Origin of the sequence: Micromonospora sp. DT233, assembly GCF_049841815.1 — a bacterium.
In the GTDB taxonomy this organism is placed as follows: domain Bacteria; phylum Actinomycetota; class Actinomycetes; order Mycobacteriales; family Micromonosporaceae; genus Micromonospora.
The window spans coordinates 113,438-171,108 of the sequence record NZ_JBNCLB010000004.1 but is presented as its reverse complement, the minus strand read 5'-3'; the positions used below and the strand labels follow the sequence as shown (position 1 = coordinate 171,108).

Here is a 57,671-nt window from a genome sequence, read left to right as displayed (position 1 = left end):
CACCTCCAGGCAGGTGCGCACCAGCAACCCGTTCCGGATACTCTCTGACATCACGCTGACCTTCCGGGCATGGCGATCGATGATCAACACAGCCTACGGCCGAGGGCCCGGCAGAGCTACGTGGAATCGGCGTGGACGCCGGCAAGGACGGCTGCACGCCGTCGTCATCTGGTCCTGGCGAACTCGCCGGGTCGCCATGTTCCACCGCCAAAAGGCCCAATCGCCGCTTTCCCCGCCGATTCGATCCATCGTTTTTCATGGCCGTGCGGTATACAAGGGGCTCGCTCGGGTCCGCCAACAGCGATCGGCGGGTCCTCTCGCGGAGGGTTGATTGCGATGAGTGCTGGCCTACATCTCTCGGTACGAGTGCCGTGGCACGACGGCGGCTGGGCCGGAACCGTCTGCCAACGCCCGTTGGACAATGCCTCGTGCATCCTGCTGAAGAACATCGGCGACGGCCGCGACGACGACTACGAGGCCACCCACGCGGGCAAGCCGATCGAACTGGTCAACCCCAACAAACTACCCTGCGTCGCCGAGCGGGCCTCCTTCATGAGCCCGCACAGCTACCAGCTCACGAAGGAACACCCGTACCGCCACAAACCGGCGCTCAAGGGCCGGCTCCAGCCGACTACCCTGGTCGTGCCCGCGTACGGGGTGCACGCGACACCGTACTTCTGGCTGCACCGCAGCAACGTGCCGGCCGTTGTGCGGTCCGTCGACGTGGAATATCACGAGGAGTTCGAGGAACTCGTCAACGATGCGCTGAGGTTCACTCCGCAGTGGGTCATCCACGGTGACAACCAGCGCGCGTTGATCACCCGCTTCTTCGCCGAAGTTCAGCCGGGGGGCCTCGTCTTCTTCTACCTGAAGCACTCGCCTTTCACCGCAGCCGGGACCAGCGGCGGCCGAAGCCTCCTGGTCGGCGCGGCCCGGATCACCGACATCGATCTTCCTGATGACTGGAAGACGACCGGGCAGACGCCGTTTCCCAACCACATGTGGGAGACCAACGTCCGGCATTCGCTTCGGCCCGACGGCGTCGACGGTGTTCTCCTGCCGATGGCCGATTTGGCCGCCCTCGAACTCGATCCGGACGAACTCGGCGACGCCCTGGCCTGGGCGCCGGAGTACGGCGGTCGCGAGTTCATGTACGTCACCGAGCATGTCTCGGACGACACGGCCATCGCCGCGCTGGAACGGCTCTATCGCGCAGCCGAGCACTGCCTGGACCTGGGCCTGGAAGTGCCACCCGCCTCGATGGACTGGTTGTCCGGGCGCATTGCCGAGCTCTGGACGATGCGTGGCCCCGCTCCCGGCCTCGGTGCGGTGTTGGAGGCCCTTACGGTGCCCCACGGCCCGGTGGTGGCCCGCGCGATCTCCCGGCTGACCCCGGAGGGCGTGGACCCCTGGGATTTCCTCGATGACGCCATGAACGAGCCCGCGACGCTGAGCCCGGAGCTGGCGAAGAAGCTGAGCGGCACGCCGCGAAAAGTTTGGCGGCAACTGAGCGCTGACGAACTCGGTTCCCTCAAGCTGCTGTCGCGGTTCAACCTCACCGCCGAGCAGGCCCATGCGCTGGTGGCCGGTGAGACTGAGATCGCCCTGGAGCCCGGGGAACTGCTGGAGGACCCCTACCATGCCTTCACCTGCCTGCTGGGTGGGCCGGCCGAGGTCGCCTTCGACGTCGTCGACCGTGGCTGCTTCCCCGAGACGTCGGTGCGCGCGGCCTTTCCTCTCGACGAGCCGTCAGCGATGGTCGACGCGGCCGACGAACGCCGAGTGCAGGCGCTACTGACCGCGATGTGCGAGGAAGCGGCGTCGAACGGGGACACGGTGGTGCCGCTGGACCGGATGCTCGCCGCAGTGCGGGAGCGTCCGCTGGTCGAGCCGTGCCCCCTCACCGAGCAGGTGTTGCGGGCGCACGCACTCCACCCGTCGATGCTCGCCTATGACGAGGAGTCGCCGTACTGGCCGCCGGTGTGCGGGACGGTGCTGGCCGACGGCACACCGGCGTTCAAGCTGACGCGTCTGGAGACGACGAGCCGGGTTATTCGCCAAGCCGTCGACGCCCAACTGGCCAGGACGCGGCACGATGCTCCAAACGACGTACGGGCGGTGCTCGAAATGGCCCTTCCCCCCTACTCGACGGGCGACGCCGCAGACGCGGAGGCCGAGCATCGTGCGCGCGAGGAGAAGGCTGCGGCGCTCGACGAGCTGTTCCGCGCACCGCTGACGGTCCTCAACGGCCGGGCCGGCACCGGCAAGACCACGCTGATCAGAGCTCTCGCCAATCACCCGGCGGTGCACGGCGCCGGCGTCCTGCTCCTGGCTCCCACCGGCAAGGCCCGGGTGCAGCTCACCAAGAAGGTGCGGCTGCCGGCGCACACCCTCGCCCAGTTCCTCGGCAGGTACGGGCGCTACGACGCGGACACCGGCACGTACTGCATCGACGGCGACCGGCCCAAGGCACCCCGGTTCGGCACGGTGATCGTCGACGAGTCGTCGATGCTGACGGAGGAGCAGCTGGCGGCTCTCCTCGATGCGCTGCACGCGCCCGACCGGCTCGTCCTCGTCGGCGACCCGCGCCAACTGCCGCCGATCGGGGCGGGCCGGCCTTTCGTCGACCTCATCAACCGGCTTCTCGGCGCATCGGAGGTGCCCGCCTTTCCGCGGGTCGCCCCCGGCTACGCCGAGCTCACCGTGCTGCGGCGTCAGTCCGGCCAGGTCCGCGACGATCTCATGCTCGCCGGGTGGTTCGCCGGCGACGAGATTCCGGACGGCTTCGAGGAGGTCTGGCAGCGGCTGCGTCAGGGCACCGAGATGGCGACACTCGCGGCCCGCCCGTGGGGGACGGCCCGCCCGGAGCAGGCCATTGACGATGCGCTGGCCGCCGAACTCGACATCACCGGCCCAAAGGCGTCGGCGCGGTTCGAGCTCTCCTACGGCGGCCGGGAGAACGCTCCCTGGGTCAACTTCCCGACCGGTGACAAGGGTGCCGGCGAACGTTCCGAGGAGTGGCAAATCCTCTCCCCCACCCGGACCAGTCCATGGGGCACGATCGAGGTGAATCGTCGCCTCAAGCGCAAGCATCGCGGTAAGGCGCTCAAGGACGCGCTGCGTCCACCCTACGAACGCAAGGTGCCGGCGCCGATCGGCGCGGAGCAGATCGTGCTCGGCGACAAGGTGCTCAACAATCTCAACCAGCGCAAGAAGGCCTGGCCTGCCGGCCCCGACACCCTGCACTACGTGGCGAACGGTGAGATCGGCGTGGTCGTCGGCCAGGTGGGACGCCCGAAGGGAGCGGCCCCGCGATACACGAACGTCGAATTCTCCTCGCAGGTCGGTCACACGTACGGCTATTCGGGCAACAGCGAGGAGAATCCGGCACTGGAGCTCGCGTGGGCGATCACTGTGCACAAGGCTCAGGGCTCGGAGTTCGGCACGGTCTTCGTCCTGCTTCCCGGATCGTCGCGGCGGCTGTCCCGGGAGCTGCTCTACACGGCGCTCACCCGCCAGAAGGACAAGGTCGTCCTACTTCACGAACGGCCCATCGACGAGCTGTTCGAGCTGACCCGGTCCACGGGGTCGGAGACGGCCCGGCGGCTCACCGACCTCTTCTCGCCTCCCGCACCGCGAGCGGTGCTGTTGCCCGACGGCACGGCGGCGGGCGTGCTCGACACCAACCTCATCCACGTCGCGCCCAACGGCGTCCTGGTGCGGAGCAAGAACGAGGTGATCATCGCCGGCATCCTGGAGAACCTCGTGCCTGGCAGCTGGGAGTACGAGAAGCCGCTGGTGTCCGACGGGGTCACCCGCTTTCCCGATTTCACCGTCACCACGAACGACGGCCGGTCGGTCTACTGGGAGCACCTCGGAATGATCGACAACCCGCAGTACCGGGCGGCCTGGGAGCGGAAACTCGGCTGGTACCGGGAACAGGGCGTTCTTCCCCACGAGGAGGGCGGCGGTCCCGCCGGCACGCTGCTGTGCACCGATGATCAGCAGGGGGTGGACGTACCGGGCTGGACCGAGGTGGCTCGGTCCGTGCTAGGAGCAGGCCCGACGGGTCCACGGATCCCGTCCAGGCGGGCGGCCAAGAAGGCCACACCGAGCGCGGCCCGATCCCGCGAGTGAAACGTCAGGTGGCGGCCGGATGACGGCGGCCATGTCCGGGGGCGGAGTTCAGCAGGAGCGGATAGGGCCGGCCCGACTGAATGCCCCCGGACATGGCGTCGTACCGCTCGAGGATCAGGCGCTTCATCCGGTACTCACCGTGCGCCCGCTCCTCCCGTTGCCGGAACACGGTGAAGGTGTCCAGGACGTGGGCGACCTCGTCGCGGGTGAGGCCGTAGAGCTGGAAGTAGGCGGCGTCCAGCTCGGCGCGGATCAGCTCCCGCCGCTGCGGGTCCCAGACGAACGGTGCTCCGTCGTCGCCCAGGTCGCGGGCGTACGGCGCTAGGTCGTCGGCGGTGTAGGTCAGCTCCAGCACCCGGGCGGTGATCCACGCCGCCAGGTCGGGCGCCGCCGGGTCCCACGGCACCGGCCGCCCGTAGCTCTCCGGCGGCAACACCGGCAACTGCTTCAACACGTAGTACTTGAGGGAGGTGCCGGCGAACTTCTGCCGCGTCACGTAGTCGAGGCAGAGAGAGCTCAGGTTGGCCTGCAGACATGCCGGCTGCGCGGCCGGCAGAGCGAGCAGGAACTTGTCGCCGACCGCAGAGCGACTGACGACGGTCGGGATGAGGGTGCGTTCGTCGGTGCTGCGGCAGATGTCCCGCCAGCCGAGCAGCCAGCCGCGCGACCACCGCTGTGCGAGCCGGTCCGTCACCTCCTGCTCGGCCACCCAGTAGCGCGGCAGTGCGGTCGCCGCCCGGTCCCGGTGGGCGTCGGCGTCGAGCCGGGGCAGCGTGCCGACGTTGAGCTGGGCTTCGGTGGCGCCCTCGTAGGTGCCGAGCCGGTGGTCGAAGTGGTGCACCATCTTCGCCTCGTACAAGGGCAGCATCCGCTCCCCGCCCCGGAGGAAGACGTTGCGGTCGAGCTGCCAGCCCTCGTCGACGAGCCGGTCGAAGGTGTGGAACAGGCCCGAGTCGGTGGCCATGTTGAACAGGCCCTGACGCAGCCAGAGCCGCCACGGGTTGCCCTCCGGGTCGTCCTCCCGCCAGAGCACGGGCACTCGACGGTAGATGCCCAGGGTCATCTCAGCGTCCCGCCGGGAGAGGAAGACCGGGCACGTGCCGGTGTTGGGGTTGAGCAGGCCGATCTCCTCGGGCGTCAACCGGTAGGCCCGAGACGCGATGTCGGAGACCTGCCGGGCCCGGAAGGCGAGGGCGGCCGTGGGGGCGATTCGCGGGGGCCCGGCCATCGTCAACAGGGCGAAGCGGAGCGAGTGGTGCACGTTCGAGAAGAGTTTCTCCTCGTTCTCGAAGTCGTGCAGTGACACGAGGCTCCCGCCGGTCACCACGTCCTTGAAGAAGGCTTGGGTGGTCGCGTCGGTCGCGATCCCGGTGGGCAGGATCATCCCGAGCATGCTGCTCGGCGCGGCGACGGCTCGGGCCGTCTCCGCGAACACGGCGTAAGTGTTCAGCCGGCCCGTGCCGGTGAGCGGGTACCTCCCCGAGGAACGGATTAGGTGGCTCACCCCGCTCACCTCGCGTTGCGCGGTGCGCAGCTCGCCGTAAAGGTCCTGCCCGTGCCGCTGCCCGCTGCTCCGCAGGGCTCCGACGAGCTCCCGGCGGGCGGCGGCGTGCCGCGCCCCGGCGATGCCCTGGTCGCGGCCGGCGAAGAACTCCTCCTGCTTGAGTTCGATCTTCTCCCACGGCGGGTTGGTGAGGACGCAGGAGAAGCCGCCGGTCCAGCCGGTCGCCGGGTCGACGCCGACCCCGTCGGGCGGGACGGGGAAGATGTGCGGGAACTCGATGTGCCAGTGGAAGAAGCGGTACTGCCGGCTCATCGTCCGGACCACCTGGCGGGCCGCCTCGACCATGCCGCCCCGGTCTCCCCCGGCCAGCCGTTCCCGCATCCCCTCGGTGATGGCGTACGGGCGGGTGCGCTCGGTCTTCGGCCCGACGAAGGCCGCACACCAGGCGTCGGCGTCCAGCCGTTTGCGGGTGCGCTCCTCGTCCAGCAACTCGGCGCGTTTGGCCTGGACGTGCACGTCGGCCAGCGATTCGCAGGGTGCCAGGTGCGCGATCGCCCGCGCCTCCTCGGCCAGGTCGAGGTTGACGCCCGTGACGTCGCCGAGTGGCCGTTGGCCGCGCCGCTCGGCAGCGTTCTGCTTCCGCAGCGCGTTGACCACCGTGCGGTCGTCGCCGCCAAGGGCGGTGAAGGCCGAATCCGGAATGCCACCGCACAGCATCGCCGGTGTCGCTCCGAGGAGCGAATTACCAACCCGGATGTTGGCGTCGAGATAGCCCAGCGGCTTGCCGGGCTCGAACGCCTCCAGCCAGAGCGACACCTTCGCCAACTCCGCCGCCATCTCGTTCAGGTCGACCCCGTAGCAGCACCGGCTCACGACGGTGCGCAGCGCGATCCGGACGGCGTCGACGCTGGGTTCCGGCTCGTCGGTCTGCTCGGCCGCCAGCCGCTTGGCGAGCCGCCGGGCGGCGGCGATGAGGAAGTGCCCGGACCCGACCGCGGGGTCGCAGAGGGTGATGGCGAGCAGTGCCGCCTCCCGTTCGGCCCTGGTCGGCTTGTCGCATGCCTCGTCCAGCAGTGGCTCCAGCGCGGTGTCGAGCAGGCTGTCGACCAGGTCTGCCGGGGTGTAATAGCTGCCGCTCTTCTTGCGGTCGTTGCCATGCAGTCTTGAGAAGTGGAACCGTCGGCGGGGCGCGTCCCAGTGCGGGTGCAACTCGAGGAGGGCCTCGTAGACGCTGCCCAGCTCCTCGGCGCCGAGATGCCGGAAATCCACCAGTTGCCGCCCACCACGACGCTTGGCCAAGACGCTCAAGGCCTCGACCGCCTGCAGCAGCGCGGCATTGGTCAGCTCCGCGCCGCAGAGCGGCTCGTCCAGGACGCTGTGCTCGAAGATCCCCCCGATGCCGGGCAGGCCGACGGTGCGGGAGCCGGTCTCCGACCCGAGGATGCGGAACACGAGCTTGACGCTCTGCCACAGGTCGCCGTGGCGTGAGTAGCGGCGGACCATTGCGAGCTTGCGCAGGCGCTGGGACGACAGGTATGCCTCGTAGCGCCGGCCCGCAGCCGGGTCGGCCGCCGGGTCGAGCAACAAGTCGCGATCCTCGACGACCATCCAGAAGAGCAGCTTGTAGACCAGCCGGAGCAGCGAGCGTTTGAAGTCGCCCAGCGACAGCTCGGTGCCGATGACGTCGCGGAGATGCTGGTTGGCCGGGTGGTCGAGGAAGCCCGTGCCGAGGAGTTCCAGCGCGGCCTCGACGCCACCGCGCAGCCGGGTGAGTGCTCGCTCGCCCTGCTTCGCGCCGTACGCCCGCCACTGCTCCAGCAGGCAGGACGGCGGCCCGACCTCCTCGTCGCGGACCTTCAGCCGGCTGGCGTGCGCCATCCGGAAGAGCAGCACGAAGTCGGGGAAGAGCTCGCCCTCGAAGATCGACTGAAGGTCGAACTCGATGTACGACGACCCGACGAGGCTGGTCGAGTCGCGCAGCAGCCGCAGCCGCTGGCCGTTGGACAACACGGCCCACAGGTGCCGGTCGCTCTGGTTCAGCAGTTGCTGGACCATGGCGTGCGGTGCCGCTGCCGCCGGGCCACCGGCCCGGCCGATCCGCCGGTCGAGGTCGGCGTGCCACGGCAGCAGGTGCATCGGCACGGTGCGCCGCCACCAGTGGCTGACCGGAAACGACCGCTCGTCGACAGGGATGCCGCCGCCCAGCGGCTCGTAGTCGTCGTAGTGCAGCTCGCGCAGCAGCGGCCGGAGCCACTCGTCCCGGGTCAGCCGCGACACGGCCGCCGCGCTCTTCGCCCGCCGCTTCGTGAAGTCGGTGTAGGTGTCGCGGAGGTAGAGGTACTTCGCATTGGCCAGTCGCCGCACCGACTCGCCGGCCGCCAGGTCGTAGGAGACCGGGTCGATGCCGGGGACCTCCGGATCGCCCTCGCCGATTCGTTGCACCACGCCACCGGGCAGTAGGCCCCCGACCACCTGCACGGCGGGATACGACAGCGCCACACCGCCTCCCCAGGCCGCAGAACCCAGAGCTGACACCAAGCAAGGAATTGATCACATTCAGTGTCGACCCGAGCCTATAGATCGACCTTCACGCCTACAAGGCCGCAGGCGCAGCAACCCGCTGTCGCCTTGTCGTCACCGAAGATGCCCACGTCGCCGTTGACACGAGGCCACCCGACAGACGTCACCGGCGAAGGGCGCCGCCCGGCGGTCCACATAGGCCAGGGGTTGCCCCGGCCGGTGGGTGCCGGCAGCGCGACCGATGGCTCATGATCTTCAGCGCGAGGCCCTTCGCGTGTCTCGTCCCCGACACCCGGCACCCCTCGGTGCACCCGGATGACCGAAGCAGGAGTTCCATCGTGATCAACAATTACCCCGGAAGATGTGGCACGTGCCAGAACCGGGTGGGAGCCGGGGCCGGACAAGCGATCATGATCGAGGGCCGGTGGACCACGTACCACGACGGGTGCGCACCGACGGCCCCGCCGCCGGGCCGCCACCGCGGGTGGCACGACTTGCCGATGGTGGGCTTCGACGTCGAGACCACCGGGAACGAGCCCTTCGACGCGCGCATCGTCTCCGCCGCGCTGGTCTACTCCGACGGCACGACCGCGCGGTGGCTCATCGACCCGGGCGTGCCGATCCCGCCCCCCACCACCGAGATCCACGGGATCACCGACGAGATGGTCCGCAGCTCCGGAAGGCCGGCCCGGGAGTCGCTGGCCGAGGTGGCAACGGCCATCGCGAAGGTGATCGCCGACGGCACGCCGCTCGTCGCCTTCTGCGCCCCCTTCGACGTCACGGTGCTGCACTCCGAGCTGGCCCGACACGCCCTTGCGCCGCTGGACTGGGACCGCGCCGTCATCATCGACCCCTCGGTCCTGCACCGGGAGGTCGAACCCACCCACACCGGCATGCAGCCACTCGGCGGCCTGTGCAGATACTACGACGTCGACCTCACCTCCGCTCACGACGCCGCGAGCGACGCCCGCGCCGCCGTCAACATGGCGGTGTCGATCGCCGCCCGGCACGAACGCATCGCCCGGATGCGCCCGGACGCCCTCCACCGGGCGCAGATCACCTGGTACGCCGAGCAGAAGCGGGAGCTCCAGGCCTACTTCGACCGGCTCGGCCACGAGAAGACGGTCAGCCTGGAGTGGCCGCTGGAGACCAGGCGACGCCGATAAGGCGAGGGCGCGCCGCTGTCACCTCGCTGTCCAACCCGATGCCTGCGTGATCCAGGTACGACCAGCGGAGAGCCCGGTCAATGCCGGGTCGGCGAGGGCGAAGACTCGCTGCAACAGCTCGTCGAAGCTCTGCGGTAACCGATCATCGAGGTGATGCTTGCGCCGCCAGGCGGCCCACCGTCGCTGCGCGAGCGCCGCGTAGCCGTCGAGGGCCTGGCTCAACGGCGCGAGCGTCACCTCGCGGTATTCGGCCACCCGTTGCACAGCTGTGGCCAGATCTGCACCGTCGACATCGTGGCGGCCCGACAGCAGATAGACATCGGCGAAGTCGCGCCAACGGGTGTTCGCCACGCCGCGCTGCAACGCCGTCACCAGCTTCTCCGCGTAGACCATGGTGAGCGGATAGCCCGTCACCACGATCTCACCGTCGAGCAGGCGCGGCAGCTTGATCGGCTGCGGATCCGGCCAGATCGGGTCGCCGACGTTGACGTCGACGTGGAAGGACAGGCGGGCAGCGGCGAGGTGGCCGCTGAGGCTGACCCGCACGCCGGCATAGACGTCGTCGTCCCGGATGGTCTCCGCCGTTGCATTCGCTGCATCGAGCGTCAAGCCGTCGTCGAGGTCCAGGGCGGCGATGCGACGGACGATACCGAGCACCTGATCGGTGTCATTCGAGATCCATCGACCCTGGAGATCCACGTCTCGGGTCGGCCGGCGGGCAGCGTAGGCGGCCAGCAGTACGCCGCCTTTGAGGACGAGCTTGTCCGCGTACGGGGATTGGGCCAAGCGGGCGAGGAAGCCCTCCAGGGCATAGACCTGGTGCAGCTCGTCGGTAGGTCGGCCGGTGCGGCGCGCGAGATTCTGAAGGTCGAGGTAGGCACGGCCGGCCACGGTGGCGCGGGTCGGGCGCACGGTCACAGCAGGATCTCCAGAGCCTCTCGGAGTGGTCGTTCGGCCTGCGAAAAGTATCGAGCCATCGCCAGCAGCTTCGCCGGCGCCGCGCCGTCCCGTCTCAGCCACCGACGCAGAGCCGTGTATGCCAGTTCCGGCCCCTCGCGGTGCCGAAGGCGAAGGGCATCGATGATGCTGCGCTCGGGACCGTAGAGACCGATCGAGGTATCTGAATCGAGTGGCAACTCGGTACGGCCGACCTCGAAGGTGGCCGGGTCGAACGTGTGCCAGGCGACCGGGGCGGCCGTCGCCGGTCGATGCCGGCCGCGAGGCAGCGCGACGTCGATGCGGGAGGGAATCTCGTCGGTAAGACCATGACGAGCCAGCGCGCTGGTCAGACACAGGGTGGCGGGCGGAGCCCGGCGGACAAGCTCGATGAGGTCGATGTCCGCGGCCTCGGCGTCGTGGCGTCGATAGAGCCCGCCACCCAGGGGCTCGATCAGCCCCTGGTCCCGCAACCGGTAGAGCCGCCACCGCGTCAGGCCGGCCTCCAGAGCCTGCGAGTAGCTGAAGGTTGCCGGCAACAAGCGCATCGACGCCGCCTCGACCTCTCCCCCTCGCCTCACCAGAGAAATCCTACACATCCCTAGTAGACCTGTAAGGAATTCCTCCGGAATTCCTTAGGTTTCAGACACCCGCAAGCCGACAAACTGATCCGGCAGGTGAATCCGCTCGGCGGGCACCCCGGCGGCGAGCAGCCGCAGCCGCGACCCGGCCACCATCAGCGGCGGCCCACACAGGTAGACCTCCTGCCCCGGCCGGTGGTGTTCCAGCGCCACGGTCAGCGCGTCGCCCCGCTCCCCCGGCTCGGCGAGCGGATCGTGCGAGAACGCCGGCAGGAGGGTCAGCCAGTCGTGCGCGCACTGGAGGTCGTCCAGACTGATCGCGTCGTAGAGGTCGGCCAGGGCGCGGGAGCCGATGACCAGGGACACCCTTCGACCGGCCGGTGCCCCCGCGACCTGCTCGACCAGGGCGCGCAGCGGCGCGAGCCCGGTGCCCCCGGCGACCAGCAGCAGGTCCGCCCGGGACGCCGGGTCGAGGGTCAACCCGGTGTCGCGCGGTGGGCCGAGCCAGAGCTGGTCGCCGGGGCGTACCGCGTGGACCAGGGCGCGGGAGACTGCGCCGACGGCACGGACGTGCAGTTCGAGGGTGCCGTCGGGGCGCGGGGCGTTGGCCGGCGAGTACCAGCGCCACCGACCGGGCCAGCGCTCGGTGCAGACCGGCACTGCCTCGCCGGGCCGGAAGGAGAGGCGTCGCCAGGTGCGTACGGTCAGGGTGGCGATGCCCTCGGCGGCCCGGTCGTGGTCGACGACCTCGGCCGGCAGCCAGGCCGGGCCGTCGCCGGCTGGCTCGCCGGCGACCTGGGTCACCGCCGCCGACGCCCGCCGGGCGGCCTGCGCCCAGGCGGCCTTCAGCTCCGGCGTCCAGGGGGCGTGCCGGGCGACGGTGGCGGTGAGCGCGGCCTCAACGATGTGCTGGCGCGGCACCAGCCGGTAGCGGCGGTAGGCCGGGCCGAGCACGGCCAGCAGGGCCGCCCGCCCGGCCGGGTCGTCGCCGCCGCAGGTCAGCCGCCCCAGCGCGGCGAGGAAGACGGCCGCCTCCCGCTCGGGCAGCAGCCCCGGGCAGCGGTCCTCCAGCGTGCACCAGAAGTGGTTGGCCGCCGCGCGGGCGTACCGCATGGTGGTCGACCACGACGCGGCCAGGGCGGCGGTCACGAGCCGGCCTCGTCCGCGAAGGCCCGCCGGGCCGCCTCCACCGCGCCGGCCGGCACGTCGAGCGCCCAGAGCACCCCGGCCAGGTAGTCGACCACTCGGCCGTGCTGTGCCTCGGTCAGGCCCAGGCCGCGCCACGCCCCGGCCGCCGGCCGCGCGATGTCGCCCGCCGGCCCGCCGAGCGCCACCGTGAGGGTCAGCGCCAGGTGCCCGGCGAGCCGGGCCCGATCAACCCCGATGAGGTACGGGGCCAGCTCGGCGTCCGCCGCCACCAGCCGCAGCCACCGGGCCACCGCGTCCCGCACCCCCGCCGACCCGAGCGCTCCGACGGGGTACGGCCCGAGCCCGGTCACGCCCGGATCCAGGTGAAGTCGTCCAGCACCGCCGCCATGGCAAGCCCTTCCGTCGAGATCGTGAAGTGGAGCGGCACCGGGGCGGGCGGGGACGACGCAGACGCGATGGGGAAACGCCCGCCGGAGCCCAGCACCCGCCCCGGGCCATGCGTCCACCCTGGCCAAACCGCCGATTCCGCTACAGAGCAGCAACTTGGCAGAACTGTGCAGAAGTGTTGCATTTCCCCTACCAGGCAGAGCAACTGTGTAGGATCGCTCAATCACGTTCCGCAATGGAAGGTGCCGTGATGGCCCTAAAGCGACACCGCTTGGTCCAGCGACGCAAAACGGTCGGCCACACGCAGGAAAGCCTCGCGGAGAAGCTCGGCGTCGACCGCACCACCGTCGTTCGGTGGGAACGCGTCGAGTCCGAACCCCAACCGTGGGTCCGATCACGGCTCGCCGATGCCCTGGGCGTGTCGCCGGAGGGTCTGAGCGGGCTGCTCGCCGATGTTGGCGCTGCGAGAACCCAGCGCGGCGACCGGCTCGCCTCCGTGTTAAAAAACCCTCGAACAGCCGATCTTGCCGCTGTCGCGCAGCTCCACCAGACACTCGCCCGGCTGATCGGCAGCTACGACACCAGCCCGTCCATCGCGATCCTGCCGGATGCCAGCCGCCTACACAGCGAGGTCAACCTTCTGCGCGTACACGCTACTGGCGAGCCTGTCCGCCGCGCCCTGCGCGACGTCGAAGCGGCAGCCTCCATCTTCATGGGTCAACTCGTCTGGGACGCGTCGCAGCGGAGGCACGTCCAGGCAGCATTGAACTACTACGACCAGGCAACGCACGCCGCGAAGCAGAACAACGACGCCGAAGCCGAGGCACAGGCCCGACTTCGCCGAAGCTTCATAGCGCTCTACAGCGAGGACGACCCGAAGAGTGGCCTCGCTCAGGCTACCCAAGCCGCCCAACTCGCCTCTCGCTGCGGTGACCACACCTTGGCAGGCGTGGCTCTGCTGCATGTCGGCGAGGCCAACGCGATGATGGGCGAGCGCTTGGCCTGCGAAGAAGCCCTTGGTCGAGCCGAGAGCCACCTAGGCCACACGGACGACGGTGACCAGACCCGCGCACTGGCCTCAGCCGGACAACTCAACCGGCTGGCCGGCTCCTGTTACCTCCTCCTCGGCGAGCCCAAGCGGGCTCAGTCCTTTCTCGAAGAGGCACCCGCCGAAATCCGGGAGCGCCGGAAGTCGCACGCCATCGTCCTCGGCAATCTCGCGTTGGCTCGCCTTCGGCAGCGCGACCTTGACGGCGCGACCGAGACGCTGCACCAGGTTATCGACGTAGTCGAGGAGACCCGTGGCGGCGGCGCGGTCAACGTTCTCTTCACCGCCGGCCGAGAACTGCGACCATGGCGAGACCGGCCGGACGTCCAGGAGGTCTTGGACCGGACGCTGGCGCTGATGTCGTCCTGAGGGGGCCGTATGGACATCGAAGAGGCAAAACGCGAGGTACGCAAAGCCGTCTGGTCACGACTGGAGCAGGCTGGCCAGGCGCTTCCCCCGGGCGCTCACGGACGAATCCCCAACTTCGTCGGAGCCGAGTTGGCCGCTGGGCGGCTCGCGCAGCATGATGCCTGGCGTAACGCCAGCGTCATCAAGTCCAACCCGGACAAGGCTCAACTGCCGGTGAGACTACGAGCGCTTGCCGAGGGCAAGCTCCTCTACATGGCGGTGCCGAAGATCGCCGACATCCGGCCCTTCTATTTGCTCGATCCGGCCAACCTGAACGCAGCGCCCGACGAGATCGCCACTGGCAGCGGCGCGGCGGACCACGCGCCGAAGGTCAGCATCAGCGAGATGTGGCCGGTGGACCTGGTGGTGTGCGGCAGCGTCGCAGTCAACCGCGACGGTGTGCGGATCGGGAAGGGTGCGGGCTATTCGGACATCGAGATCGCCCTGCTCACCGAGGCCGGATTGGTCGGCCCATCCACCATCCTCGCGACGACGGTCCACCCGTTGCAGATCGTCGACGGACCGCTCCCCGAGTCGTCGCACGACTTCGGCCTCGACCTGATCATCACTCCAGTTGAAGTGATCGAGTGCCGCCGACGCCAGCGCCCGACCGGCATCTACTGGGAAAGCCTCAGCGGGCCAAAGATCGACGCCATCCCAGTCCTTAAGGCATCAGCAGTCTCCAGTTGAGGGCGGCCAAACAGTGCTCGCTCCAAGCGTGTACAACTACATAACGGCAAGATTTGATAGACCAGTGGGAGTCGCAAATGACGGCTGTTTCGGAGCGTGGTCGACTCGATCTCGCGTGGGAGTGGTCGGGCTACTGGTGGCTGCCAACTGAGCCAGAGCGCAAGGTTCCCGGCACGCTCCGTTACGAACCGGCCGAAGGCTTGCAGCTATCATTGATCGGCGGGTTCGAGGAACGCGTGCTGCAAACCCTGGGCGATGGCGTGGTTTCTGTGATGGAAGGCAGGAGATCATGGTCGGTTATTTGCGGCGTCGCGGAGACTAGAGAAATAACGTTGCTCGACTGCATTCCGACCAGCAGTCGCTCGTATGGGTTTGGATTCGACGGCCCAGATAAGCAGACAATTCACGCCACGATTGCCCTCGCAGGAACACACCTAGAAGACATCGATCAGGAGGTCTTCGCCGTAAGCCTTGTGTCGGTGGAAAACCTAAATACGTGGGCAGGCTCCTCAGTCTTTACCAGCACCCTCGGACTGAAGGATGAGCGCGCGGACGGGCGAGGTTCGATCTCTGTAGAACCGGTCGACGGACCTTCCGTCGTTATGGATGACATGGCGGTCAGGCTCTCCCACGTGCATACTCTGCCTCACTTTGATCAGCGTCGCGGCCGATCCATTGGCCGAATGACGGACAGCGTCCTCGTACGATTTGAGTCAACGAAATCCTTCTCACTTAATGCTGCGCTTGACCACGCTAAGGCAATTCAAGACCTCGTGTCTCTGGCTACGCACCGTGCTTCCGCAATCCTGTTGTTGCAGTTAAGAATGCCTGCCAAGCGACGAGACAGCCCTCCCGGATACCCGGCCCGGGCCCGTGATATTGAAGTTTACTTCCACGGCGCCGTGAGGGGTGACGGCGACGCCAAGGCCGCCGGGCACTATGCCACCCTCTTCACCTGTGCAGACATTCCCTTCGAGGACATCATGCCCCGCTGGTGGCAAGTCCGGCAGTCGCTCCTTGCAGCTTCCAATATGATACTCGGATTGCGCTATGCGCCAGCACGTTACGTCCATGGGAACCTGCTTGCGGCAGTGGGCGCGGCCGAGGTCTTGCATCGAGGACTAAAAATTAGTCAACCCTACATGCTCAAGGCGGATTTCGACGCCCTGAGAGCACGGCTACTGGAGCAGACACCCGAGGAACACCACGCTTGGGTGAGGAGCAAAATTCGCAATGACCCCACATTGAAGGAACGCCTTAAGGCCCTCGTTGCACTACCGGACCGAGAGGCAATGAAACGCCTAGTGCCAGACGTGGAGCAGTGGGCCAAGGTAGCCACTCGCGCTCGAAACGATCTCGCTCACACCGGTCAAACAGAGCAAACCATGGATGAGTTGGCCGCCGTCGTGAACGTCACGAGTGCGGTAGTGGTGATGAACTTACTCCAAGCACTCGGCATCCCCGGCGAAAGACAACGGAAAGTCATTAACGACCACCCCGAACTCCGACACACCGCCAGGCAGGCCGAAGAGCACCTTACTTAAGCATCACGACAGAAACGTTAAAGAGATAGGCGATTAGCGAGCATTACGTCATATGCCTCAAGGATGAGACGCTTGGTGCGGTATTCACCGTGGACGACCTCGTCCTTTTGGCGCACGACCTTGAAGGTGTCCATGATGTAGTCCACGTCGTGGCGGTCGATTCCGTAGAGGTGGAAATAGGCAGCGTCCAGCTCGGAGCGGAGCAGTTCGCGCCGTGCCGGGTCCCAGCGGAACGGCGGCCCGTCGTAGCCGAGATCGCGAGCATAGGGTACGAGGTCCTGGGCAGTGTATGTCAGCTCCAGAACCCGCTTCGTAACCCACTCCCCCAGCATCCCGCCATCCCTAACCCACGGAGTCGGATGGGAGTAGCAATCGGGCGGGAGCACCGGAAGCTGCTTAGCCGTGTAGTATTTTAAGTGGGTTCCGGATGCCTTCTGCCGGACCACAAAATCAAGCACGAAGGCACTGAGATTGGCTTGAAGAGCAGCGGAGACGGTCGTCGGCATCGCAAGCAAATAGGTGTCCCCAACCGCTGCACGAGGGACAATAGTCGAGATGAGGGTTCGTTCATCGACGCTGCGACAGATGTCACGCCAGCCAAGCAGCCAACCACGCTGCCATGATCGGCCAGCCAGCCGTCCATCCACCTCGGACTCCGCTATCCAGTAACGCGGTGTCGGCAAACAGTTCGAATCAGCGTGTGCGGCCTTGTCGAGGCGCGGCAAGGTCCCCTTGTTGAGCTGTTCTTGCGTCGCACCCTCATAGGTGGAGTACCGGTGATCGAAATGATGAATCAGCTTCGCCTCATACAACGGAAGCATCCGCTCGTCACCCCGAACGAAGGCGTTGCCGTCGAGCCGCCAGCCTTGGTCCAACAGCTCCTCTGAACTGTGGAAGAGGCCGGAGTCGTTGGCCATGTGGAACATCGCCATGAAGGACAACCCCCAGGGATTGCCATCGGACGCACCCTCTCGCCAAAGCACCGGCACCCGGCGGTAGATGCCGAGCGTTATTTCGGCGTCACGCCGGGAGAGAAACACCGGGCAGGTGCCGGTGTTCGGGTTAAGCAGCGTGATTTCTTGGGGCGTGAGCGAGTAGGCGCGCGCAGCGATCTGGTTCGCCTGGCGCGCTCGAAACACCAGCGACACGCGCTCGATCCTCCGTTCCCGACCACCGAGCGCGAACAGCGCAAACCTGAACTGATTATGAACGCCCGGGAAGACCTTGTCCTCGTTCTCGAAGTCGTAGAGCGACACCAGGCTCTTCGTGGTAACCAGGTCCTTGAAGAAGTCCTGGGTGGTGGCGTCGGTGGCGATGCCGGTGGGGACGATGATGCCGAGTTGGCCGCGCGGGTGCAGGACCACCCGGGCCGTCTCGGTGAAGACCGAGTAGGTGTTGATGTCGCCCTTGCCGGTCAGCGGGTAGCGCCCGGACGACCGGAGCAGGTGGCTGAAGGCGTCCGCCTCGTGCAGGGCGTCGGTCCACTCCGCGTACAGCGTCTTCTTGGCTGGCTCGTCGCTCTCGGCGAGGGCGGCGATGGCCTTCTTGCGGGCGGCGGCGTTCTTCGCCCCGGCGATCTCCGGGTCGCGGGAGGCGAAAAACTCTTGCTCCTGGAGCTTGACCCGCTCCCACGGCGGGTTACCCAGGATGCAGGAGAAGCCGCCCTTCCAGCCCGTCGCCTCGTCCACCGGGCCGTACGTGGGGACCTGGAAGATGTGCGGGAACTCGATGTGCCAGTGGAAAAAGCGGTACTGCTGGCTCAACTCCTCCACCAGGGACTCTGCCCGGTGCGTCTCCAGGGTCATTTCCCTCTTGGCCAGCCGCTCCAGCATCTCCTGGGTGATCGCGATGACCCGGGTCTCCTGCGTCTTCGGCTGCACGAAGGCAGCGCACCAGGCGTCGGCTATCAACTTGGCCGGCTTGCGGTCCTGTTCCAGCGCCTTCGCCCGCCTGGCCTGCACGTGCACGTCGGCGAGCGAGGTGGGAGGCTTCGCGTACACGATCTCCTTGGCCTCGTTCGCGAGCGCCGTGTTGGCGACGTCGAAGCCCGAGATGTGGAACAGGGTGTCCTGGCCGCCCAACTCCTCGGCGTTCTGCCTCTTCAGTGCGGTGGCGACCTTCTTGTCGTCGCCGGTGAGGGCGGTGAAGGCGGCATCCGGGATGCCCTGCTTCAGCAGCTTGGGGGTGACGCCGAGCAGGGAGTTGCCGACCCGGATGTTGGCGTCGAGGTAGCCAAGCGGTCGGCCCGGCTCCATCGCCTCCAGCCAGAGCGACACCTTGGCCAGTTCGGCGGCCATCTCGTTGACGTCCACGCCGTAGATGCAGCGGGCCACCACCCGGCGCATCGCCGACTTGACCGCCTTCGGCGCGGGCTCCAGCTCGTCGGTCTCCTCGGCGGCCACCCGCTTGGCGATGCGGCGGGCCGCCGCGATGAGGAAGTGCCCCGACCCACAGGCCGGGTCGCAGACGGTCAGGTCGAGCAGCGCGTCGACGCGCTCCTTCGGGGTGGGCAGCGCGGTCGCCTCGTCCAGTAGCGGGTCGAGCGCCGAGTCGAGCAGGCACTCCACCAGCGAGGACGGGGTGTAGTAGGAGCCGGTGGTCTTGCGCTCGTTGCCGGCGAGCTTCTCGGCGTGGAAGCGGCGGGCCGGGGCGTCCCAACGGGGGCGCAGCTCCAGCAGCGACTCGTAGACGCTGCCCAGCTCCTCCGCGCCAAGGTGCTGGAAGTCGACCCGCTGCCGGCCGGCGCCCCTGCGCGCGGGCAGCACCGCCAGGGCCTCGACGGCGCGCAGCAGCGCGGTGTTGCTCAGGCTGGCCTCGGCGATCGGCCCGTCCAGCGGGCCGGGCTCGTAGAGGCCGCCGATGCCGGGCAGGCCCAGCGTCTCGTTGCCGGCCTCCTCACCCAGGAACCGGAAGACCAGCCGTGCCGCCTCCCACAGGTCGCCGTGGCCGGAGTGCCGGCGGCGCAGCGCCAGATCGCGCAGCCGACGGGCCGAGAAGAACGCGTCGTAGCGTTGCCGCGCCTGCGGGGTGGCCGCCGGGTCGAGCAGGGCGTTGCGGTCCTCGGCGACGAACCAGAACAGCAGCCGGTAGACCAGGCGCAGCAGGGAGCGCTTGTAGTCCTCCAGCGACAGGGTGACCTCGATGCCCGCCCGCAGGGCCGCGTTGTCGGGGTGGTCGAGGAAGCCGGTGCCGAGGATTTCCAGGGCCGCCTCCACCCCGTCGCGGAGCTGCGCCAGTGCCCGTTCGCCCTGCTTGGCTCCCTCCGTACGCCAGGCTTCCAGCAGGCAGGACGACGGCCCGGCCGCCGCGTCGCGGACGGCGAGCCGGCTGGCGTGCGCCATCCGGTAGAGCAGCACGAAGTCCGGGAAAAGGTCACCCTCGAAGATCGTCTCCAGGTCGAATTCGAGGTACGCGACGCCGACCAGGCTGGTCGAGTCGCGCAGCAGGCGCAGCCGCTGCCCGTTGGCGACGATGCCCCACTGGTGCTGCTCGGCACGGTTGAGCAGTTGCTGCATCAGCGAGTGCGGCGCCGCGGCGGCCGCGCCGCGCATCCCCGGCGTCCGCCGGTCCAGGTCCGTGCCCCAACCGAGCAGATGCATCGGCACGGCCCCGAGGCGGTGGCTGACCGGGAACGGCTTCTCGTCCACGATGATGCCGCCCGGCAGCGACTCGATGCCGTCGTAGCCCAGCTCGCGCAGCAGGATCAGCAGCCAGCGCTCCCGGGTCAGCCGGGCCGGGGCAGTGTCGCCGGCCCGCCCTCGCTGCCGCTTGAAGTCCCGCCACTGCTCTTGGAGGTAGGCGTAGGAACGGTTGGCGTAGCGGCGCACCGACTCGCCGGACTGAAGACCGTAGCTGGAGGGATCCGCGCCGGGCAGCTCGGCGGCACCGTCGCCGATCCGCTGCACCAGGCCGGCGGGGAGTAGCCCGCCCTCGACCCGCACGGCGGGGTAGGTCACGGCGGTCATGCGGTCGCCTCCGGGAGGTAGACGTAGACGCCGAGCACGTCGGCGGGCTTCTGGGCGGTGACGGTGACCTGTCGGCGGACCCGCTGACCGGCCGCCTCCCGCACCCGGATGTGCGCGCCACGCAGCGCCTCGGCGAGGCCGTCGGCGGTCGTGTCGAGGTGCGGCACGACGGCGTTCAGCTTGCCGACCACCCGCTCCAGCAACGGGGCGGCGGCCTCGGGCAGCACGTTGCCGGTCGGGGTCGCCTTCAGCAGCGTGGCCACCTCCTCCTCAGGCAGCCACTCGGCGGCCGTCGGGGCACCACGAAACGCCAGGAGCCGGGCCTCCTCGGCGACGATCCGGCGGGGCTCGGCGGTCGCGGCCCGGGTGGGCAGGGTGAGGTGCAGCCGGAACCGCACCAGCAGCAGGGTGGTCCGCTTGGCCACGGCAGCCGTCCGCATCACCCCGGCCCGGCGGGCGGGCCGCTGGTCGGATGGAACCGTCCGGTCCAGCGCGCTCTCCAGCAGGTAGCGGGCCAGCGCCGCGACGTACGGGTCGGTGCGGTCCAGGTGGGCGGCGCGGGCCGGGGTGGGCAGCTCCCGGCGCAGCGCGAGGATGGCCGGATAGCCGGCCGGGAAGGCGTCCCGAAGCGACAGCGGCAGGTGGCCCGTGGTGGCGTCGAAGCCGTCGCCGTTCGGGACGACGTCCGCGCCGAGTGCGGCGAAGCCGGCCCGGGCGAACTCGGCGACCTCTTCCGGCGAGCCGAGGCTGGCCCGGATCTCGGCCAGCTCCGGCTTGACTTCTTCAAGCTGGGCTGCGATGGCGCGTTGGGCGTACTTGGTGCGGGACTCCTTCTCCCGGGCCGCCGCGCTGTCCCACTCCTTGTGCAACTCCTCGCGGTGCGCCACGCCCAGCCCCTCGATGGTGAGCTGCTCCGGTGCGTCCGGGGCGATCAGCAGCTCCTGCGCGATGGCTTGCAACACGTCGTCGCTGCGGTCCGGCACCGGCACCGAGACGCCGAGCGCCTTGCGAATCTGCTCGTGCTTGCGCAGCAGGACCTTCAGCACGATCTCGTCGATCCGGTTGTCCCTGCCGTAGATCATCACGGCGCGGACCTTCGGCGCGCGCTGGCCGAACCGGTCGACGCGGCCCTCCCGCTGCTCGTGCCGGGTCGGGTTCCAGGCGAGGTCGTAGTGCACCACCGCCTGGAAGTGCGCCTGGAGGTTGACCCCCTCCGAGAGGCAGTCGGTGGCGACCAGCACAGGGCGACGCTTCGGGTCGGCGGTCAATTCCTTGATCCGCTCCATGCGCTCCTCCGGCGGCAGCACCCCGGTCACGCAGCCGACCGTGAACGCCTTGCCGAGCGCGGCGGTCAGCCGTTCCGCGACGTACTCGGCGGTGTCGATGTAGCGGCAGAAGACGACCGGGTTGAACCCGTCGCCGAGCAGCGCCTTGACCTCCCTGACCAGCAGGTCGCTCTTCGCGTCGCCCTTGGCGGCGAGCGCCTCGGCGCGGCGGGCGAAGGCGAGCAACCTGCGCCGCTCCGGGCTGCCCGAGACCTCGATCTCGGCACCGGGCACCAGGTCGATCGACTCCTGGGTCTCGTCGTCCGGCAGGTCCAGCACGGCGGCCCGGCCCAGCGCGTCGGCCTCGGCCGCGTCGGTGGCGTCGGCGTTCGCCGCCCGGGTACGCAGCGTCGCGGCGGCGGCCTGCGGCGAGGACGCCAGCGCTCGCAGCAGCGCCAGCGCCGACCAGTAGCGCACCCGCTGGCGCACCTGGCCGCCGATCGGGTCCCGCACAGTCTGCCGGGCGTAGGCGACCACGTCGTCGAAGAGGGCGCGGTAGTGGTCGGTCAGGCGGTAGGCGCTCTCGGTCGAATCCCGGTCCTCCGGGAACGGGGTGTCCTCCAGGAAACGGCGGATGTCCACCCGACGACGCTGCACGAAGTGCCGGGCCAGCAGCTCCCGCCCCTCGACCCGGTCCAGGTCGACGGTCTCCAGGCGCGGGTCGAGCAGGCCGACCAGGTTGCGGAAGCCGGCGTCCTTGCCGCTGTGCGGGGTCGCGGTGACCAGGATCAGGTGCCGGTCGGCGCGGGCGGCCAGCCTGCGGACCAGCTCGTGGCGGAGCATCCGCGACTTGCCGCCGGAGTTGCTGTCGTCCAGGACGCAGGAGTGCGCCTCGTCGACGATCACCAGGTCGGGGGCCCCGCGTAGGAACTGGTCGCGCAGCTCGGGCCGCTTGATGTAGTCGGTGGAGACCACCACATGCCGGTACCGGTCGAAGATGGACTGCGCGCCGACCAGGTCGCGCTCCAACCGGCGTACGGTGCCGGGCAACACCAGCTCGGCGGCGATACCGAACTTCTCGGCCAACTCCCGCTGCCACTGCTCGGCCAGGGCAGGGCTACACAACACCGCCAGCCCGTCCGCGTCGCCCTGGGCCAGCAGCTCGGCGGCAATCAACCCGGACTCGACGGTCTTGCCGATGCCCACGTCATCGGCGATGAGCAGCCGGACGGTGTCCTGCCGCAGCGCCATCAGCAGCGGCACGAGCTGGTAGGGCCGGGGCTCGACGGCCAGCCCGCCGAGGGACCGGAACGGCCCGCCGGTGGAGCGGAAACCGATGCGCAGCGCGGTGCGCAGCAGCGCGGCCCGGCTGGCGTTGCCGGCGTCCGACGGGTCGGGGTAAGCAAAGGTTGCCGACGCGACCTCCTCCAGGTCCGGCAGGACGGCGGCCCGCTCGTCGTCCGAACCACCGAGCGGGCGCAGCACCAGCAGGTCGGCCTCCGACTCCGGCAGCACCACCCACTCCCGGCCTCGCGCCCTGACCAGCGTGCCCGGCTCGAACCGCTGTGCGGTCACCGTCATCAGTTGCTCCCTGTCCTGTGCTGACCGAACACGCTCGGATACCGGTCCACGGCCTGTTGCCACTGCCCCGCCGTCACCCGGATCGGCGTCCAACCCGCATCGATGAGGCTCTCTTCGGCGTCATCGTCCCGGCCCTCGCCGTAGGGTTCGCCAGGCACGTCAACGAACACGGCCGCCTTGTGCTCCCGGTAGACGAGGTCGGGCGTCGCCTCGGCCAACTGTTCGCGCCCGCCGTCCGGGAGCCGGTAGCCGGCCTGCTTCAGCCACTCCAGGAATTCCGCCGCCGGCCCGGTCGCCCCCAGCCCGTCTGTGGCGGAGCGGGCGGGACTGGTGTTGGTCGTCGTGGCCCCGGCCAGCTCCAGCAGCACGTCGACGACGAGGTGCCGGTCGACCAGCTTGTGGAACGGCTGATTGGAGTACGACAGCAGGCAGTCGTAGCAGCCCTGGACGCACCGGTCGTCGCCGTCCACCACATCCTGCGGCGCCTCGTCGCCTGTCTCCGGGTCGAAGTGCGCGATCTCCAACGCCTTCGCCGCCACCCGGCTGATCGCATCGGATTCCTCGACGAGGCGACGAAGCACGCCGGCGCCGCCCTCGGCGCTTTCGATGAACAGCATCCGCCCCTGGTCGTCGAGGTCGGGCAACAGCTCTCCGGTGAGTTCCGAGTCCTCCAGCTGGAAGGTCGCCTCGATGCCCCGTTCCACGGCATAGAGCAGCGAGATGGCCTGCTCGCGGGTGGCCTTGCGGGTCAGCCGCAACACCAGGATGTTGCGCCGGTCCTCGACGTAGGGAATCACCCGCTGCTTGCGCTTGGTCTCCTCGGCGGCCCCGACGTCCTCCTCGTCGCTGGTCTTGTCGGCCGCCTTGGATTCCGAGAGCCACTCCCCGCTGGTGGTGTCCAGGAAGAAGCCGCGTTTCTTCCTGTCCTTGCGCCGGGTGAGCCCCAGGTTGGCCCGCCGCACGGTGGCGGCGTCGCCGTAGACCAGGGTCGCCGCCGCCGGCCCGCCCTGCGGCGCGACCGTCGCGGTGAGCTTGCCCTGCCGCCCACCGTGGTGATGGAAGCGGTACGACGTCTCGATCTCGAAGCCGGCCCGCCGCCGTTCCTCCTCGTCTGAGGAGATCCGCTCTCGCCGCTGGGTCCGCACGGTGTAGAGCCGCAACAAATTCTCGTCGATCGCGCCGAGCCGCTCACCGCAGCTGTCACAGACGTCGATTCCCGCGACATCGTCGTGCAGGTGCCCACAGGCACGGCAGCGCCGGGCGGACGTGGTGAGAAGGTTGTCCTTGCCCGGCTCCGCCGCCTGCTGCAACTGCACGCCGCGCACCATGTAGCGCGCACCCTCGTGATAGATCAGCGACTGCGGGCCGAACTCGCTGATGCCGATGAACCGTGGCCGGTGGATGTAGTCCCCCTGCCGCTGCCCGTTGAGCCCGGGGATGTACGCGGCCAACGGAAGACGGGGGAAGGAGTAGCCCGGCAGGAAGCCCTCGAAGGCGAGGTAGCGATAGGTGTAGAAGTCCGTCTGCGGCTCGTCGGAGTCCTCGTTGCGGAGCAGGTCGAGCTGCACCCGAGCGTCGTTGGCGCGGCGGTGCGCCTCCTCACGGGCCCTGTGCGAGACGTTCGTGTCGACCGCCCGGCGGCCCTGCACCTCGTACTCCCGGAACGCGGCGCGGTAGAGCTTGCGCCACCGGCCCAGGGCGTCCTCGAAGCTGCGGGGTGCCTGGTCGATCATCTCCGCCAGCCAGGTGGGACGCCACCAGGGCGCGTCTGCCAGTTCTCCGGCCACGTCCCCCGCGAGCGCTGCCTCGGCCCTGGCCAGCGCCCGGCGGCGGGCATCCGGATCCTCGATCGACCTCTTCAGCTTCGGCAGCAGCTCCAACGACGGGTTCTCCCCGCCGGTCTCCATCACGGCCGCGAGTGAGCTGGGCAACTCCTCGCCGGTCTCGGCCAGCCAGATGGCCTGGAGGTGGGAACGGACCAGGTCCTCGTTGGCCAGGTCGAGGCGGGGCGGCTGCACGGTGCCGCCGACCATGAGCGTGGGCCGCTTGAAGTAGTACTGGTCGTGCGCACTGCCGGTGGAGCAGTAGGTGACCACCAGCGCGGGCTGCCCGGAACGGCCGGCCCGACCGGCGCGCTGGGCGTAGTTGGCCGGAGTCGGCGGCACGTTGCGCAACGCCACTGCGTTGAGCGCATTGATGTCGACACCCAGTTCCATCGTCGGCGAGCAGAACAGCAGCGGCAGGTCACCCTCGCGGAACTCGCGCTCCCGCTCCTGCCGGACCTGCGGGGTCACCTGAGCGGTGTGCTCCTTCGCCTGCAGGCCGGCGAGCAGGTGCGAGGTGTCCCGGTAGAGATCCCGAAAGAATGTGTTGACCCGGGCGCCGACCTCACCGGAGAGCTGCTTGCGGACCCGGTCCTCCGCACCCGCCTTGCCGTCGCCGGCCTGCCACAGCAGCGCGTCGGAGCGGAGCCGGTAGCCGCCGATCAGGTCATCGCCCTCGCCAGGTTCGGCCTGAATCACCAGGCCGGCCTCGGTGAGCACCGCCAGCAGATCGCGGATGATGTCCTGGGCGTCGGCGACAGTGCACGGCTGCCCGGGCGAGTCGTACTGCTGCTTGAGGTATTTGCCCAGCGCACCGCGCCCAGACAGATGCAGATGGGAACGGGGACGACCCTTTCCGCTGGGTTTGGGGAAGGCGATCGCGGCGACCGTGGCCCGCTCCCGCAAACTGAGCGCCCACGGCTCGGCCAGGTGCTGCGCCGACAGCCGGCGGATCTCGTCGAAGCCCTCCCCGGTGAGGCACCGTACGTCGATGGCCAGATTGCGGCGCATCTCGTCGAGCAGGGTCGCCGCGATTTCGTACCGGTGCTCCGGGTTGTCGTCGCGCAGGAGGTGGTGGCTGCGCTCCCAGATTTCCTGGTCCGCTGCGATCTCGTCCAGATAGCGGTAGCCCATGCGGAGCAGGCCCGTCTGCTCGAGATTGGGCATGGTCACCCGCCAGCCGCGTTCCAGATCGAGGTAGAGCCGGTAGCTAACCACCTCGCGCAGGGCCCGCCAGATTTCCTCCTTGCCGTAGCGGACCTCCGGCCGGCGGGCGAACTCGGTCAGCGGCAACCCGAGCGCCTCGGTGACCCGCTGGGCCACCCGCTCGTGGGTGAGGCCGTCGGGACTCTTCTCGGCCGCCCGGTACAGGGCACCCCGGAGCTGGACCACCTGCACGAAGTCGTTGAAGTGGCCGGCCTGGAGGGAGGCGTCCTGGCGGTTGTCGACGAACGACAGCAGTTTGCGCGCCGGCTTGTCGAGCGTCGGATCGGCGCGGAGCGCCCGCACGATGCTCGCTCCGACCACCGAGAGCGCCGAGCTCCGCCCTTCGGTGGAGAGCTTGGCCAACTGGGCGAAGTCCTTGCCCCGCTGACGCTCATACGAGACCCGGCAGCGCAGGCAAAAGCGGAAGGGTGCGGCGACCCAGGCGGCGGTGATCCCCTCCCCCGGCTCGACCTCGAAGCCCTCGGCGTCGACGTGCACCACCTCGGGGAGGTACTTACGCTTCTCCTCGGCCGGGACGGTGCTGCCGTCGTCGGCGAGCACCGTCCACGAGTACGGCAACCGACCGTCCTGCACCGCGATCTCGAGACTGGCGGGCCAGGGCTGGTCGTCGCTGAGATAGAGGTAGCCGCCGTCCTCGCTGGTGTCCGAGTCCTGCCGCGCCTCGAAGCCGTTCACCGACCGGCGAACCGTCAGGTACTCCTGCCCACACTCCCGGCAGAACGCCAACGGCACGAGGATCTTCCGCTCAGTGGGGCCACTGTCCGGTGAAACGGTTTGATAACGGCTCGTGATGTGCCGCCGGGCCGGTGACTCGACGGTGACATAGACGTTGTCGCCCTTGGAGAGAAACTGGTGCAGCCGAAACGCGAAGACCGGCCGTCCCGTCTCCGGGTGCGTGATGCTGGCACCGGCCTGGAGCACGGCCTGGATAGCCGCCTGGCAGTCGCTGACCGGTTCGTCCGTCAGCCCGGTCAGGTTCTCCGCAGCCTCCGGGACGGTACGCGGGACCCGCCGGCGGACCGGCCGGCCGGTCTCCTGCGCCGGCTCGACGCCGAACGCGCTCTCCACCCAGTGGGCCAACGGGTCCCTACGGAAATCCTCAGGACCGGGTTCGTGGCCGCCCCGGCACCAGAGCCGCACCCGCTGCGCGAGCCCTTCAGCGCCCGGCTCGACAACCGTCGTGACGCGGTGCAGCGTTTCGCCGATGACGTGTTCCGGCCACACCGGCTGGCCGAACAGGCGGGTCGCCACGTCAGCCACCACCTGTCGCTGACGCGCGGCGTCGCCATCGGTGGTCATGGTGGCCGAGGTCCCGACGCATTGCAGGTGTCTCGCCTGACAGGCATCCCTCGTCCGGCGCACGAGGAACGCCACGTCGGCACCCTGGCGGCCTCGATAGGTGTGCAGCTCGTCCAGGACCAGGAACCACAGGCCGCTGGCGGCCCTGATCAGGCGCTCACGTTCCCGGTGCCGGGTCAGCACCAGTTCGAGCATCACGTAGTTGGTGAGCAGAATGTCCGGCGGATCGCTGAGGATCCGACGTCGGGCTTCCCGGCTCTCCTGACCGGTGTAGCGGTCGAACGTCACCAACGGCTTCTCGTTCGGAAAGCCCCAGCAGAGAAACTTTTCCAGCTCGTGCAGCTGACTGTTGGCCAACGCGTTCATCGGGTAGACGATGATCGCCTTGACGCCGGGCTGATACGTCCCATCCGTCTTGGCCCGTAGGACCCGGTCGACGATCGGCACGATGTAGGACAGGCTCTTGCCCGAGCCCGTGCCCGTGGTCAACACATAGCTGTGGCCGTCACGGGCGATCGCGATGGCGTCACGCTGGTGCTGATGCAGCCGCAGCGGCTGATCGCCCGGGGTGGCCTCGTTCTCCTTGATACGAAAGATGCGCTCGCTGTCCGGATGCAGCAGGCCCTCGGCCACCAGTTTGTCGACGGTCCCGCCGGAGGCGAAGTTCGGGTTGAGCGAGAGGTAGGGTGCCGGCCACTGATAGCCGGAGGCAGCCAGCCGTTCGACATGTTCCCGGACTTTCGGGTCGCGAGGGTCGACGAAGCTCGACGTGAACTCCTTGTAGTCCCCGATGAGTCGGTCCCGCACATCGAAGACGTCCATTTGTACTCCTCACACCCCACCGCTGCAGGACTGATTCAATCATTTCCCCGCGGCAACTGAGCCCTCGGCGACGCCTTCAACCCCCACTTGATCTCAGTGGCTGATCAACACTCGCTGAACGGACAGCAGTCAACCCGCCCTGCCGTCGGACACGAAGTCGGAAACCCGACTCCTGCGCGGTCTCACTCGGACTGGGCGGCCAGTTCCCGGGCGCGGTCGCGGGCAGCTTCCAGCGCCGCGAGCATCGCCGCGCGTACGCCGTGGTTCTCCAGCTCGCGCACGGCGGAGATGGTGGTGCCGGCGGGCGAGGTGACCGCCTCGCGCAGCTTCACAGGGTGCTCGCCGGAGTCGCGCAGCATCACCGCCGAGCCGATCGCCGTCTGCACGATCAGGTCGTGGGCGACCTGGCGGGGCAGGCCGAGCAGGATGCCGGCGTCGACCATCGCCTCGACCAGGAGATAGAAGTACGCGGGGCCGGAGCCGGAGAGCGCGGTCACGGCGTCCTGCTGGGACTCGGGGACGCGCAGGGTGACGCCGAGGGGCTTGAACATCTCCTCGGCCAGGGCCAGGTGCTCGCCGGTGGCGTGCGCGCCGGCCGAGATCGCGCTCATCGCCTCGTCGACCAGGGCGGGGGTGTTGGTCATCACCCGGACCACGGGGGTGCCCTCGGGCAGCCGCCGGTTGAAGAACCCGGTCGACAGGCCGGCGCAGAGCGAGACGACCAGCTTGTCGGCCGGCACCTTCGGCCCGATCTCGTCGAGCAGGGCGGCGGCGTCCTGCGGCTTGACGGCGATGGCCAGCACCGCCGCCTCGGCCACGGCGGTCAGGTTGTCGACCACCCGGACGCCGTAGCGGGTACTCAGCTCCTCGGCCCGGCTGGGCCGGCGCGCGGTGGCCAGCAGCCGCTCCGCCGGCCACCCGGAGCGCAGCAGCCCGGAGAGGACCAGCTCGCCGATCTTGCCGGCCCCGATCACCGCCACGGTGTGCACGTCGACGGCCATGGCCGTACCCCCTCGTGTCTTCTCCAGGGGGTCGTCGTCGCGCGGGGCGACCGCCCGCCGGGGCCGCCCTGGACGGCCCCCGGCGGGAGCCCGGCGGCGCGTGCGGCGGGGCCCGGTCGGACCGGGTCGCCGCACGCGCCGGGCGGGCTCAGCTACCGAAGAAGACCTCGGCCTCTTCGTACCGCTCGATCGGCACGGTCTTCAGCTCGGCCGTGGCCTCGGCCAGCGGCACCCGGACGATGTCCGTGCTCTGCATGGCGACCATCTTGCCCCAGTCACCCTCGTGCGCGGCGTCGATGGCCTGCAGGCCGAGCCGGGTGGCGAGCACCCGGTCGAAGGCGGTCGGGGTGCCACCGCGCTGGATGTGACCCAGCACGACGGTGCGCGCCTCCTTGCCGGTCTTCGCCTCCAGCTGCTCGGCGAGCCACTGGCCGATGCCGCCGAGGCGGACGTGGCCGAAGGAGTCGAGCTCCTGGTTGTGCACGACCATCTGGCCGTCGAGCGGCTGGGCGCCCTCGGCGACGACGACGATCGGGGCGTACTGGTGCTGGAAGCGCTTCTCGACGTACCCGGCGACCTGCTCGACGTCGAACTGCCGCTCCGGCAGCAGGATGACGTTCGCGCCACCGGCGAGGCCGGCGTGCAGGGCGATCCAGCCGGCGTGGCGGCCCATCACCTCGACGACCAGGGTGCGGTGGTGGCTCTCGGCGGTGGTGTGCAGCCGGTCGATCGCCTCCATGGCGATGTTGACGGCGGTGTCGAAGCCGAAGGTGTAGTCGGTGGCGCCGAGGTCGTTGTCGATGGTCTTCGGCACGCCGATCACGTGGACGCCCAGCTCGTGCAGCTTGGTGGCGACGCCGAGGGTGTCCTCGCCGCCGATCGCGATGAGCGCGTCCACGCCCTGCGCGGCGAGGTTCTCCTTGATCCGCTCGACGCCGTTCTCGATCTTGAACGGGTTGGTGCGGGACGAGCCGAGGATGGTGCCGCCGCGCGGCAGGATGCCCCGCACGTCGGAGATCTCGAGGGGCTTCGACAGACCCTCGAGCGGGCCCTTCCAGCCGTCCCGGAAGCCCACGAACTCGTGACCGTAGGTGGCGACGCCCTTGCGGACCACCGCCCGGATTACCGCGTTGAGACCCGGGCAGTCGCCGCCGCCGGTGAGCACGCCGATACGCATGATCTGCTCATCCTCCTGGGGAGCACAGGTGAAGCCCGATTTTGCCCCAGGATATGTGTCAAATCAGACCATCGGCACCGTTGCCGGCCCGGGGCGGGCCGTCACTGCAGACTGTAGCGGCCACGCCCCCGCGCCGACCGCGCGCCCCGGGACGACGGCGACGCCGCGCTCAGAAGGTCACCGCGCCGTTCTCCCCCGCCTGCGGTGGTTTCCCGGTGGCCGCCGCCCGGGCCAGGCCCAGCAGATTGACCATGGTGCCGCTCGGCGCGTCCCAGTACCGCGCCGCGCCCGCGTGCACCTTGATCAGGGTCAGCCCGCCGGTCTCCGGCCCGTCCGGGAACCAGGCCTTCAGCGCCGGGTTCCAGAGCCGCTCGGCGCGGGCCCGGTCGTAGCTCTCCTGGGCGGTGCCGCTGAGCGAGACCCAGGAGTGGTCGCGCTGGTCGGAGAAGGACACGTCGACCTCCGGGTTCACCCGGAGCTGGCGGACCTTCGCCGAGTGGGCGTAGGCGAAGAACCACAGGTCGCCGTCGAACTGCGCCGCCTGCACAGCCATCGGCCGGCTCACCAGCCGCCCGTCCACCCCGATCGTGGTCAGCATGCAGATCCGGGCCGCGCGGACCAGCTCGGTGACCCGTCGTCGGGCGTCGGCGGCGCTGGTCGGCTCGCTGGTCGGCTCGCTGGTCATGGTCGTACCCCCTTGTCTGGACGTCGACCCCGACCTCGGTGCCCCCGACAGACCCGACCAAACCTGGAGGAGCCGGAAAGTCAGCGGGCCGTCATCGCCCGCCAGCGGGCGAGGTTGTGCCGGGCGTCGACCAGCGCGTCGTGCCGGGCGGCGCCCGCGTCGGGCAGGGGCGGGCGGCCCCGGTCGTCCCAGAGCTGCCGAAGGTCCTTCGTGAACCGGGGGATCTCCCGGGGCAGCGCCGTCATCGACCCCCAGAGCTGGGCCAGCACCACGTGGTCGTACGCCGCGTACCAGGCCCAGAGCTCCAGCTGCTCGCCCGGCCGGCCCCGGATCGGCTCCACGAGGAACTCGTAGAGGTCGTCGCGGATGCGCTCGCGCGACCGCCAGGCCCGGTCGGCCGGCGAGGGCAGCTTGTCCAGCACGTTGCGGCGCACCCAGGGCACGGCCCGGGAGTCGTCGAACTCGGTGGAGACGGCGTAGAACTCGCGGCCGTTCTCGTCGACGACGCCGATCGACACCAGGTCGATGGTGCGGCCGTCCTCGATGAACTCGGAGTCGTAGAAATAGCGGTAGACCATCCGGACCATCCTCGCCCATCCGCGCCACCGCCCGCCGGCCGGGTCGCGAACCCGACGCCGACGCGCTGCGCCGCAGCTCGGGAGTGTCACGGAAGTGTTTCCAGGGGTGTACAGCAAGCGACTGGGCCGTCATGATCTGATGTGTACCGCCGCCGGACGCCGAACCGGTTCAGACCTCGCACCGGGGTTGTCAGGTTCACCCGGGCAGCGAGTTGTGGTCCTTTACCGGGGAGGGGTTGGGCCGTGGAGATGCGCCTGCCGGAGCCGGGTGACGCGCTCACGGGCGTCGACATGTTCGCCGGCCTCGAGCCGGAGGTGCGCCAGCGGGTGATCGCCGCGGCGGTGCCCCGGACGTACCGCAAGGGCCAGTTGCTCTTCGTCGAGAACGACCCGGGTGAGTCGCTGATCGTGCTGCGCCGGGGCGCGGTGGCCGTGTTCCGCACCGCGCCGACCGGCGAACGGGCGGTGCTGTCGGTGATCCGCCCGCCGGACGTGCTCGGCGAGGTCTCCCTGCTCGACGCCTCCACCCGCTCGGCCTCGGCGGAGGCGATCGAGGACTGCGCGGCCCTGGCGCTGTCCCGCCCCGCCTTCATGGAGCTGGTCCACTCCAACCCGCGCATCCTCGACGCGGTGATGCGCTCGCTCGGCGGGCTGATCCGCCGGCTGACCGAGCAGAACGCCGACCACGTCTTCCTGGACCTGCCCGGCCGGGTCGCCAAGACGCTGGTCCGCCTGGCCGGCGAGAGCCAGGCCCCGATGATCACCATCGAGCTCAACCAGAGTCAGCTAGCGGAGATGGCCGGTGGCTCCCGGCAGAGCGTCAACCAGGCGATCGGCTCCTTCGCCAGCCGGGGTTGGCTGCGCACCGAGGGCCGCCGGATCGTGGTCACCGACGTGGCGGCGCTGCGCCGGCGGGCCGGCATGAACGACCGCTGAACCACCCCTCGGCGGCGACGGGCTCGACTGCCCGCCGGCTCCTGCGCCCGTCGTTCACTTGGTCGGCTCGTCCGCGGGCGGGGCGGTCGGGCCCGGCCCGATCTTCTTCGGGTCGGTCTCCGTCGTCGTGGTCGTGTCGTCCCTGCCCGAGCCCGTGCCCTGGCCGTCCGGCGCCTCAACCACGCCCCGCTCCTCCAGTGCGGCGAGAGTGACGGCATCGACCTCCACCGTTTCGCCCGGGGCCCGTACGGTCCCCTGCGGGTCGGTCCAGAGGGCGGACAGTCGTACGTGCACAACACTCTCCTGACGGTCACGTCCTGAGTGGAAGGATAGTCTCGCCCGATCGCCCCGAGCATTCCGTCGGCGTATCGGGTAGCCGACGCGACAGCGGCGCGTGATACTGGTGCGACCTTGCGTTACGGAGCTGACCATCGATCTGAAATGTGGAAACTGCTCGCGCGAAGCCGGTCCGGACGACCGCTTCTGCGGCGGGTGCGGGCAGGCACTGACCCGCAGGTGCGGCCGCTGCGGGCAGCCCAACGGCCCGGCGGCCAACTTCTGCACCAGCTGCGGCAATCCGCTGCGCGACCGGCCGGTGCTGACCCAGGAGGACCGCCGCCAGGTCAGCGTCCTCTTCGTCGACATCGTCGACTTCACCACGTACGCCGAGCAGGCCGACCCGGAGCAGGCGCGCAGCCTCCAACAGGGCTACTTCGCCACCGTGCGGCGGCTGGTGCACCAGTACGGCGGGGTGGTCGAGAAGTACATCGGCGACGCCGTGATGGCGCTCTTCGGCGCGCCGGTGGCCACCGACAACGACGCGCTGCGCTGCGTGCGGGCGGGGCTGGAGCTGCAACGGCACCTGGCCCGCCAGCCCACCGGCCCGCCGCTCGGCTTCCGGGTCGGCATCGCCAGCGGCGAGGCGCTGGTCGACCTCTCCGCCGCCCGCGACGGCGGTCAGGGGTTCGTCACCGGCGACGTGGTCAACACCGCCTCCCGGTTGCAGTCCCTGGCGCCCACCGGCGGGGTGGTCGTCGACGAGCGCACCTGGGCGGCCACCCGACACGACATGGAGTACGCCGACCTGCCCGCCGTGACGCTGCGCGGCCGGTCGACGGTCAGCCGGATCTGGCTGGCCGTGCGGGCGCTGCCCCAGCGGGACCTGAGCACCGCCGAGGTGACCCCGATGGTCGACCGGGAACACGAGCGGGGCCTGCTGGTCAACGCCCTGCACCGCACGGTCGCCGAGCGCACCGCCCAACTGGTCACCGTCTTCGGCCCGGCCGGGGTGGGCAAGAGTCGGCTGCTGCGCAACCTGGCCCGGCACGCGGCCAGCCTGCCCGGGCCGCCGGTCACCTGGCTCGTCGGCCAGTGCCCGCCGTTCGGCGAGAACGTCACCTACGCCGCGCTCGCCGACGTCGTGAAGGCGTGGGCCGGGGTGCGGGACGTCGACGACCCGGCGGCGCTCGCCGACCGGCTGCGGCGACGCCTCGCCGAACTGGCCAACCCGCATGCCGTACGGCTGGTCGACCCGCTCGGCCCGCTGCTCGGCCTCCCCGGCGAGCGGCTGATCCCGGGCGAGACCGAGGCGGCCTGGCGGCAGTTCCTGCTGGCCCTGGCCGCGACGGGGCCCACCGTGCTGGTCTTCGAGGACATGCACTGGGCCGACCAGTCGATGCTGGCCTTCGTCGAGCAGCTCGGCGCGGCGGCGCGCGACGTGCCGCTGCTGATCGTCGCCACCGCCCGGCCGGAGCTGCGGGAACGGCACCCGGCCTGGACGGGGACCATCAGCGGGACCATGTCGATCTCGGTCCCGCCGATGCACAACTCCGACATCGACACCCTCTACTCGCTGCTGCTCGGGCAGAAGGCGCTGCCCCCCGCCGCCCGGGACCCGCTGATCGAGTTCGCCGACGGCAACCCCCTCTACGCCCAGGAGTACGCCCGGATGCTGCTCGACGGGGGGCTGTTCGACGCGTCCGGGCGGACGGACCCGGCCGCCGTGCGGGAGATGCCACGCACCGTGCAGGCGGTCATCGCCAACCGGCTCGACCTGCTCGACCCGGCCGACCGGGTGGTGCTCCAGGTCGCCGCCGTGGTGGGCGTGCAGTTCTGGCCGGCGGCGGTCGCCGCCGCGCTGGACCGCCCCCGGGACTGGGTCGAGCGGGCGCTGGGCCGGCTGCACCGCCGGGACCTGGTGCACGAGCAGCCCGGCTCCACGATGCCCGGCCAGTCGGAATACCGGTTCCGGCACATCCTGGTGCGCGAGGTGTGCTACCAGCGGCTGCCCCGGGCCGAGCGGGTGCTGCGCCACCAGCGCACGGCGGACTGGTTGGAGCAGGTCACCGGAGACCGGCGGCAGGACCTCGTCGAGGTGTTGGCCAACCACCGCTGGGCGGCGCACGAGATCGCCCGGACGATCGGCCTGGACACCGCCCCCTACGCCCCGCCGGCGCGGGCCGCCCTGCACCGCGCGGCCCGCCGGGCGTACGGGCTGCATGCGCTGGACACCGCCGCGACCCTGGTGGCGCGGGCGCTGGCCCTGCCCGGCGGCCCCGACCCGGCGCTGGAGCTGCTGGACGCCGAGTTGGCGTTCTTCCGCGACGGGGACGCGTTCCTGGTCGGCGGCGGGGCGCAGCGGCTGACCCGGCTGGCCGAGGACGGGGACTCCGCCGGGGCGGCCCGCGCCTGGACGCTGCTGGCCACCGCCGCCTGGCGGCGGGCGGACCGGGCCGAGACGCTGCGCTGTCTGGACCGGGCGATCCGGATCTACGCCGACCTGCCCGACACCGAGGAGAAGGTGAGCGCCCTGCTGGAACTGGCCCGGGTGCACATGCTCAACGGGGAGACCGGGCCGGCCTGCGCGGCGGCCCGGTCGGCCGCCGAGCTGGCCGAGCGGCTCCAACTGGCCGAGGCCACCGCGAGCGCCCGGATCACCCTGGCGGTGGCCCGCTACCTCTCCGGGGTGCACGAGGCGTACGCGGAGCTGGTCGAGGTCACCGAGCACTGCCGCACGGATCGGCTGGCCAACCGCCGCCGCGCCATGCACAACCTGGCCTGGGCGTTGCAGGAGGAGGGTGACCTGGCCGGCTCGGCCCGGCTGGTGGAGGAGCAGCGTTCGCTGGACCTGGGCAGCGAGCACAGCGTCACGACGAGCTTCGAGGACCAGTGGGCCACGTCGTACTACGCCGGGGACTGGGACTCGGCGGCCGACCTGGTGGCCGAGTCGACCCGCCGGCCCACCGCCGAGTGGGACCTGCACATCGTGGCGGTCTCCGGGTGGCTCCGGGCGCTGCGCGACGAGCCGGAGCCGGCCGCCACCGCCGACCCGGCCAGCGCCATCGCCGACGACGGCGAGGACGGGGGCGACCAGGTTCAGCGGGCGGTGGCGGCGGCCCGGCGCTCGGGCTTCCACCGGGTGCTCCGCTCGACGCTGGCCCACGCCGCGCTCTGCCGGGCGGTGCAGGGGCACGAGGCCGAGGCGGTGCGGCTCCTGGCCGAGCTGGAGGAGGACTGGCGGCGCACCCGGATGATCCCGTTCGCCGAGTGGGTTCCCGCGATCGGGCACCTCGCGGTGGTGCTGGGCGGGGACGCCGCCGAGCGGGTCCGGGAGCTGCTGACCCGTGCTCCCCGGATGACTCCCTGGGCGGCCGCCGCCCGGCAGGCCGCGCAGGGCGCGCTCGCCCGCGCGGCGGGCGAGCGCCGTACCGCCGCTGAGCTGCTGCGGTCGGCGGCCGAGCAGTACCGCCGGATGGGCGACGCCACCGACGAGGTGATCGCCCTCGCGCTCGCGGTGCCCACCCTGGGTGAGGTGGACCCGGCGGGCGCGGCCGAGGCGCTGGCCCAGGTACGGCGGTTCGCCGCCCGTAACCACGCCCCGGGGCTGCTGCGGCTCGCCCGGGCCGAGCCGGGTGCCGGTGCCGCGCGGCCCTGAGCCTGGGACCTTTACCGTCAACTGTGCTCTTTGAGCGTAATGTCAGTTTTGGCGCGTCAGCGGGCCTGGCGAAGGTCGGTTCGGCGAAGGAGAGGGGCCACCCGGCCGGCCGCCGGGGATGATGTACTTCATCAGCCAGCACGGCACGGGTGTCCGTCCGCGAGGACCGCTCCGACACCGCATTCCGGGCCGCCGGCCCCTCGCCGGCGGGCCCCGCGCACCTGCGGGGAGACCGTCGGCGGGCGGAACGGTCGGCCCGGAAGCGTACGAACCGGGAGCGGCACGCCACAACGCACTCCCGCAACGGGCCCCCGACGTGTCACGATTCAGGGCACGGCGTGCGGGGCGCCGGGGCGAGAGCACCGCGAGGTGCGCCGAGGGAGGATGTCGGGTGTCAGCGGGTGGTGCCCGCCGAGGACGGCGGGACAACGGGCTCGACGCCAGCGAGTACGCCATCGCCGGCGACGTGGATCCACGCGTCGGTGAGCACCTGCTCGACGTGCTGGCCGCCGGTGGCATCGCGGCGTACCTCCAGCCGTCGGCCGACCTGAATCCCGTCACCCGCACCACCACCGTGCCGTCCCGGCCGGTCGATCGGCTCTACGTCGACCGGTCGCACCTGATGACGGCGCGTGACTACCTCACCCAGCTCGCCGAGGAGACCCCCGCCGAGCCGGCCCGCCACGAGCCGGACGTGGACGCCGAGTGGGCCCGCATCGTGGCCGGCTTCCACACCGCCCCGGCCGCCGGGGCGGCCCCCTGGCCCGCGGCGGAGGACGTCGACGACACCCCGGGCGAGCCGGCCGCGGGCGCGCCGGGCCGGGCCGGCGCGGACGAGGGCGTCACCGCCACCGACGTGCGCCGACTGCCCTGGGCCGCCGACGTCTCCGGCGTCTCCGTGGGCCCGGGGCGGCAGGACGAGCCGTCGCTGCTCGACGGGCTGGACACCTTCGGCGCGGACCTGCCCGACGACGCGGACGAGGAGCGCTACACCCCGCCGCCGCCCCCGCCGCTGCCCCGCTTCTCGAAGTACGCGGTGGCCGGGGTGCTGGCCATCGTCGTCGGCTTCGTGCTCTTCCTGGAGCCGTCGCTGATCCCGGTGGATCCCTCGGTGGTCACCCTCTTCGGCTTCACCGGGATCCTGGCCGGCTTCGTGACGCTGATCTGGCGGCTGCGCCCCGGCGACTCCGACGACGACGACCCGGACAACGGCGCCCGGGTCTGACCCGCCCCGCACGGCTCGCCCCCCACCGCCCGCCCGAACTGCGGGACACGACCCGCCCACGCGCCCGGCGTAACAGTGGTGTAACTTACTGTCAGTAGGAATACCGATGTACGTCACTTCCCCCACTGACTGCCCGGTTGTTCCCCGCTCGCGGCGGTCGGTCTCTGCTGATCGGAATGCCCGAGATGCGACAGAGTTCCCTCGTGGTGGTGGCCAACCGGCTTCCCATCGACGACAGTGTGGCGCCCGACGGCGCCTGTGAGTGGCGACGCAGCCCCGGTGGGCTGGTGAGCGCCCTGCACCCACTCCTGCGACACACCCCGGCCACCTGGGTCGGCTGGGCGGGCGGCACCGGGCCGGCGCCGGCCCTGCCCGACGTCGACCGGGTGCGGATGCGCTCGGTGGCGCTGAGTGCCGAAGACCTCCGCGACCACTACGAGGGCTTCGCCAACGCGACCCTCTGGCCGCTGTACCACGACGCGGTCGAGCAGCCGGAGTACCACCGCCGCTGGTGGGAGGCGTACCAGCGGGTCAACCAGCGCTTCGCCGAGGCCACCGCCGAGGTGGCCGATCCGGGGGCGGTGGTCTGGGTGCAGGACTACCACCTGCAACTGGTGCCGGGCCTGCTCCGCGAGCTCCGCCCCGACCTGCGGATCGGCTTCTTCCTGCACGTGCCGTTCCCGCCGCCGGAGCTGTTCATGCAGCTCCCCCGCCGGGCCGAGCTGCTGCGCGGGATGCTGGGCGCCGACCTGATCGGCTTCCAGCGCGCCCAGGCCGCGCACAACTTCGCCCAGCTCGCGACCAAGGTGCTGGGGATGCCGGCGACCGACCGGGAGATCACCATGCCCGACCGGGAGGTCCGGATCGGGGCGTTCCCGGTCGCGATCGACACGGCCGAGATGGCCGCGCTGGCGGGTCGCCCCGACGTGGCCGCCCGCGCCGCGCGGCTGCGCCACGACCTCGGCGATCCCGAGCACGTCATCCTCAGCGTCGACCGGATGGACTACACCAAGGGCATCGAGCAACGGCTCAAGGCCTACAGCGAGCTGCTGGCCAGCGGGCACGTCAAGGTGCGCGACACGGTGCTGGTGCAGGTGGCCGTTCCGAGCCGGGAGCGCGTCGGCCAGTACCAGATCCTCCGCGAGCGGGTCGAGCGCGAGGTGGGGCGGATCAACGGCGAGTTCGGCCGGGTCGGCGAGCCTGCCATCCACTACCTCACCCAGCCGTTCGACCGGGCTGAGGTGGCCGCGCTCTACCGGGTGGCCGACGTGATGGCGGTGACCCCGCTGCGCGACGGGATGAACCTGGTCGCCAAGGAGTACGTGGCGGCGCGGGTCGACGACAACGGGGTGCTGCTGCTCAGCGAGTTCGCCGGGGCGGCGGCGGAGCTGCCGCAGGCGTACCTGGTCAACCCGCACGACCTGGAGGGGCTCAAGCAGGAGCTGCTGACCGCGCTGCACGCCGACCCGGCGGACGTCACCGCCCGGATGCGGGCGATGCGCGAGCACCTGCGCCACAACGACATCCACGCCTGGGCGCGCTCCTACCTCAGCGCCCTCGACGACGGCTCGCTGCTCAACCGCCTCGCCGCCGCCGGCTGACCCGAGGGCCAAGCCGCCGGCCGCCGTGGGACGGCTCAGGCCGGCTGGTGGTCCTTCTCCAGCCAGTCCAGGATCGCGTCGATCGGCTCCCGCCAGCGGGTGTCGAGCATCAGGTCGTGGCCCATCCCGGGGAAGAGCAGCGGCGCGCCGCCGTGCCGCCGGGCGGCCCGGGTCAGCGCGGCCGGCGAGACCACCCGGTCGTCGGGGCTGCCCAGCACCAGCACCGGCGGGGCGCCCACGGCGGGCTCCGGGTCGCGGTGGGTCAGCAGCTGCCACTGTGCGCGCCGCCCGGCCCGGCCGAGCCGGGCGGTGTGCCGGCGGGCGTCGGCGTCGGGCAGCTCCCGGCTGAACAACTGCCGACGGTTCAGCCGCAGGCCGCCGCCGACCAGGGCGGGCAGGGTGCCGACGGGGTTGCGGCGCAGCGCCGCCCCGAGGGTGCCCCACTCGCCGAGGACCGGGGCCACCAGCACCGCCGCCCGAGCCGGGTAGCGGGCCAGGGCGTGGCGCACCACCAGCGCCCCCGCGCCGTGCCCCACCAGCACCGCCTGGCGCGGCAGGCCCGCCGCCACCTGCGTCACGTCATGGGTGTACGCCCGCAGCGTCGCCTCCGGCGCCGGCCCGCTGCCGCCGTGCCCGCGCAGGCTCAGCGCGTACGCCGGGAAGCCGCGCTGCGCGGCGTGCTCCAGCCAGTGCTCGGCGAACGCCCACGCGCCGTGCCCGAAGCCGGGCACGAAGAGCAGCGGCGGACGGCCCAGCTCCGGCTCCGGGTGCGCGCTGAGCACCTCGCGGCGCACCGCGCGGACCGGGTGGGCCCACTCCCGGCCCCGCATGATCCGCACCCGCTCGCCCTGGGTCACTTCTCCTCCAGCTCGTGCATGGCGCGCTGGACGGCGCGCAGGTAGTCGGCGTGGGCGACCTCGAACCAGTGCCGGCTGCTGTCGGTGACCCGGCCGACGTAGCGCTCCCCGGCCCCGGCCGTGACCCGCTGGGCGAACTCGGCGGCCCGGTCGGGGCGGGTCAGCCGCAGCGCCAGCAGCCGGGCGAAGAGCACGCTCTGCCAGTGCGACAGGGGGAAGAGCCCCGAGTCGGGCTGGACCAGGCCGACGACGGCGAGGGTCGGGTGACCGGGGGCGAAGGCGTTGAGCCAGAGCCGGGGCCGGCCGTCGACGGCGCCGAGCACCGCCGGGTCGAGGAACTCGAAGCGGGGCAGGTATCCGGTGGCGAAGACGACCAGCTCCGGGTCGATCTGGCGACCGTCGGTGAGCTCCACCGACTTGGCGTGGAACCGGGCCACCTCCGGCGTCGGGGCGACCCGGCCGTGACCGACGTAGTAGACGAGCTGGCTGTTGGCGATGGGGTGGGTCTCGTAGACCCGGTGGTCGGGCTTGGGCAGGCCGAAGCGGGTCAGGTCGCCCACGGTCAGCCGCAGCGTCCAGTGGTAGAGCCACTGCCGCACCCGCAACGGCACCCGCAGCGCGATCAGGGCGTCGTTGACCTGGTCGGCGGGGCGGCCGAGGACGTACTTCGGGGCGTACCAGTAGCCGCGGCGGGTGGAGTGCCAGCAGTGCGCCGCCTGCTGGGCCGCCTCGACGGCGATGTCGCAGCCGGTGTTGCCGGCGCCGACCACCAGCACCCGCTTGCCGCGCAGCTGCGCCGGGTCCTTGTAGGACGAGGCGTGCATGAGCTCGCCCCGGAACTCCTCCAGCCCCTCGTAGCGGGGCAGCTTCGGCGACCAGTTGTGGCCGTTGGCCACGACCACGGCCGCGTACCGGGAGGTGCGCTCCGGGCCGTAGCCGCCGGTGCTGCGGGTGGTGACGTCCCAGCGGTCGCCGGCGACCGGCTGGACCCGGACCACCTCGGTGCCGAACCAGATGTGCTGGCGCAGGTCGAAGTGGTCGGCGTAGCGCTCGAAGTAGGACAGCAGCTGGCTGTGGTGCGGGTAGTCCGGCCAGTCGTCCGGCATCGGGAAGTCGGGGAACTGGGTGAACGGCCGCGACGAGATCAGGTGGGTGCTGGCGTACACCGGGCTGCGGTCGTGCCGCCAGTTCCACGCGCCGCCGACGCCGGTCTCCCGTTCGTAGCAGTCGACGCCGAAGCCGTGTTCCTTGAGGTTCTTCAGGGCGGCCAGGCCGCTGGCCCCCGCCCCGATGACGCAGACGGTCTCGCCCCGGTCGGAGACCGCGCGCGGCGGCTCGGTCGGGACGGGCGCCGTCGCGTCCGGCTCGGGGCGGCCGGGATCGGTGGAGGGGGGCACCGGATTCTCCTTTGTGCGGCACGAGTGCCGGTCGGTGCGAAATCCTTCCGGTAACCCGACCGGTTTGTCCAGCCCGATGAGGACTCGAACGCCTCGGGCGGGTCAGCCGGCGGCCGGCAGCAGCAGGTCGACCAGGACCGGGAAGTGGTCGCTGGCGCGACGGGTCTGCGGGGTGTCCACCACGTCGTAGTCGACCACGGTGATCCGGGGGTCGACGAAGACGGCGTCGATGCGGCGGCGGGGGTCGGCGCACGAGTAGGTCACCCGGTCGGCGCGGTCGGCCGCCACCGCCGTGTCGGTCAGCCCCTCGCCCACCGTCGCCCAGGCGGTGCCGTCGGGGCCCTCGTTGAGGTCGGCGGCGGCCACCACGGGCAGCTCGGCGGCGGCCAACTCCCGCTTGAACGCCGCCGCCTGGGCGGGGCGCTCGGCCGGGTCGGTGGACAGGTGCGACCCGGCCAGCAGGAACTCGGCCCCGCCGACGCGGCAGTGCGCGTACGCGGCACCGCGCATATGCCGGCCCGGGGTCAGCGGGTAGCGCTGGCACCGGGTGTCGAGCACCCGCACCCGCAGGCTGGTCAGCAGCAGGTTGCCCAGCGACGGCAGCCCGCCGGCGGCGACGACCAGCCCGAACGACTCGGCCAGCGCGGCGGACTTCTGCCGCCACCGGAACCGCCGGGGGGCCTCCTGCACGATCACCACGTCGGGGGCGGCACTGCGGACGACCTCGGCCAGCGCGGCGGTGTCGTCGCGCTGGCTGTGGATGTTGTACGACACGACGCGCAGCGGCACGCCCACGGTCTCGGTCATTCTCGCCTTTCGTGAGACGCCGACCGGGTTGGTCGGCGGGCCCTTCGCTAGAGCCGGCGGGCCAGGTCGGCGGCGCCGATGACGCCGGCGGTGTTGCCCAGCTCGGCGGGGCGCACCTCGGCGACGGGGAGCCGGCTGCGCTGGGCCAGGGCGTCGGCGAAGGAGCGTCGGGTCGGGCCGAGCAGCAGGTCGCCGGCCTCGACGACGCCGCCGCCGACGACCAGCACCTGCGGGTCGAGGATCTGCGCCATGTCGGCGAGGCTGGTGCCCAGCCAGCGCCCGACCTGGGCGAACGCCTCGGCGGCCACCGGGTCGCCGCCCTGGGCGGCGGCGGTCACCATCGGGCCGGTGACCGACTCGGCCTCGCCGCCGGCCAGTTCCAGCAGGGCGGTGGCCCGGTGCGGCTCCTGCCGGGCGGCGGCGCGGGCGAACCGGACCAGGGCGCTGCCGCTGGCGTACTGCTCGATGCAGCCGAGCCGGCCGCAGCCGCACTGGTGGCCGTCGGGGACGGTGAGCATGTGGCCCAGCTCGGCGGCGATGCCGTGGGCGCCGCGCACCAGCTCCCCGCCGAGCACGATGCCGCCGCCGACGCCGGTGCCGATGGTGAACATGACCATCGAGTCGTCGGCGTCGCGGGCCGCGCCGTAGCGGAACTCGGCCCAGGCGGCGACGTTGCCGTCGTTCTCCACGATCACCGGCAGGCCGGTGGCCGTGCTCACGTACTCGCGCAGGGGCTCGTCGCGCCAGGCCAGGTTCGGGGCGAAGAGGACGGTGGAGCGGTCGGCGTCGATCCAGCCGGCCGCGCCGATGCCGACGGCCCGGACCTGCCGGCCGGCGGAGAGCTCGGTGACCACCTCGATGATGACGTCCCGGGTCTTGCCGACGTCGTCGGCGGGGGTGTCCCGTCGGGCCTGCACGAGGACCTTGCCGGTGTCGTCCACGACACCGCCGGCCACCTTCGTGCCACCGACGTCGACTCCGATGGTCAGCGTCACCGCTGCCACTCCCCTCTGCTGTGCTGCCCGGCACCGTCACGGCGAACCGCCGTGCGGTGGGTCGGGATGTCCGGTGTCAGGCCCCGTGGCCCGGTGCCTCGTCGCCCGCGCCGCCGGTCGTGGCCGCCCGCGAGGCGGGCACCACGGGTCGGCCGGCCGCCGGCCGGGAGGCCCCCGGTGCGGCCGGCCCGGCGTCGTCGGCGGGCGGCACGTCGGCAGCCGGAACGCGACCCTCCCCCCGGGTCGCGGCGGACCACACGTCCTGCTCCGGCGCCGGCTGAGCATCATGCCCGGTACGGGTGGCCTCGCGCCACACGTCGTCGCCGGAGGCGGGGCCCGCCGGCTGCGGGGACGGGGTGGTGGCGGGCCCGTCGGCGGGCGCGAACGCGCGCAGCAGGCTGGCCACACCGGCGGCCAGATCGCCCGCTCCGGTCGCGAGCCGCTCGGCGAATTCCGGACTCGGGTCGCGCAACGCGGCGATACCGCGACAGACCGGGCAGACGCAGCACTCGGCCGCACCGGTGGCGAAACCGGACATGCCGGGGTTCGACCGTGCCGCGCCGGCACTGTGATCGAGGACACTGGAGACGATCCCACCGAGCGGACCCCACGGGCCCGCCCCGGAACCGGGGCGCGCCCCGGCGCCGGCCAGCCGGGCCGCCGCGAGCACGGTGGCGACCAGCCGCTCCGCCTCCTCCCGGGCCGAACCCGGATCGGTACCTCCCATGATGGGCCTCTCCTACCGTGACGGGTGCGCCGCAGCCGGTGGCGTCAACGCGCCGCGCCGCCTTCTTCTACCCGGCGCTTGAGCTCCTTCAACGCGGTATCCATGATCATTTTCTCGGCCTTGCGGCGGAACATGCCGAGCATGCCCACGGAGAGCTCCACCTCCAGGGTGTAGGTCACCGTGGTCGTGCCGTCCGGGTTGCCGACCAGGTCGTACGAACCCCGCTGGGAGCGCTGCATCTTCGACGGCGCCACCAGGTGCCACTGCACGCGGGAGAGGTCCTCGGCGTACTCGTAGGCGAGCACGTACTCGTCGGTCAGCACCCCGGCGTCGAGGACGAAACGGACCTGGCTGGCGTAACCGTCCTCGTACTCCTCGATCACCTCGGTCCGGCGGACCGCGTCGGTCCACTCCGGGTAGCGGGAGAAGTCGCAGATGACCGCCGCCACTCGGTCCGGTGACGCGTCGACGACGATCGACTGGGTGGAGGAGTCCGCCATGGGGGGAGGCTACCGGCAACCTCGCTACCGCACCCAGCAGGGCGGGCGGGTAGGTTTCGACGAAGCCGACCGGCGTTCGGGTCACGACCAGCCCGGCCAGTGTGAGCACGAGGGAGTGCAGGTGCGCGAGTTCTCCGTTCCGCCGATCGTCACCGTCGGCGACTCGGCCAACCTGACCCAGGCGGTCTGGGGCAACGCCGAGGTCGCCCCGGAGGCGGTGCAGTTCGTCCGCCCGGTGCCCTCGGCCGGCCGGTCCGGGCGGGCCGAGGCCGGGCGGGCCGACGCCGCCCGGGAGGACGTGACCTGCCGGCGGTTCCGCGACGAGGTGACCTCGGTGGCCCGCGGCCTGGTCGCCGCCGGGGTCTCCCCCGGCGACCGGGTCGCCCTGATGAGCCGCACCCGGTACGAGTGGACCCTGTTCGACTACGCGATCTGGGCGGCCGGCGCGGTCACCGTGCCGATCTACGAGACCTCCAGCGCCGAGCAGGCCGCCTGGATCCTCGCCGACTCCGGCGCGGTCGCGGTCGTGGTGGAGACCACCGCGCACGCCACCCTCGTCGCCGGGATCCGCGACCGCCTTCCCGACCTGGTCAACGTCTGGCAGATCGAGCTGGGCGCGGTCGACGACCTGAGCGCCGTCGGCGCCACGATCGACGCCGACGAGATCGACCGCCGCCGCGCGGCGGTGCGGGCCGACGACGTGGCCACGATCATCTACACCAGCGGCACCACCGGCCGCCCCAAGGGCTGCGTGCTCACCCACCGCAACATCTACGCCGACGCCGCCAACGCGGTGGCGGTGCTGCCCAACATCTTCCGGCAGGGCGCGTCGACCCTGCTCTTCCTCCCCCTGGCGCACGCCTTCGCCCGGCTCATCCAGATCGGCGTGGTGCAGGCCCGGGTCACCATGGCGCACTGCGCCGACCCCCGGGACCTGATGCCCGAGCTCCAGCAGGTCCGGCCCACCTTCGTGCTCTCGGTGCCCCGGGTCTTCGAGAAGGTCTACAACGGGGCCCGGCAGAAGGCCGAGTCCGACGGGAAGGCGAAGATCTTCGACCGGGCCGACCGGGTCGCGGTCGCGTACAGCGAGGCGCTGGACGCCCCCGGCGGGCCGGGCCTGGCGCTGCGGGCCAAGCACGCGGTCTTCGACCGGCTGGTCTACCGCAAGCTGCGGGCCGCCCTGGGCGGGCGGTGCCGCGACGCGATCTCCGGCGGGGCGCCGCTGGGTGCCCGGCTCGGCCACTTCTTCCGCGGCATCGGGGTCACCGTCTACGAGGGGTACGGGCTGACCGAGACCTCGCCGGCCGCCGCCGTGAACCTGCCCACCGCCATCCGGATCGGCACCGTCGGCCGCCCGCTGCCCGGGGTGACCGTCCGGATCGCCGACGACGGCGAAATCCTGATCTCCGGCGACCTGATCTTCCAGGGGTACTGGCACAACGAGGCGGCCACCGCCGAGGCGATCGAGGGCGACGGCTGGTTCCGCACCGGGGACCTGGGCCACCTCGACGAGGACGGCTACCTGACCATCACCGGCCGGAAGAAGGAGATCATCGTGACCGCCGGCGGCAAGAACGTCGCCCCGGCGGTGCTGGAGGACCTGGTCCGGGCGCACCCACTGGTCAGCCAGTGCGTCGTCGTCGGCGACCGGCAGCCGTTCATCGCCGCGCTGGTCACCATCGACGAGGAGGCGCTGCCGAAGTGGCTGGCCGACCACGGCCGGCCCGCCGACACCACCGTCGCCGACCTGCGCGACGACGAGGCGCTGCGCGCCGAGGTGCAGACGGCGGTCGACCAGGCCAACCAGGCGGTCTCCCAGGCCGAGGCGATCAAGGTCTTCCGCGTCCTGCCGCACGACTTCACCGAGGCCACCGGGGAGCTGACCCCGTCGCTGAAGGTCAAGCGGCAGGTCGTGCAGAAGTCGTACGCGGCGGAAATCGCCGACATCTACCGCCGCTGACTACGATCCGTCACGTGCCCGCCTCCTCGACACCCGTCCGGCCGCTCACCCGGTCGCTGGCCACCGCCGCGCGCGTCATCATGCTCGCGCTGGTCGCCGTCCTCACCTACTTCGCCACCCGCGACGCCGCCCAGCTGTGGTGGATCGCCCTGCTCGGCGTCGCGGGGCTGCCCGCCACGCTCGCCCCCCAGCACCGGGTGCTCGGCCCGCTCAGCCGCTTCGCCGAGGTGGTGGTGCTCGGCCTCGCCGCGAGCCACGTCGCCGCCGTCGCCACCCTCGGCGGCGCGGTCGGCGGGCTCGGCGCGTCGGCGGTGCTGCCGTACCTCGCCGTGCCGGTCACCGTGACCGCGCTGCGCCGCCGGTTCTCCGAGGGCGCGGCGCTGCTGGCCGTCACCGCCGCCGCCCTGCTGGTCAGCGCCGCGCTGACCGAGGTCGACGGCGGTCGCCAGCTCGGCCAGCTCGGCTACCTCGCGGTCTGCGCCCAGTGGCTGATCCTGGCCGGGCTGGGGCTCTACACCGCCGGCACCCTGCACCGGGTGATGCGGGTGCGCGGCGAGAGCAAACCCCAGCCGTACGCCGAGGCGACCCGGCTGCTGACCCAGCTGCGCACCGTGGCCCGGCAGCTGCCCGGGGCGACCCTCGACCCGGGTGGCATCTCCGAGCACCTGCTGGAGGAGCTGCGCACGGTGGCCCGCGCGGAGCGGGCGGCGGTGCTCTCGGCCAGCGGCGGCGGCCGGCTGGTGGTGCTCGCCCAGGTGGGCGTCGAGCGGGTCGACTGGGAGACCACCCTCGACGCCGACTCGGCGATCGCCGACGCCTGGGCCAGCCAGCAGCCGCAGACCGCCAGCCGCTCGCAGGCCCGCTCGCACGCCGGTGGCCACGTCTCGGCGCTGATCGTTCCGCTGGTCGCCGGCGTCCGGACGATCGGCATGCTGGTGATGGAGGCGGACGTCGCGCAGGCGTACCCGCCGCCGGTGGTGTCCCGGGTGACCGCGTTGACCCGGCCGGCCGCGCTGCGGCTGGAGGCCGCCCTGCTCTTCGACGAGGTACGGTCGCTGGCCACCAACGAGGAGCGGCAGCGCCTGGCGCGGGAGATCCACGACGGGGTGGCCCAGGAGCTGGTCATGGTGGGGTACGGCATCGACAACGCCCTGGCCACCGTCTTCGAGGACGCCGACGAGACCGCCGAGGCGCTGCGCACCCTGCGCGGCGAGGTGACCCGGGTGATCACCGAGCTGCGGCTGAGCCTCTTCGAGCTGCGCAGCGAGGTGGACCGGCACGGCGGGCTGGCCGCCGCGATCGCCGAGTACGCCCGCACCGTCGGCTCCTCCGGCGGGCTGCGGGTGCACCTGTCGCTGGACGAGTCGACCGCCCGGCTGCCCGCCGCGACCGAGGCCGAGTTGCTGCGCATCGCCCAGGAGGCGGTCACCAACGCCCGCAAGCATGCCGGCGCGGCGAATCTCTGGGTCACCTGCGAGGTCGATCCGCCGTACGCGCAGATCGAAGTGTCGGATGACGGTCACGGGATCGGTGACGAGCGCCCGGAGGGGCACTATGGCCTTGCGATCATGGCCGAGAGGGCGGAACGTATCCGGGGCCGGTTGGAGATCAGGCCGCGGCGACCCAGCGGCACGACCGTCGCTGTGGTTCTCGGCTCGTCGCCCCGGCGCGATAGGGTGCGCGGCAACGCAGCAGCAGAAGGGGAGTAACCCGAGGATGACCACCAGCCCTACACCGGCCACCCGTACCAAGGTCCTCCTTGTCGACGATCACGACTTGATCCGCAAGGGCCTGCGGCATGCCTTCGAGCGAGACCGGCAGTTCGAGGTCGTCGGTGAGGCCGCCACGGCGGCGGAGGGCGTGCGACAGGCGGGCGCGCTCCAGCCCGACGTGGTGATCATGGACCTGCGGTTGCCCGACGGCAGTGGCCTGGAGGCCACCCGCGCGCTGCGCAAGTCCAGCGCGACGATGGGAATCGTCGTGCTCACCATGTACGCCGGCGACGACCAGCTCTTCGGCGCCCTGGAGGCGGGGGCGAGCGCCTTCGTGCCGAAGACCGCCCCGGCCGACGAGGTGGTGGCCGCCGCCCGGCACGCCGCCAGCTCACCGAGCGCGTTCACCGCGGCCGACCTGGCCGAGGCGATGAAGCGGCGGCTCGCGCCGTCCGGCCCGCAGCTCTCCCCCCGGGAGGGTCAGGTGCTGCGGCTGCTCGCCGACGGCATGAGCGTGGCCGGCATCGCCAAGCAGCTCTTCGTCAGCGAGTCGACGGCCAAGACCCACATCTCCAAGCTCTACGAGAAGCTGGGCGCGGCCAACCGGGCCCAGGCACTGATGACCGCGCTTCGGCTGGGCCTGCTCGAAGCGCCGGACGCACCGAAGTTCTAACCGTCTCCCCCGCCCGGTCGGCACTCGCCGGTCGGGTTTCCGCGACCGCCGGCGAGTCCGGTGCACGGGACCCGACCGGCCGGCCGGGCGGGGGCGGCGGCGCTCCGCAGCGCCCTCACCCGCTCCGGATCGCCCTCCCACCAGGGGGCGGCCTACGCCGGATCGTCCTCGCGGCCCGCGCCGGATCGCCCTCGCGCCAAGGGGGTGGCCCTGTCTGGTCACCCGCGCGGCGAACGGGGCAGAATACCCGGATGACCCGCGCGGGCGGCGTGGCCCGCGTCGTCGACAAAAGGGGTACGACATGCAGCGGCCGGACTGGGCACCGGACACCATCGACATCGAGCGTCCCAGCGTCGCCCGCATGTACGACTACTACCTCGGCGGCTCGCACAACTTCGCCGCCGACCGCGCCACAGCCCGGGCAATGGTGGACGCGGTGCCCGAGGCGCCCCTGATGGCCCAGGCCAACCGGGCCTTCCTGCGCCGGGCGGTGCACTTCCTCGCCGAGGCCGGGATCCGCCAGTTCCTCGACATCGGCTCCGGGATACCGACGGTCGGCAACGTGCACGAGATCGCCCAGCGCATCGACCCCGCCTCGCGGGTGGTCTACGTCGACATCGACCCGGTGGCGGTGGCGCACAGCCGGGAGATCCTCAGCGGCAACGACCGGGCCGCCGTGATCCAGGAGGACCTGCGCCGCCCGGAGCAGATCCTGACCCATCCCGACCTGACCGGGCTGCTGGACCTCTCCCAGCCGGTCGCGGTGATGATCGTGGCGGTGCTGCACTTCGTCCCCGACTCCGACCGGCCGGCGGAGATCCTGCGGACACTGCGTGCGGCCCTGGCACCGGGCAGCTACCTGGTGCTCTCCCAGGCCAGCGACGACGACCGGCAGGACCACGGGGAACGCGCGGAGGCCGAGGCGGTCTACCACCGCACCGACAACCCGCTGATCATCCGCAGCCGGGCCCAGTTGACCTCCCTCTTCGACGGCTTCGACCTGGTCGACCCCGGGTTGGTCTGGGTGCCGCAGTGGCGCCCCGAGACACCGGAGAACGCGGAGGGCGCCGAGAAGTCGGCCTTCCTAGGCGGAGTGGGGCGGCTCGGTGGGTAGGCGGCCCGAGGGCCCACCGGCGCCGGGCGCCTTCGCCCGCGCCTGGGCGAAGGCGGTCTCCGGCACCAGCTACCTGCCGATGACCCAGGCCCAGCTGGAGGCGCTGCTGCAACGTTTCACCGATCGGCTGGCCGAGGCGCTGGTGGCGGAGCCGTTCGAGCTTCGGGTCGGCCACCAGGTCGGCGTCGAGCTGGTCGCGGCCCACATCACCGCCGCCGAGGGGCTGGGCCGCACCGTCGAGGTCGCCCAGCTCCGCCTGCTTCGCGACCTCGGGCTGACCGGCGAGGACGTCGAGGAACGGCTGGCCCGCCTGCTGGCCGGGGTGGCCACCGGGTACGCCCGGGCGCTGCGCGACCGCACCCTCGACGAGCAGGAGTCCATCCGCCGGGCCGTGACGGCGGCCCGGGTGGAGGCCGAGCGGGCGCTGCGCGACAGCGAGGCCCGGTTCCTGCACCAGGCCACCCACGACCCGCTGACCGGCCTGCCCAACCGCACGCTGTTCACCGCGCGGCTCGCCGACGCGATCGACACCCCGGGGCGCGGCGCCGGCCGGGTCGGGGTGTGCTCCCTCGACCTGGACCGCTTCCGGGTGGTCAACGACTCCCTGGGTCACCACGTCGGCGACCAGCTGCTCATCTCGGTCGCCGACCGGCTGCGCCGGGCGCTCGGCGAGCACCTGGTCGCCCGCCTCGGCGGCGACGAGTTCGTCGTGCTGGTCGAGCGGACCGCCGGCACCGACGAGGTGGCGAAGGTCGCCGAGGCGGCGCTCGCCGTGTTGGGCGAGCCGTGCCTGATCGACGGGCACGAGCTGACCGTGACGGCGAGCGTCGGCATCGTCGAACGCCCGGTCGCCGGCACCAGCCCCGCCGAGCTGATGCGGGCCGCCGACGCCGCGCTGCACTGGGCCAAGGCCGCCGGGGGCAGCCGCTGGTCGCTCTTCGACGTCGAGCGCAACCGCAAGGAGCTGGCCCGGTACGCCCTCTCCGCGGCGATCCCGGCGGCCATCGAGCGGGGCGAGTTCTACCTGGACTACCAGCCGCTGACCTCGCTGCGCGACGGCACGGTGCTCGGCGTCGAGGCGCTGGTGCGCTGGCGGCACCCGGAGCTCGGCGAGCTGCGCCCGGACGCGTTCATCGGGCTGGCCGAGGAGACCGGGCTGATCGTCCCGCTCGGCGGCTGGGTGCTCGCCGAGGCGTGCCGGGAGGCGGCGACCTGGTCGGCGGACGGGGCCGACGCGCCGTTCGTCAGCGTCAACCTGGCGGTCCGGCAGGTGCGCCAGCCCGGCCTGGTCCGCCAGGTGCAGGCCGTGCTGGAGCGCACCGGCCTGCCGCCCGGGCGGCTCCAGCTGGAGGTCACCGAGAGCACCATGATGAGCGCCGACGAGGAGCCGGTACGGGCCCTGCGGGTGCTGACCGAGCTGGGCGTGCGAATCGCCATCGACGACTTCGGCACCGGCTACTGCAACCTGACGTACCTGCGGGACCTGCCGGTGACCGAGCTGAAGATGGCCGGGGAGTTCGTGGCCGGGTTACGCGCCCCGGCGGGCGACCCGGCCAGCGACACCGACGAGCGGATCCTCGCGTCGCTGGTCTCCCTCGCGCACGCGCTGAACCTGACCGTCACCGCCGAGGGGGTGGAGACCCCCGAGCAGGCCGACCGGCTGCGCGCCATCGGCTGCGACGCCGCCCAGGGTTGGCACTTCGGCCGGCCCGGCCCGCCGCCCGTCTCCTGGAACCCCGTGACCTGACCCGGCGGTCAGCCACCACCGAGCTGACCGGGCGGTCAGTCGCCGGCCAGCAGGGTGGCCAGCCGGGCGGCCTGGGTCTCCCAGCGCCACTCCCGTTCCACCCAGGCCCGGCCCGCCGCGCCGAGGCGTCGGGCCAACTCCCGGTCGGCCAGCAGGGTGGCCACCCGGTCGGCGAGTACGGCGACGTCGCGGCCGGGCACCACGTACCCCGTCTCGCCCTCGCGGACGGCGTCCGGGGCGCCCCCGGAGTCGCCCGCGACCACCGGCAGGCCGGTCGCGGAGGCCTCCAGGTAGACGATGCCGAGCCCCTCCACGTCCAGCCCTCGGTTGCGGGTGCGGCAGGGCATCGCGTAGACGTCGCCGGCCGCGTAGTGGGCGGGCAGCTGCGCCGCCGGCACCGAGCCGGTGAAGACCACGTCGGACGCCACGCCGACCTGCCGGGCCAGCTTCTCCAGGGTGGCCCGGTACGGCCCGCCGCCGACGACCAGCAGCGCCGCGTCCGGCACCCGGCGGCGGATCTCCGGCAGGGCGCGGATCAGCATGTCCTGGCCCTTGCGCGGCACCAGCCGGGAGACGCAGACCACCACCGGCCGGTCGGCCAGCCCCAGCCGGGCCCGCACCGGCGCGCCGTCGACCGACGGGTGGTACGTCTCGACGTCCACGCCGGGGGCCAGCCGGCGCAGGTCGGTCACCCCGTGCAGGGCCCGCTCCAGCCGGACCCGGGTGTACTCGCCCAGGTAGGTGACGACGTCCGCGCCCCGGCCGATGCGGCGCAGCGCGGCGCGGGCGGCGGGCAGCGCCGCCCAACCCACCTCGTGCCCGTGGGTCAGGGCCACCACCCGGCGGATGCCGGCGCGGCGGCGCAGCCCGGCGGCCAGCAGCCCGAGCGGGGCCGCCGCGCCGAACCAGACGGTGTCGCAGTCGCGCTCGCGGGCCAGCCGGGCCGCCCGGCGGGCGATCAGCGGCGTGGGCAGCAGCACCTTGGTGCGTTCCCGGACCACCTCGAACGGCTGGTCGGCGTCGAACTTCTCGGCCCCGGGCCAGCTCGAGGCGTAGACCACCACCGAGCCGGTGGGTTGGCGTACGGCGAGGTTGTGCACGAAGGACTGGATGCCGCCGGGGCGGGGCGGAAAGTCGTTGGTGATCAGCAGCGTCCGGCTCATCTGCCGGCCTCCCTGGCGTAGGCGCGGGCGGCGGCCATCCGCTCGACGGTGGACGGGTGCGACGCCGAGTAGAGGTACTCCCAGCGGGGCGGGTCGGGGTCGGCCAGGTTCACCCCGGCCAGGCGGCGCTGCATCGCCTCGAAGGTGGCCGGGTCGCCGGTGAGGGCCAGCGCGTGCGCGTCGGCGCGGGCCTCGACCCGGCGCGACACCAGCGCCTGGGCCGGGGCGGTCACCAGCCCCACCGCCGTGACCAGGGCGATCAGCAAAGGGAACGCGCGGGGCTCGGCGATGTCCTCGACGCCGGCCAGGCGCAGCAGCGGGCCGGCGGAACCGAGCAGGTAGAGCGCGACCACGGCCGCCGCCGCGCCCAGCGCCCCGGTCAGCGTGCCGGTCGCCACGTCCCGGTCCCGGGCGTGGCCGAGCTCGTGGGCGACGACGCTGGTCACCTCGTCGGGGGTGGCCTCGCGCAGCAGGGTGTCGTAGACGACGACCCGGCGGGTCGGCCCGAGCCCGGAGACGTACGCGTTGACCGCCCGGGTGCGCCGGGACGCGTCGGCGACCAGCACGTCGCGCACCGGCACCCCGTCGCGGGCCGCCATGGCCATCAGCTCGGTGCGCAGCGGGCCCTGCTCCATCGGGGTGAACCGGTTGAACACCGGCTCCACCAACACCGGCAGCACGAACGACAGCAGCACCACCAGCCCGGCCGCGCCGGCCGCGCCGAGCGCCCACCACCAGCGCGGGGCGAGCCGGGTCACGGCGTAGAAGCCGAGCAGCACGACCGCGCCGATCACCGCGCTGACCGCGTACGACTTGAGCAGGTCGACGGCCCAGCCGGCCCAGCCCTGGGTGCTCAGCCCGTAGCGGGTGAGGATCGTCTGCCGCCAGGCGGCGACGGGCAGGGTGAGCAGGTCGGCGACGAGCAGCACGGCCAGCCCGCCGAGCGCCGCCCGGGCGGCCCAGTGGTCACCGAACGGGCGGCCCGCCAGCTCGACCAGGCGCGCGCCCAGCGGGGTGAGGCCGAGCACGAGGGCCACCAGCAGCCCCAGGGCGAGGCCGGCCCAGCCGCCGGGGCGCAGCGCGGCGCGGAACTCCCGGCTGCGGGCGACCTGCTCGGCGGGGAGGTCCCGCAGCGCGGCGAGCTGGTCGGCGCGGGGGGCCGGCGGCCGGTGCCACGGCACCAGCAGCGCGGCGGCGACGACCAGCGCGGCCAGCAGGCCGGCCAGGGTCAGCAGCGCCCAGCCACGCGGGGTCACCTCGGCACCCCGCCGGGCGTGGGGCCGCCGTTGCCGCGCCGTACCCGCATCATCCGCCGCTCCTCCCGCCGTGGGTGCTCATCCTATTTGCCGCTGCGGCGGCTCCCGGCCCGGCGTCCGACCGTGCCTCCCGGGCCCGGCCGGGATCGGGTCCGGCGTCATGCTGTGCCAAGTTGACGCCACCCTTTGCCACAACTCCTTGCCATGACGTCACAGTGATGCCATGATGGCGTCATGGACCTGACCACGTATGTCGAGAACCTCCGCAGCGAACTGGCGGACGCCGCCGAGCTCGGCGGCGAGGAGGCCCGCGCCCTGGCCCAGCGGCTGACCGGCCCGATGGAGTCCGCCGTCCGGTTGGCCCTGCTGGAGGCGTTGTCGGCGGCAGCGGACGAGATCACCCGGGATCTCGCGCCGGGCTCGGTGCAGCTGCGCCTGCACGGGCGGGAGCCCACCTTCGTCGTGACGCCACCGCAGGCCGAGCCGCCGCCGGAGCCCGCCGTGACCGAGCCCGCGCTCGGCTCGCCCGACGCCGAGGAGGGCGCGCTGACCCGGATCAGCTTCCGCCTGCCCGACCAGCTCAAGAGCCGGATCGAGGACGCGGCCGCCCGGGAGGGGCTCTCGGTCAACGCCTGGCTGATCCGGGCCGCCACCGCGGCGGTGCAGGCCCCCGCCGCGCCCCGCGTCGCCGGCCGCGCCCCGCGCGGCGCCCAGCGCTACACCGGCTGGGTGCGGTGAGCGGCGGGCACCGCGCCCGCGCCGGGCGACCGTCCAGCAGCAACGCCCACCGACCCGACCACCAGGAGGCCCGCGCCATGCCCACCTTCGACACCCCCGACCCCATCCAGGCCACCATCGAGGTGCTGGTGGGCCAGGTCCGGATCACCGCCGACGAGCGCGACCGCACCGTCGTGCAGGTGCGCCCCACCGACGCCGACGCCGAGGCCGACGTGCGGGCCGCCGAGCAGACCCGCATCGAGTACGCCGACGGCCGCCTGCTGATCCGCACGCCGCGCCAGAAGAAGCTGGGCCTCTTCGGCCGCACCGGCTCGGTCGACGTCACCGTCGAGCTGCCGGCCGGCTCCCGGGTGCAGGGCAGCGCCTCGGTCGGCGGCTTCAAGGGCACGGGCCGGCTCGGCGAGTGCCGGTGGAAGAGCGGCACCGGCGACTTCCACGCCGAGGACACCGGCCGGCTCGACCTGAACACCGCGGCCGGCTCGGTGGAGGTGACCCACGTCGACGGCCGGGCCGACGTCAGCACCGCCACCGGCCGGATCCGGATCGCCGAGATCACCGGCCCGGCCGAGATCAGCAACTCCAACGGGGACAGCTGGATCGGCTCGGTCACCGGTGACATCCGGGTGAAGGCCGCCAACGGCGACATCGCCGTCGACCGGGCACGGGCAGGCGTCAACACCACCACCGCCAACGGCAGCATCCGGGTCGACGGGGTCGTCGCCGGCCCGGTGTCGGCCAAGACCTCGCTCGGCGAGATCGAGGTCGGCATCGACGGCGACACCGCCGCCTGGCTGGACCTGCACACCCAGTTCGGCACCGTGCACCACCTGCTGGAGCAGTCCGCCGCCCCGGAGGAGCACGAGCGCAGCGTCGAGGTGCGCGCCCGCAGCTCCTTCGGCGACATCCGCATCCGGCGCAGCTGACCCGAGCGCCGACCGACCCGAGGAGAGACCCATGACCCCACCCGCGATCGAGGCCACCGGCCTGTGCCGGTCCTTCGGCGAGCACGTGGTGCTCGACGGCATCGACCTGGCCGTCCCCGAGGGGACGATATTCGCGCTGCTCGGCCCCAACGGGGCCGGCAAGACCGTCACCGTCCGGATCCTGACCACGTCGCTGCGCGCCGACGCGGGTCGGGCCCGGGTCGCCGGGCACGACGTCGCCGGGGAGCCCGACGCGGTCCGGGCCGCGATCGGCGTCACCGGGCAGTTCGCCGCCGTCGACGGTTTGCTCACCGGCGAGGAGAACCTGCGGCTGATGGCCGACCTGCACCGGCTGGGCCGACGCCGGGGCCGCAGCCGCGTCGCCGAGCTGCTGGAGCGGTTCGACCTGACGGAGGTGGCCGGCAAGATCGCCGCGACGTACTCCGGCGGCACCCGCCGCCGCCTCGACCTGGCGATGGGCCTGGTCGGCACCCCGCAGGTGCTCTTCCTCGACGAGCCGACCACCGGCCTCGACCCGCGCAGCCGGCGGGCCGTCTGGGAGATCGTGCGGGGTCTCGTCGCCGACGGCGTCACCGTCTTCCTCACCACCCAGTACCTGGAGGAGGCCGACCAGCTCGCCGACCGGATCGCCGTGCTCGACCACGGCCGGCTGGTCGCCCAGGGCACCCCCGACGAGCTCAAGCGCCTGATTCCCGGCGGGCACGTGCGGCTGCGGTTCGCCGACCCGACCGGCCTGCGGGCCGCCGCCGGGCTCCTCGACGTCCCGGCGGGCGACGACCCGCTGACCCTGCGGGTCCCCAGCGACGGCAGCGTCGGGGCGCTGCGCGCCCTGCTGGCGCGGCTCGACGGCCCGGCGACCGAGGTCGAGTCGCTGTCGCTGCACCTGCCCGACCTCGACGACGTCTTCCTGGCCCTCACCGGCCGCCCCACCACAGAGAAGGTCACCCTGGGATGAGCACTCTCTCGTACGCCGTCAGCGACTCGGCCACCATGCTGCGCCGCCAACTGCGACACCTCTGGCGCTACCCGTCCCTGACCGTGATGCTCACCGGGATGCCGGTGGTGTTCCTGCTGCTGTTCACCTACGTCTTCGGCGACACCCTGGGCAACGGCCTCGGCGGTGCCGGCGGTGCCGGCGGCCGGGCCGCCTACCTCGACTACGTGGTGCCCGGGATCCTGCTGATGGCGGTGGCCGGCGCGGCCACCGGGACGGCGATCTCGGTCGCCACCGACATGACCGAGGGCATCATCGCCCGGTTCCGGACCATGGCCATCACCCGCGCCTCGGTGCTGACCGGGCACGTCCTCGGCAGCCTGATCCAGACGATGGTGTGCCTCGTCGTCGTCGGCGGCGTCGCGCTGGCGATCGGCTTCCGGCCCGACACCGGGCCGCTGGCCTGGCTGGCCGCCCTCGGCGTGCTGATGATGCTCGCCTTCGCCCTCACCTGGCTCTCGGTCGCCCTCGGTCTGCAGAGCAAGAGCGTCGAGACTGCCAGCAACCTGCCCATGCCGCTGACGCTGCTGCCGTTCCTCGGCAGCGGGTTCGTCCCGACCGACTCGCTGCCGGTGGGGCTGCGGCAGTTCGCCGAGTACCAGCCCTTCACGCCCGTGACCGAGGCGCTGCGCGGGCTGCTCACCGGCGGGCCCGTCGGCACCAGCGCCCTGGTCGCCACGGCCTGGTGCGCCGCCGTCGCCCTGTTCGGCTACCTCTGGGCCAAGCGGCTCTACAACCGCGACGCCGCCCGGTAGCGGCCTGTCCGCCCAGCCCCGGCCCGTTGATCAGGGACGCGTCGACCCCTTGGTCAACGGGACGGCGGTGGGTTCAGCGACGCCAGAACTGCCGTGGCGCGAAACCCTCACGTCGCAGCCAGTGCTCGGTGTAGACGATCCGC

At 71.7% G+C, this 57,671-nt stretch carries 41 protein-coding genes (2 of these 41 running past the window's edge); 18 read left to right on the top strand and 23 right to left on the bottom strand.

The genetic code is table 11. The features are described 5' to 3' along the window. Nucleotides 1–21 carry the beginning of an AAA family ATPase gene (locus ACLQ2V_RS11895; RefSeq protein ID WP_425718825.1) on the bottom strand. Its footprint begins 2,031 nt before the window's first position, so the window shows 21 of its 2,052 coding nt (coding positions 1–21); it begins with the start codon at nt 19–21; the stop codon falls past the left edge of the window. Nucleotides 22–414: 393 nt separating this feature from the next. Here ACLQ2V_RS11895 and ACLQ2V_RS11890 point away from each other — a divergent pair, with 393 nt between their 5' ends. Then, nucleotides 415–4,137 (top strand): AAA family ATPase, encoded by a 3,723-nt coding sequence (locus ACLQ2V_RS11890; protein WP_425718486.1) that lies wholly within the window; start codon nt 415–417, stop codon nt 4,135–4,137. A gap of 4 nt (nt 4,138–4,141) precedes the next feature. Here ACLQ2V_RS11890 and ACLQ2V_RS11885 read toward each other — a convergent pair whose 3' ends face one another. Continuing rightward, nucleotides 4,142–8,140: an Eco57I restriction-modification methylase domain-containing protein gene (locus ACLQ2V_RS11885; RefSeq protein ID WP_425718485.1), complete on the bottom strand. Its 3,999-nt coding sequence runs from the start codon at nt 8,138–8,140 to the stop codon at nt 4,142–4,144. Between the two features lie 269 nt (nt 8,141–8,409). Here ACLQ2V_RS11885 and ACLQ2V_RS11880 point away from each other — a divergent pair, with 269 nt between their 5' ends. Then, complete coding sequence (locus ACLQ2V_RS11880) at nt 8,410–9,327, top strand: exonuclease domain-containing protein (protein WP_425718484.1); 918 nt, start codon at nt 8,410–8,412, stop codon at nt 9,325–9,327. Between the two features lie 18 nt (nt 9,328–9,345). Here the strand turns inward: ACLQ2V_RS11880 and ACLQ2V_RS11875 are convergent, their stop codons facing one another. Genes ACLQ2V_RS11875 through ACLQ2V_RS11860 form a run of 4 tightly spaced genes read right to left on the bottom strand, consistent with a single transcriptional unit; the run spans nt 9,346 to nt 12,343 of the window. Continuing rightward, the gene (locus tag ACLQ2V_RS11875; RefSeq protein WP_425718483.1) at nt 9,346–10,245 is read right to left on the bottom strand and encodes a nucleotidyl transferase AbiEii/AbiGii toxin family protein; all 900 of its coding nucleotides are present in this window, start codon (nt 10,243–10,245) and stop codon (nt 9,346–9,348) included. After that, nucleotides 10,242–10,844 (bottom strand): type IV toxin-antitoxin system AbiEi family antitoxin domain-containing protein, encoded by a 603-nt coding sequence (locus ACLQ2V_RS11870; RefSeq protein WP_425718482.1) that lies wholly within the window; start codon nt 10,842–10,844, stop codon nt 10,242–10,244. Before ACLQ2V_RS11870 ends, ACLQ2V_RS11875 begins: the two co-directional genes overlap by 4 nt. 54 nt (nt 10,845–10,898) lie before the next feature. Next, entirely contained in the window at nt 10,899–11,993 is a 1,095-nt protein-coding gene (locus ACLQ2V_RS11865; RefSeq protein ID WP_425718481.1) for an FAD-binding oxidoreductase, read from the bottom strand. Further along, nucleotides 11,990–12,343 (bottom strand): hypothetical protein, encoded by a 354-nt coding sequence (locus tag ACLQ2V_RS11860; RefSeq protein ID WP_425718480.1) that lies wholly within the window; start codon nt 12,341–12,343, stop codon nt 11,990–11,992. The genes ACLQ2V_RS11865 and ACLQ2V_RS11860 overlap by 4 nt, the downstream gene beginning before the upstream one ends. 287 nt (nt 12,344–12,630) lie before the next feature. Between ACLQ2V_RS11860 and ACLQ2V_RS11855 the strand changes: the two genes are divergently transcribed. From ACLQ2V_RS11855 to ACLQ2V_RS11845, 3 genes are all read left to right on the top strand, one after another. Further along, a complete protein-coding gene (locus ACLQ2V_RS11855; protein ID WP_425718479.1) occupies nt 12,631–13,797 on the top strand; it encodes a helix-turn-helix transcriptional regulator in 1,167 nt (388 codons plus the stop codon). Nucleotides 13,798–13,806: 9 nt separating this feature from the next. Beyond that, nucleotides 13,807–14,526, top strand: a complete 720-nt coding sequence (locus ACLQ2V_RS11850; RefSeq protein WP_425718478.1) for a 5-formyltetrahydrofolate cyclo-ligase — start codon at nt 13,807–13,809, stop codon at nt 14,524–14,526. Between the two features lie 77 nt (nt 14,527–14,603). Beyond that, nucleotides 14,604–16,070, top strand: a complete 1,467-nt coding sequence (locus ACLQ2V_RS11845) for a HEPN domain-containing protein (RefSeq protein ID WP_425718477.1) — start codon at nt 14,604–14,606, stop codon at nt 16,068–16,070. Nucleotides 16,071–16,087: 17 nt separating this feature from the next. Here the strand turns inward: ACLQ2V_RS11845 and ACLQ2V_RS11840 are convergent, their stop codons facing one another. The 7 genes from ACLQ2V_RS11840 to ACLQ2V_RS11810 form a co-directional block, all read right to left on the bottom strand. Further along, on the bottom strand, nt 16,088–20,035 hold the full coding sequence (locus ACLQ2V_RS11840) for an Eco57I restriction-modification methylase domain-containing protein (RefSeq protein ID WP_425718476.1): 3,948 nt from the start codon (nt 20,033–20,035) through the stop codon (nt 16,088–16,090). Next, on the bottom strand, nt 20,032–22,881 hold the full coding sequence (locus tag ACLQ2V_RS11835) for a helicase-related protein (protein WP_425718475.1): 2,850 nt from the start codon (nt 22,879–22,881) through the stop codon (nt 20,032–20,034). Before ACLQ2V_RS11835 ends, ACLQ2V_RS11840 begins: the two co-directional genes overlap by 4 nt. After that, nucleotides 22,881–28,052 (bottom strand): DEAD/DEAH box helicase, encoded by a 5,172-nt coding sequence (locus ACLQ2V_RS11830; RefSeq protein WP_425718474.1) that lies wholly within the window; start codon nt 28,050–28,052, stop codon nt 22,881–22,883. Before ACLQ2V_RS11830 ends, ACLQ2V_RS11835 begins: the two co-directional genes overlap by 1 nt. 182 nt (nt 28,053–28,234) lie before the next feature. Next, on the bottom strand, nt 28,235–29,053 hold the full coding sequence (proC, locus tag ACLQ2V_RS11825; protein WP_425718473.1) for a pyrroline-5-carboxylate reductase: 819 nt from the start codon (nt 29,051–29,053) through the stop codon (nt 28,235–28,237). Between the two features lie 148 nt (nt 29,054–29,201). After that, nucleotides 29,202–30,230, bottom strand: a complete 1,029-nt coding sequence (locus ACLQ2V_RS11820; protein WP_425718472.1) for a 6-phosphofructokinase — start codon at nt 30,228–30,230, stop codon at nt 29,202–29,204. A 169-nt stretch (nt 30,231–30,399) separates the two neighbouring features. Beyond that, entirely contained in the window at nt 30,400–30,915 is a 516-nt protein-coding gene (locus ACLQ2V_RS11815; protein ID WP_425718471.1) for a pyridoxamine 5'-phosphate oxidase family protein, read from the bottom strand. Nucleotides 30,916–30,995: 80 nt separating this feature from the next. Then, nucleotides 30,996–31,493, bottom strand: a complete 498-nt coding sequence (locus ACLQ2V_RS11810; RefSeq protein WP_425718470.1) for a polyadenylate-specific 3'-exoribonuclease AS — start codon at nt 31,491–31,493, stop codon at nt 30,996–30,998. A gap of 243 nt (nt 31,494–31,736) precedes the next feature. Between ACLQ2V_RS11810 and ACLQ2V_RS11805 the strand changes: the two genes are divergently transcribed. Beyond that, on the top strand, nt 31,737–32,429 hold the full coding sequence (locus tag ACLQ2V_RS11805; protein ID WP_425718469.1) for a Crp/Fnr family transcriptional regulator: 693 nt from the start codon (nt 31,737–31,739) through the stop codon (nt 32,427–32,429). A gap of 54 nt (nt 32,430–32,483) precedes the next feature. On the opposite strand, the gene ACLQ2V_RS11800 is transcribed toward ACLQ2V_RS11805, so the two are convergent. After that, nucleotides 32,484–32,612: a hypothetical protein gene (locus ACLQ2V_RS11800; protein WP_425718468.1), complete on the bottom strand. Its 129-nt coding sequence runs from the start codon at nt 32,610–32,612 to the stop codon at nt 32,484–32,486. Between the two features lie 220 nt (nt 32,613–32,832). Between ACLQ2V_RS11800 and ACLQ2V_RS11795 the strand changes: the two genes are divergently transcribed. The 3 genes from ACLQ2V_RS11795 (at nt 32,833) to ACLQ2V_RS11785 (ending at nt 39,189) form a co-directional block, all read left to right on the top strand. Further along, nucleotides 32,833–36,363 (top strand): ATP-binding protein, encoded by a 3,531-nt coding sequence (locus ACLQ2V_RS11795; RefSeq protein ID WP_425718467.1) that lies wholly within the window; start codon nt 32,833–32,835, stop codon nt 36,361–36,363. 391 nt (nt 36,364–36,754) lie between these two features. Beyond that, nucleotides 36,755–37,588, top strand: coding sequence for a DUF308 domain-containing protein (locus ACLQ2V_RS11790; RefSeq protein WP_425718466.1), 834 nt, complete (start codon nt 36,755–36,757; stop codon nt 37,586–37,588). A gap of 185 nt (nt 37,589–37,773) precedes the next feature. After that, nucleotides 37,774–39,189 carry an alpha,alpha-trehalose-phosphate synthase (UDP-forming) gene (locus ACLQ2V_RS11785; protein ID WP_425718465.1) on the top strand — a complete coding sequence of 472 codons (1,416 nt, stop codon included), beginning with the start codon at nt 37,774–37,776 and terminating at the stop codon, nt 39,187–39,189. Between the two features lie 35 nt (nt 39,190–39,224). Here the strand turns inward: ACLQ2V_RS11785 and ACLQ2V_RS11780 are convergent, their stop codons facing one another. From ACLQ2V_RS11780 to ACLQ2V_RS11755, 6 genes are all read right to left on the bottom strand, one after another. After that, complete coding sequence (locus ACLQ2V_RS11780; protein ID WP_425718824.1) at nt 39,225–40,019, bottom strand: alpha/beta hydrolase; 795 nt, start codon at nt 40,017–40,019, stop codon at nt 39,225–39,227. A 23-nt stretch (nt 40,020–40,042) separates the two neighbouring features. Further along, nucleotides 40,043–41,443: a flavin-containing monooxygenase gene (locus ACLQ2V_RS11775; RefSeq protein ID WP_425718464.1), complete on the bottom strand. Its 1,401-nt coding sequence runs from the start codon at nt 41,441–41,443 to the stop codon at nt 40,043–40,045. A gap of 102 nt (nt 41,444–41,545) precedes the next feature. Next, nucleotides 41,546–42,250, bottom strand: coding sequence for an endonuclease/exonuclease/phosphatase family protein (locus ACLQ2V_RS11770; RefSeq protein ID WP_425718463.1), 705 nt, complete (start codon nt 42,248–42,250; stop codon nt 41,546–41,548). Between the two features lie 47 nt (nt 42,251–42,297). Next, the gene (locus ACLQ2V_RS11765) at nt 42,298–43,245 is read right to left on the bottom strand and encodes an ROK family glucokinase (protein WP_425718462.1); all 948 of its coding nucleotides are present in this window, start codon (nt 43,243–43,245) and stop codon (nt 42,298–42,300) included. Between the two features lie 76 nt (nt 43,246–43,321). After that, a complete protein-coding gene (locus ACLQ2V_RS11760; protein WP_425718461.1) occupies nt 43,322–43,972 on the bottom strand; it encodes a hypothetical protein in 651 nt (216 codons plus the stop codon). 44 nt (nt 43,973–44,016) lie between these two features. Continuing rightward, nucleotides 44,017–44,472, bottom strand: coding sequence for an SRPBCC family protein (locus tag ACLQ2V_RS11755; protein WP_425718460.1), 456 nt, complete (start codon nt 44,470–44,472; stop codon nt 44,017–44,019). 121 nt (nt 44,473–44,593) lie between these two features. Here ACLQ2V_RS11755 and ACLQ2V_RS11750 point away from each other — a divergent pair, with 121 nt between their 5' ends. The 5 genes from ACLQ2V_RS11750 to ACLQ2V_RS11730 all read left to right on the top strand — a co-directional run bounded on the left by ACLQ2V_RS11750 (nt 44,594) and on the right by ACLQ2V_RS11730 (nt 51,678). Further along, entirely contained in the window at nt 44,594–46,432 is a 1,839-nt protein-coding gene (locus ACLQ2V_RS11750) for an AMP-dependent synthetase/ligase (protein ID WP_425718459.1), read from the top strand. 14 nt (nt 46,433–46,446) lie between these two features. After that, a complete protein-coding gene (locus tag ACLQ2V_RS11745; protein WP_425718458.1) occupies nt 46,447–48,141 on the top strand; it encodes a GAF domain-containing sensor histidine kinase in 1,695 nt (564 codons plus the stop codon). Between the two features lie 7 nt (nt 48,142–48,148). Continuing rightward, the gene (locus ACLQ2V_RS11740; protein WP_088972416.1) at nt 48,149–48,817 is read left to right on the top strand and encodes a response regulator transcription factor; all 669 of its coding nucleotides are present in this window, start codon (nt 48,149–48,151) and stop codon (nt 48,815–48,817) included. 301 nt (nt 48,818–49,118) lie between these two features. After that, nucleotides 49,119–49,931, top strand: coding sequence for an SAM-dependent methyltransferase (locus tag ACLQ2V_RS11735; protein ID WP_425718457.1), 813 nt, complete (start codon nt 49,119–49,121; stop codon nt 49,929–49,931). Nucleotides 49,932–50,010: 79 nt separating this feature from the next. Beyond that, the gene (locus tag ACLQ2V_RS11730; RefSeq protein WP_425718823.1) at nt 50,011–51,678 is read left to right on the top strand and encodes a putative bifunctional diguanylate cyclase/phosphodiesterase; all 1,668 of its coding nucleotides are present in this window, start codon (nt 50,011–50,013) and stop codon (nt 51,676–51,678) included. Nucleotides 51,679–51,713: 35 nt separating this feature from the next. On the opposite strand, the gene ACLQ2V_RS11725 is transcribed toward ACLQ2V_RS11730, so the two are convergent. Together ACLQ2V_RS11725 and ACLQ2V_RS11720 are read right to left on the bottom strand one after the other, a co-directional pair. Further along, the gene (locus tag ACLQ2V_RS11725; protein ID WP_425718456.1) at nt 51,714–52,841 is read right to left on the bottom strand and encodes a glycosyltransferase family 4 protein; all 1,128 of its coding nucleotides are present in this window, start codon (nt 52,839–52,841) and stop codon (nt 51,714–51,716) included. Continuing rightward, nucleotides 52,838–54,097, bottom strand: a complete 1,260-nt coding sequence (locus ACLQ2V_RS11720) for a M48 family metalloprotease (protein ID WP_425718455.1) — start codon at nt 54,095–54,097, stop codon at nt 52,838–52,840. The genes ACLQ2V_RS11725 and ACLQ2V_RS11720 overlap by 4 nt, the downstream gene beginning before the upstream one ends. A gap of 234 nt (nt 54,098–54,331) precedes the next feature. Here ACLQ2V_RS11720 and ACLQ2V_RS11715 point away from each other — a divergent pair, with 234 nt between their 5' ends. The 4 genes from ACLQ2V_RS11715 to ACLQ2V_RS11700 are packed head-to-tail and all read left to right on the top strand — an operon-like array spanning nt 54,332 to nt 57,528. Further along, nucleotides 54,332–54,835 carry a hypothetical protein gene (locus ACLQ2V_RS11715; protein ID WP_425718454.1) on the top strand — a complete coding sequence of 168 codons (504 nt, stop codon included), beginning with the start codon at nt 54,332–54,334 and terminating at the stop codon, nt 54,833–54,835. After that, nucleotides 54,832–55,758 (top strand): DUF4097 family beta strand repeat-containing protein, encoded by a 927-nt coding sequence (locus ACLQ2V_RS11710; RefSeq protein ID WP_425718453.1) that lies wholly within the window; start codon nt 54,832–54,834, stop codon nt 55,756–55,758. Before ACLQ2V_RS11715 ends, ACLQ2V_RS11710 begins: the two co-directional genes overlap by 4 nt. A gap of 31 nt (nt 55,759–55,789) precedes the next feature. Then, complete coding sequence (locus tag ACLQ2V_RS11705; RefSeq protein WP_425718452.1) at nt 55,790–56,734, top strand: ATP-binding cassette domain-containing protein; 945 nt, start codon at nt 55,790–55,792, stop codon at nt 56,732–56,734. Continuing rightward, on the top strand, nt 56,731–57,528 hold the full coding sequence (locus ACLQ2V_RS11700) for an ABC transporter permease (protein ID WP_425718451.1): 798 nt from the start codon (nt 56,731–56,733) through the stop codon (nt 57,526–57,528). The genes ACLQ2V_RS11705 and ACLQ2V_RS11700 overlap by 4 nt, the downstream gene beginning before the upstream one ends. A gap of 73 nt (nt 57,529–57,601) precedes the next feature. On the opposite strand, the gene ACLQ2V_RS11695 is transcribed toward ACLQ2V_RS11700, so the two are convergent. Beyond that, nucleotides 57,602–57,671, bottom strand: partial view of a pyridoxamine 5'-phosphate oxidase family protein gene (locus ACLQ2V_RS11695; protein WP_425718450.1) — the final stretch only. It continues 440 nt past the right edge of the window; the window shows 70 of its 510 coding nt (coding positions 441–510); its start codon lies beyond the right edge, outside the window — the gene reads right to left on this strand; its stop codon occupies nt 57,602–57,604.

What these genes read in the sequence shown, in the direction of transcription:
- ACLQ2V_RS11880 (WP_425718484.1), top strand. Translation starts at nt 8,410, where the DNA reads ATGATCTTCAGCGCGAGGCCCTTCGCGTGTCTCGTCCCCGACACCCGG.
- ACLQ2V_RS11855 (WP_425718479.1), top strand. Translation starts at nt 12,631, where the DNA reads ATGGCCCTAAAGCGACACCGCTTGGTCCAGCGACGCAAAACGGTCGGC.
- ACLQ2V_RS11850 (WP_425718478.1), top strand. Translation starts at nt 13,807, where the DNA reads ATGGACATCGAAGAGGCAAAACGCGAGGTACGCAAAGCCGTCTGGTCA.
- ACLQ2V_RS11845 (WP_425718477.1), top strand. Translation starts at nt 14,604, where the DNA reads ATGACGGCTGTTTCGGAGCGTGGTCGACTCGATCTCGCGTGGGAGTGG.
- ACLQ2V_RS11840 (WP_425718476.1), bottom strand. Translation starts at nt 20,035, where the DNA reads ATGACCGCCGTGACCTACCCCGCCGTGCGGGTCGAGGGCGGGCTACTC.
- ACLQ2V_RS11835 (WP_425718475.1), bottom strand. Translation starts at nt 22,881, where the DNA reads ATGACGGTGACCGCACAGCGGTTCGAGCCGGGCACGCTGGTCAGGGCG.
- ACLQ2V_RS11830 (WP_425718474.1), bottom strand. Translation starts at nt 28,052, where the DNA reads ATGGACGTCTTCGATGTGCGGGACCGACTCATCGGGGACTACAAGGAG.
- proC (WP_425718473.1), bottom strand. Translation starts at nt 29,053, where the DNA reads ATGGCCGTCGACGTGCACACCGTGGCGGTGATCGGGGCCGGCAAGATC.
- ACLQ2V_RS11820 (WP_425718472.1), bottom strand. Translation starts at nt 30,230, where the DNA reads ATGCGTATCGGCGTGCTCACCGGCGGCGGCGACTGCCCGGGTCTCAAC.
- ACLQ2V_RS11815 (WP_425718471.1), bottom strand. Translation starts at nt 30,915, where the DNA reads ATGACCAGCGAGCCGACCAGCGAGCCGACCAGCGCCGCCGACGCCCGA.
- ACLQ2V_RS11810 (WP_425718470.1), bottom strand. Translation starts at nt 31,493, where the DNA reads ATGGTCTACCGCTATTTCTACGACTCCGAGTTCATCGAGGACGGCCGC.
- ACLQ2V_RS11785 (WP_425718465.1), top strand. Translation starts at nt 37,774, where the DNA reads ATGCGACAGAGTTCCCTCGTGGTGGTGGCCAACCGGCTTCCCATCGAC.
- ACLQ2V_RS11780 (WP_425718824.1), bottom strand. Translation starts at nt 40,019, where the DNA reads ATGCGGGGCCGGGAGTGGGCCCACCCGGTCCGCGCGGTGCGCCGCGAG.
- ACLQ2V_RS11770 (WP_425718463.1), bottom strand. Translation starts at nt 42,250, where the DNA reads ATGACCGAGACCGTGGGCGTGCCGCTGCGCGTCGTGTCGTACAACATC.
- ACLQ2V_RS11760 (WP_425718461.1), bottom strand. Translation starts at nt 43,972, where the DNA reads ATGGGAGGTACCGATCCGGGTTCGGCCCGGGAGGAGGCGGAGCGGCTG.
- ACLQ2V_RS11755 (WP_425718460.1), bottom strand. Translation starts at nt 44,472, where the DNA reads ATGGCGGACTCCTCCACCCAGTCGATCGTCGTCGACGCGTCACCGGAC.
- ACLQ2V_RS11740 (WP_088972416.1), top strand. Translation starts at nt 48,149, where the DNA reads ATGACCACCAGCCCTACACCGGCCACCCGTACCAAGGTCCTCCTTGTC.
- ACLQ2V_RS11735 (WP_425718457.1), top strand. Translation starts at nt 49,119, where the DNA reads ATGCAGCGGCCGGACTGGGCACCGGACACCATCGACATCGAGCGTCCC.
- ACLQ2V_RS11730 (WP_425718823.1), top strand. Translation starts at nt 50,011, where the DNA reads ATGACCCAGGCCCAGCTGGAGGCGCTGCTGCAACGTTTCACCGATCGG.
- ACLQ2V_RS11725 (WP_425718456.1), bottom strand. Translation starts at nt 52,841, where the DNA reads ATGAGCCGGACGCTGCTGATCACCAACGACTTTCCGCCCCGCCCCGGC.
- ACLQ2V_RS11715 (WP_425718454.1), top strand. Translation starts at nt 54,332, where the DNA reads ATGGACCTGACCACGTATGTCGAGAACCTCCGCAGCGAACTGGCGGAC.
- ACLQ2V_RS11705 (WP_425718452.1), top strand. Translation starts at nt 55,790, where the DNA reads ATGACCCCACCCGCGATCGAGGCCACCGGCCTGTGCCGGTCCTTCGGC.
- ACLQ2V_RS11700 (WP_425718451.1), top strand. Translation starts at nt 56,731, where the DNA reads ATGAGCACTCTCTCGTACGCCGTCAGCGACTCGGCCACCATGCTGCGC.